Annotated in this window: 52 protein-coding genes, 1 tRNA gene and 1 pseudogene (2 of these 54 cut by a window edge); 39 read left to right on the forward strand and 15 right to left on the reverse strand. The window is 57.0% G+C overall.

All coding sequences use genetic code 11. The features are described from left to right. Both HMPREF3158_RS08640 and HMPREF3158_RS08645 read right to left on the reverse strand, forming a co-directional pair. Positions 1 to 968 carry the 5' portion of a MalY/PatB family protein gene (locus HMPREF3158_RS08640; RefSeq protein ID WP_070498100.1) on the reverse strand. Its footprint begins 148 nt before the window's first position, so the window shows 968 of its 1,116 coding nt (coding positions 1-968); it begins with the start codon at positions 966 to 968; its stop codon lies off the left edge, out of view. A gap of 42 nt (positions 969 to 1,010) precedes the next feature. Beyond that, positions 1,011 to 2,882: an ABC transporter ATP-binding protein gene (locus HMPREF3158_RS08645; RefSeq protein ID WP_070498103.1), complete on the reverse strand. Its 1,872-nt coding sequence runs from the start codon at positions 2,880 to 2,882 to the stop codon at positions 1,011 to 1,013. 148 nt (positions 2,883 to 3,030) lie between these two features. Between HMPREF3158_RS08645 and HMPREF3158_RS08650 the strand changes: the two genes are divergently transcribed. Together HMPREF3158_RS08650 and idi are read left to right on the forward strand one after the other, a co-directional pair. Beyond that, positions 3,031 to 3,573 (forward strand): hypothetical protein, encoded by a 543-nt coding sequence (locus HMPREF3158_RS08650; RefSeq protein WP_070433031.1) that lies wholly within the window; start codon positions 3,031 to 3,033, stop codon positions 3,571 to 3,573. Next, positions 3,570 to 4,112 carry an isopentenyl-diphosphate Delta-isomerase gene (idi, locus tag HMPREF3158_RS08655; protein WP_070498106.1) on the forward strand — a complete coding sequence of 181 codons (543 nt, stop codon included), beginning with the start codon at positions 3,570 to 3,572 and terminating at the stop codon, positions 4,110 to 4,112. The genes HMPREF3158_RS08650 and idi overlap by 4 nt, the downstream gene beginning before the upstream one ends. Here idi and HMPREF3158_RS08660 read toward each other — a convergent pair. After that, the gene (locus tag HMPREF3158_RS08660) at positions 4,107 to 5,396 is read right to left on the reverse strand and encodes a carboxylesterase family protein (RefSeq protein WP_070498107.1); all 1,290 of its coding nucleotides are present in this window, start codon (positions 5,394 to 5,396) and stop codon (positions 4,107 to 4,109) included. The genes idi and HMPREF3158_RS08660 overlap by 6 nt on opposite strands. Before the next feature lie 33 nt (positions 5,397 to 5,429). Between HMPREF3158_RS08660 and HMPREF3158_RS12800 the strand changes: the two genes are divergently transcribed. After that, complete coding sequence (locus HMPREF3158_RS12800; protein WP_070498110.1) at positions 5,430 to 5,627, forward strand: hypothetical protein; 198 nt, start codon at positions 5,430 to 5,432, stop codon at positions 5,625 to 5,627. Positions 5,628 to 5,638: 11 nt separating this feature from the next. Then, positions 5,639 to 5,800: a hypothetical protein gene (locus HMPREF3158_RS12980; RefSeq protein ID WP_168161759.1), complete on the forward strand. Its 162-nt coding sequence runs from the start codon at positions 5,639 to 5,641 to the stop codon at positions 5,798 to 5,800. Here the strand turns inward: HMPREF3158_RS12980 and malQ are convergent. Continuing rightward, positions 5,797 to 7,890, reverse strand: coding sequence for a 4-alpha-glucanotransferase (gene malQ / locus HMPREF3158_RS08670; protein ID WP_061925793.1), 2,094 nt, complete (start codon positions 7,888 to 7,890; stop codon positions 5,797 to 5,799). The genes HMPREF3158_RS12980 and malQ overlap by 4 nt on opposite strands. Before the next feature lie 97 nt (positions 7,891 to 7,987). Here malQ and HMPREF3158_RS08675 point away from each other — a divergent pair, with 97 nt between their 5' ends. Both HMPREF3158_RS08675 and HMPREF3158_RS08680 read left to right on the forward strand, forming a co-directional pair. Continuing rightward, positions 7,988 to 9,823: an AMP-dependent synthetase/ligase gene (locus HMPREF3158_RS08675; RefSeq protein WP_070498114.1), complete on the forward strand. Its 1,836-nt coding sequence runs from the start codon at positions 7,988 to 7,990 to the stop codon at positions 9,821 to 9,823. 163 nt (positions 9,824 to 9,986) lie between these two features. Beyond that, positions 9,987 to 10,673, forward strand: a complete 687-nt coding sequence (locus tag HMPREF3158_RS08680) for a hypothetical protein (RefSeq protein WP_061925799.1) — start codon at positions 9,987 to 9,989, stop codon at positions 10,671 to 10,673. Between the two features lie 85 nt (positions 10,674 to 10,758). Here the strand turns inward: HMPREF3158_RS08680 and HMPREF3158_RS08685 are convergent, their stop codons facing one another. From HMPREF3158_RS08685 to HMPREF3158_RS08695, 3 genes are all read right to left on the reverse strand, one after another. Next, the gene (locus HMPREF3158_RS08685) at positions 10,759 to 11,598 is read right to left on the reverse strand and encodes a PDDEXK family nuclease (protein ID WP_061925802.1); all 840 of its coding nucleotides are present in this window, start codon (positions 11,596 to 11,598) and stop codon (positions 10,759 to 10,761) included. Positions 11,599 to 11,858: 260 nt separating this feature from the next. Further along, complete coding sequence (locus tag HMPREF3158_RS08690; protein ID WP_061925805.1) at positions 11,859 to 12,902, reverse strand: CNNM domain-containing protein; 1,044 nt, start codon at positions 12,900 to 12,902, stop codon at positions 11,859 to 11,861. Then, positions 12,902 to 14,281: a hemolysin family protein gene (locus tag HMPREF3158_RS08695; protein WP_070498117.1), complete on the reverse strand. Its 1,380-nt coding sequence runs from the start codon at positions 14,279 to 14,281 to the stop codon at positions 12,902 to 12,904. Before HMPREF3158_RS08695 ends, HMPREF3158_RS08690 begins: the two co-directional genes overlap by 1 nt. A 152-nt stretch (positions 14,282 to 14,433) precedes the next feature. On the opposite strand from HMPREF3158_RS08695, the gene hemW reads away from it, so the two are divergent. From hemW to HMPREF3158_RS08750, 11 genes are all read left to right on the forward strand, one after another. Next, positions 14,434 to 15,567: a radical SAM family heme chaperone HemW gene (gene hemW, locus HMPREF3158_RS08700; RefSeq protein WP_070498120.1), complete on the forward strand. Its 1,134-nt coding sequence runs from the start codon at positions 14,434 to 14,436 to the stop codon at positions 15,565 to 15,567. A gap of 32 nt (positions 15,568 to 15,599) precedes the next feature. Further along, positions 15,600 to 16,628 carry a heat-inducible transcriptional repressor HrcA gene (hrcA, locus tag HMPREF3158_RS08705; protein WP_070498122.1) on the forward strand — a complete coding sequence of 343 codons (1,029 nt, stop codon included), beginning with the start codon at positions 15,600 to 15,602 and terminating at the stop codon, positions 16,626 to 16,628. Between the two features lie 55 nt (positions 16,629 to 16,683). After that, the gene (dnaJ, locus tag HMPREF3158_RS08710; RefSeq protein ID WP_070498125.1) at positions 16,684 to 17,832 is read left to right on the forward strand and encodes a molecular chaperone DnaJ; all 1,149 of its coding nucleotides are present in this window, start codon (positions 16,684 to 16,686) and stop codon (positions 17,830 to 17,832) included. Further along, positions 17,832 to 18,554 (forward strand): 16S rRNA (uracil(1498)-N(3))-methyltransferase, encoded by a 723-nt coding sequence (locus HMPREF3158_RS08715; protein WP_070498128.1) that lies wholly within the window; start codon positions 17,832 to 17,834, stop codon positions 18,552 to 18,554. Before dnaJ ends, HMPREF3158_RS08715 begins: the two co-directional genes overlap by 1 nt. A 9-nt stretch (positions 18,555 to 18,563) precedes the next feature. After that, positions 18,564 to 19,556, forward strand: a complete 993-nt coding sequence (locus HMPREF3158_RS08720) for a PhoH family protein (protein ID WP_070498131.1) — start codon at positions 18,564 to 18,566, stop codon at positions 19,554 to 19,556. After that, on the forward strand, positions 19,557 to 20,159 hold the full coding sequence (gene ybeY, locus HMPREF3158_RS08725; protein ID WP_062037951.1) for an rRNA maturation RNase YbeY: 603 nt from the start codon (positions 19,557 to 19,559) through the stop codon (positions 20,157 to 20,159). Between the two features lie 50 nt (positions 20,160 to 20,209). Continuing rightward, the gene (gene pdxY / locus HMPREF3158_RS08730; RefSeq protein ID WP_061923993.1) at positions 20,210 to 21,058 is read left to right on the forward strand and encodes a pyridoxal kinase PdxY; all 849 of its coding nucleotides are present in this window, start codon (positions 20,210 to 20,212) and stop codon (positions 21,056 to 21,058) included. 183 nt (positions 21,059 to 21,241) lie between these two features. Continuing rightward, the gene (locus HMPREF3158_RS08735) at positions 21,242 to 22,135 is read left to right on the forward strand and encodes an endonuclease domain-containing protein (protein WP_062037954.1); all 894 of its coding nucleotides are present in this window, start codon (positions 21,242 to 21,244) and stop codon (positions 22,133 to 22,135) included. 188 nt (positions 22,136 to 22,323) lie between these two features. Beyond that, positions 22,324 to 23,313, forward strand: coding sequence for a GTPase Era (era, locus tag HMPREF3158_RS08740; RefSeq protein WP_062037957.1), 990 nt, complete (start codon positions 22,324 to 22,326; stop codon positions 23,311 to 23,313). Positions 23,314 to 23,337: 24 nt separating this feature from the next. Continuing rightward, complete coding sequence (gene recO, locus HMPREF3158_RS08745) at positions 23,338 to 24,057, forward strand: DNA repair protein RecO (RefSeq protein WP_062037960.1); 720 nt, start codon at positions 23,338 to 23,340, stop codon at positions 24,055 to 24,057. 10 nt (positions 24,058 to 24,067) lie between these two features. Further along, a complete protein-coding gene (locus HMPREF3158_RS08750; protein WP_082787686.1) occupies positions 24,068 to 24,820 on the forward strand; it encodes an isoprenyl transferase in 753 nt (250 codons plus the stop codon). Between the two features lie 27 nt (positions 24,821 to 24,847). Here the strand turns inward: HMPREF3158_RS08750 and HMPREF3158_RS08755 are convergent, their stop codons facing one another. Both HMPREF3158_RS08755 and HMPREF3158_RS08760 read right to left on the reverse strand, forming a co-directional pair. Next, positions 24,848 to 25,264 (reverse strand): Fur family transcriptional regulator, encoded by a 417-nt coding sequence (locus HMPREF3158_RS08755; RefSeq protein WP_070498134.1) that lies wholly within the window; start codon positions 25,262 to 25,264, stop codon positions 24,848 to 24,850. A gap of 33 nt (positions 25,265 to 25,297) precedes the next feature. Next, positions 25,298 to 25,600, reverse strand: coding sequence for an ArsR/SmtB family transcription factor (locus HMPREF3158_RS08760; protein ID WP_070455933.1), 303 nt, complete (start codon positions 25,598 to 25,600; stop codon positions 25,298 to 25,300). A gap of 181 nt (positions 25,601 to 25,781) precedes the next feature. Here HMPREF3158_RS08760 and HMPREF3158_RS08765 point away from each other — a divergent pair, with 181 nt between their 5' ends. Genes HMPREF3158_RS08765 through HMPREF3158_RS08775 form a run of 3 tightly spaced genes read left to right on the forward strand, consistent with a single transcriptional unit; the run spans position 25,782 to position 28,192 of the window. Beyond that, a complete protein-coding gene (locus HMPREF3158_RS08765; protein ID WP_070498137.1) occupies positions 25,782 to 27,161 on the forward strand; it encodes a glycine--tRNA ligase in 1,380 nt (459 codons plus the stop codon). A 25-nt stretch (positions 27,162 to 27,186) separates the two neighbouring features. Continuing rightward, positions 27,187 to 27,702 carry a hypothetical protein gene (locus HMPREF3158_RS08770; RefSeq protein ID WP_070498139.1) on the forward strand — a complete coding sequence of 172 codons (516 nt, stop codon included), beginning with the start codon at positions 27,187 to 27,189 and terminating at the stop codon, positions 27,700 to 27,702. A 16-nt stretch (positions 27,703 to 27,718) separates the two neighbouring features. Continuing rightward, positions 27,719 to 28,192 (forward strand): hypothetical protein, encoded by a 474-nt coding sequence (locus tag HMPREF3158_RS08775; protein ID WP_070498142.1) that lies wholly within the window; start codon positions 27,719 to 27,721, stop codon positions 28,190 to 28,192. A 12-nt stretch (positions 28,193 to 28,204) separates the two neighbouring features. On the opposite strand, the gene HMPREF3158_RS08780 is transcribed toward HMPREF3158_RS08775, so the two are convergent. Beyond that, positions 28,205 to 30,241, reverse strand: a complete 2,037-nt coding sequence (locus HMPREF3158_RS08780) for a TPM domain-containing protein (RefSeq protein ID WP_070498145.1) — start codon at positions 30,239 to 30,241, stop codon at positions 28,205 to 28,207. Between the two features lie 99 nt (positions 30,242 to 30,340). On the opposite strand from HMPREF3158_RS08780, the gene HMPREF3158_RS08785 reads away from it, so the two are divergent. Next, entirely contained in the window at positions 30,341 to 30,919 is a 579-nt protein-coding gene (locus HMPREF3158_RS08785) for a YdcF family protein (protein ID WP_070498147.1), read from the forward strand. A 387-nt stretch (positions 30,920 to 31,306) separates the two neighbouring features. Then, complete coding sequence (locus tag HMPREF3158_RS08790; RefSeq protein WP_070498150.1) at positions 31,307 to 32,599, forward strand: deoxyguanosinetriphosphate triphosphohydrolase; 1,293 nt, start codon at positions 31,307 to 31,309, stop codon at positions 32,597 to 32,599. A gap of 8 nt (positions 32,600 to 32,607) precedes the next feature. Here HMPREF3158_RS08790 and HMPREF3158_RS08795 read toward each other — a convergent pair whose 3' ends face one another. Then, complete coding sequence (locus HMPREF3158_RS08795) at positions 32,608 to 32,856, reverse strand: hypothetical protein (protein ID WP_070498153.1); 249 nt, start codon at positions 32,854 to 32,856, stop codon at positions 32,608 to 32,610. Continuing rightward, positions 32,846 to 33,322 carry a guanyl-specific ribonuclease gene (locus tag HMPREF3158_RS08800; RefSeq protein ID WP_061923948.1) on the reverse strand — a complete coding sequence of 159 codons (477 nt, stop codon included), beginning with the start codon at positions 33,320 to 33,322 and terminating at the stop codon, positions 32,846 to 32,848. Before HMPREF3158_RS08800 ends, HMPREF3158_RS08795 begins: the two co-directional genes overlap by 11 nt. Positions 33,323 to 33,547: 225 nt before the next feature. Between HMPREF3158_RS08800 and dnaG the strand changes: the two genes are divergently transcribed. Continuing rightward, a complete protein-coding gene (gene dnaG, locus HMPREF3158_RS08805; protein ID WP_070498155.1) occupies positions 33,548 to 35,488 on the forward strand; it encodes a DNA primase in 1,941 nt (646 codons plus the stop codon). Here dnaG and HMPREF3158_RS08810 read toward each other — a convergent pair. Beyond that, entirely contained in the window at positions 35,485 to 35,754 is a 270-nt protein-coding gene (locus HMPREF3158_RS08810) for a hypothetical protein (protein WP_070433050.1), read from the reverse strand. The two genes, dnaG and HMPREF3158_RS08810, sit on opposite strands and share 4 nt — an antisense overlap. Positions 35,755 to 36,169: 415 nt before the next feature. Here HMPREF3158_RS08810 and HMPREF3158_RS08815 point away from each other — a divergent pair, with 415 nt between their 5' ends. The 3 genes from HMPREF3158_RS08815 (at position 36,170) to HMPREF3158_RS08825 (ending at position 40,142) form a co-directional block, all read left to right on the forward strand. Next, positions 36,170 to 37,471, forward strand: coding sequence for an acid phosphatase (locus tag HMPREF3158_RS08815; RefSeq protein WP_070433051.1), 1,302 nt, complete (start codon positions 36,170 to 36,172; stop codon positions 37,469 to 37,471). A 123-nt stretch (positions 37,472 to 37,594) separates the two neighbouring features. Further along, complete coding sequence (wecB, locus tag HMPREF3158_RS08820; protein WP_070433052.1) at positions 37,595 to 38,806, forward strand: non-hydrolyzing UDP-N-acetylglucosamine 2-epimerase; 1,212 nt, start codon at positions 37,595 to 37,597, stop codon at positions 38,804 to 38,806. 190 nt (positions 38,807 to 38,996) lie between these two features. Beyond that, entirely contained in the window at positions 38,997 to 40,142 is a 1,146-nt protein-coding gene (locus tag HMPREF3158_RS08825; protein WP_168161760.1) for a tyrosine-type recombinase/integrase, read from the forward strand. Between the two features lie 83 nt (positions 40,143 to 40,225). Here HMPREF3158_RS08825 and HMPREF3158_RS08830 read toward each other — a convergent pair. After that, positions 40,226 to 40,298, reverse strand: a tRNA-Asn gene (locus HMPREF3158_RS08830). A gap of 251 nt (positions 40,299 to 40,549) precedes the next feature. Between HMPREF3158_RS08830 and wecC the strand changes: the two genes are divergently transcribed. The 4 genes from wecC to HMPREF3158_RS13405 all read left to right on the forward strand — a co-directional run bounded on the left by wecC (position 40,550) and on the right by HMPREF3158_RS13405 (position 45,370). Continuing rightward, positions 40,550 to 41,815 (forward strand): UDP-N-acetyl-D-mannosamine dehydrogenase, encoded by a 1,266-nt coding sequence (gene wecC / locus HMPREF3158_RS08835; protein WP_070498158.1) that lies wholly within the window; start codon positions 40,550 to 40,552, stop codon positions 41,813 to 41,815. Between the two features lie 138 nt (positions 41,816 to 41,953). After that, positions 41,954 to 43,267: a glycosyltransferase family 4 protein gene (locus tag HMPREF3158_RS08840; protein WP_246816201.1), complete on the forward strand. Its 1,314-nt coding sequence runs from the start codon at positions 41,954 to 41,956 to the stop codon at positions 43,265 to 43,267. A gap of 65 nt (positions 43,268 to 43,332) precedes the next feature. After that, positions 43,333 to 44,856, forward strand: coding sequence for a glycosyltransferase (locus tag HMPREF3158_RS08845; protein ID WP_168161761.1), 1,524 nt, complete (start codon positions 43,333 to 43,335; stop codon positions 44,854 to 44,856). Positions 44,857 to 44,944: 88 nt separating this feature from the next. Then, complete coding sequence (locus HMPREF3158_RS13405) at positions 44,945 to 45,370, forward strand: transposase (protein WP_083291072.1); 426 nt, start codon at positions 44,945 to 44,947, stop codon at positions 45,368 to 45,370. On the opposite strand, the pseudogene HMPREF3158_RS13410 reads toward HMPREF3158_RS13405, so the two are convergent. Then, positions 45,328 to 45,546: pseudogene (locus HMPREF3158_RS13410) on the reverse strand (IS3 family transposase); the annotation flags it as partial. The gene HMPREF3158_RS13405 and the pseudogene HMPREF3158_RS13410 overlap by 43 nt on opposite strands. Positions 45,547 to 45,880: 334 nt before the next feature. Here HMPREF3158_RS13410 and HMPREF3158_RS08855 point away from each other — a divergent pair. The 9 genes from HMPREF3158_RS08855 to HMPREF3158_RS08895 form a co-directional block, all read left to right on the forward strand. Then, positions 45,881 to 47,377: a glycosyltransferase family 4 protein gene (locus HMPREF3158_RS08855; RefSeq protein ID WP_083291068.1), complete on the forward strand. Its 1,497-nt coding sequence runs from the start codon at positions 45,881 to 45,883 to the stop codon at positions 47,375 to 47,377. Between the two features lie 208 nt (positions 47,378 to 47,585). Beyond that, positions 47,586 to 48,239 (forward strand): hypothetical protein, encoded by a 654-nt coding sequence (locus tag HMPREF3158_RS08860; RefSeq protein ID WP_141741029.1) that lies wholly within the window; start codon positions 47,586 to 47,588, stop codon positions 48,237 to 48,239. A gap of 2 nt (positions 48,240 to 48,241) precedes the next feature. Continuing rightward, a complete protein-coding gene (locus HMPREF3158_RS08865; protein WP_070498169.1) occupies positions 48,242 to 49,585 on the forward strand; it encodes a hypothetical protein in 1,344 nt (447 codons plus the stop codon). Beyond that, complete coding sequence (locus HMPREF3158_RS08870) at positions 49,585 to 51,999, forward strand: CgeB family protein (RefSeq protein WP_070498171.1); 2,415 nt, start codon at positions 49,585 to 49,587, stop codon at positions 51,997 to 51,999. Before HMPREF3158_RS08865 ends, HMPREF3158_RS08870 begins: the two co-directional genes overlap by 1 nt. Continuing rightward, positions 52,000 to 53,928: a hypothetical protein gene (locus HMPREF3158_RS08875; protein ID WP_070498174.1), complete on the forward strand. Its 1,929-nt coding sequence runs from the start codon at positions 52,000 to 52,002 to the stop codon at positions 53,926 to 53,928. It begins immediately after the preceding gene. Next, entirely contained in the window at positions 53,915 to 54,781 is an 867-nt protein-coding gene (locus HMPREF3158_RS08880) for a hypothetical protein (RefSeq protein WP_070498176.1), read from the forward strand. Before HMPREF3158_RS08875 ends, HMPREF3158_RS08880 begins: the two co-directional genes overlap by 14 nt. Continuing rightward, positions 54,778 to 55,614, forward strand: coding sequence for an ABC transporter permease (locus HMPREF3158_RS08885; RefSeq protein WP_168161762.1), 837 nt, complete (start codon positions 54,778 to 54,780; stop codon positions 55,612 to 55,614). The genes HMPREF3158_RS08880 and HMPREF3158_RS08885 overlap by 4 nt, the downstream gene beginning before the upstream one ends. Further along, entirely contained in the window at positions 55,607 to 56,404 is a 798-nt protein-coding gene (locus HMPREF3158_RS12585) for an ABC transporter ATP-binding protein (RefSeq protein ID WP_083291070.1), read from the forward strand. Before HMPREF3158_RS08885 ends, HMPREF3158_RS12585 begins: the two co-directional genes overlap by 8 nt. Before the next feature lie 94 nt (positions 56,405 to 56,498). Continuing rightward, positions 56,499 to 57,113: the 5' portion of an APC family permease gene (locus HMPREF3158_RS08895; protein ID WP_371326204.1), read on the forward strand. 342 nt of this gene lie beyond the right edge of the window; 615 of the gene's 957 nt are visible here — the first part of the coding sequence; its start codon is at positions 56,499 to 56,501; its stop codon lies off the right edge, out of view.

Below are 57,113 nucleotides of genomic sequence, written 5' to 3' on the forward strand. Positions count from 1 at the left end.
GGCTGGGGGTTATCACCAATCGCGGTGTCCCGGAAATCGAGCCACAGCAGGTAAGTTGCCTGCGGAACGGTGGTTTTCAGCCCCGGTATGCGCTTTGGCAGCTCCTCGACGAGCCAATCGCGGGTCTGCCGCAGATACTCAATCTCCTGGTCTAGGAACTCATAGTCGCGGTAGGCGGCCTCGGCGGCTAGCACGCCTAAAGTTCCGGTGCCGTCCTTGGCCACGCCGCTCAAGCTATTCCAGGTGGCAACGTCGCCGGCGTTAGAGAAAATGATCTGCGCGCACTTTAGCCCCGCAATATTCCACGCCTTGGACGTAGCGGTCACGGTGATGGTGCGCCTTGCGCCGGCCTCGCCCAAGGAAGCGACCGGAATGTGCTTGCCCTCGTAGACCAGAGGAGCGTGGATCTCGTCAGCGAGGATGCGCGCGTCATATTTCTCCGCCAGCGCCACCAACTTAGTGAGATAGTCTTCCTCAAAGACGGTGCCCAGTGGGTTGAAAGGATTGGCCAGCAAGATGGAGCCAGCACCCTGCTGGAAGGCGCGCTCGATGTCTGCAAGATCGAGGGTGGTCTCAATCTTTTCGCGGCCGGCGGCTTCTGGCAATTCCAAAAGCGGCGGGTAGGAAGGAACCGGAACCACCACTGGGGAATCGGGCCGCGTGAAGTAGTTCAGAGCCAAGAAAAGGCCCCGGACTACATCGCCGATCCAGAAAATCTGCCGCGGGTTGGGGCGCCAGCCGTAGCGCGTCCCATAAAAGTCAGCCACGGCGTCATTAAGCCCGGCCGACTTCGGCGAGGGGGTGTAGCCAAAGGCCTCGGCATCCACGGCGCGCTGGATTGCATCCTTGACCGCAGGAGAAGTTTCAAAATCGGACTCTGCAATCCACAGCGGCAGTACGTCATCGCCGTACACCGTCCACTTCCGGGTGCCGCGGGCTTGTAACTTTTCTAGTGATGGAAACTGCATAAGCCCCACATTAGCGCGGGGCAAAAGCAGGCAACAGGATTATTATTCTTCCGTCTCAGCGGCGGTGTTTTCGACGAATCCGTAGCGCTTCAAACGCTCACGGTCTGCACGCGAGCTGGACTGGGTAAGGCGCAGCAGCTCGGCATAGATGCCGCCGGACTGGGACAACTGCGCCGGCGAACCGATCTCATCAATGCGGCCTTTATCCAGGGTGATGATGGTATCCACGTCGGCGATGGTGGACAGGCGGTGGGCGATGATCAGCGTGGTGCGATTCTTCATCAGCTCATCCAGGCCTGCCTGCACGGCGCGTTCGGCCTTGGTATCCAGCGCGGAGGTGGCCTCGTCCAGGACCAAGATCGGCGCGTCCTTGAGCATCGCACGCGCCACGGCAACGCGCTGTTTCTGTCCGCCCGAAAGCTTTAGGCCGCGCTCGCCAATGATGGTGTCGTAGCCCTGCGGGAAAGCCTCGATGAAGTCGTGGGCATTGGCGCGCTTGGCGACGTCGATTATCTCCTGCTCGCTCGCACCGGGCTTGCCGTAGGCGATGTTTTCGCGGATGGTGCCCGAGAACAGATAGGACTCCTGGAAGACCACGCCGACAGAGGCGCGCAGGCGCGCGGCCTTGAGCTCGTCGACGTCGTGGCCCAGCACGCTAAGGTGGCCCGCGGTGGGGTGGTAGAGGCCGAGCAGCAGATTGACCAGCGTGGACTTGCCGCCGCCAGATTCGCCGACCAAAGCTACCTTGTGGCCTTCCTCGGCAGCAAAGGTGATGTTTTCGACCACGGGCTTGTCTTCTTCATAGGAAAAGGACACATCCTGGAAGGCAAAGACCGGCTTGCCAGGCGTCGGCTCCAAAGGCTGAACCGGATTGAGGTCAAGCACCGGGGCGTCGGAAGCCGTGGTGGCCTCGATGAGGCCCTTGTTCGCCGTCGGCTCGAAGTTTTCCTCCATGACCTTGAAATAGTCCTTGGAACCGGCGATGGCGCGCTGGGCCGCGTCCACAATCCAGCTCATCATGAACACCGGCTGCTTGGCCAGGTTGACCAGCTGCAAGATCATGACCATATCGCCGATGCTGAAATGGCCATGGAGGGTGCGCCAGAACACGATGGCGTAGATGCCCAAGAAGATGAGGGACATGGCCACGCCGCGCAGGGTATCCATGGAGTGCCACCAGCGCGACTGCGGCTTGGTGGTATCGACGATGCGGCGGTAGAGCTTGCCAAAGCTATCTAGCTCGCGCACCTCCGCCACGAAGGACTTGGTCACCTTAACCTGGCCGATGACCTCAGCAAAGCGGCCATTGGCCTGGTCCACATCGGCGTTCTTTTTCCCCTCGTATTTTTGCCAGCGCGTCGAGGTCATGGCGGTAAGCCACATGTACAGGGGAAACAGCAGCGCGAGCAAGATGGCCAGCGGCCAGTAGTAAATGCCCATGATGACCAACACCGCGATGGCCTGAATCAGCATGGTGAAAAAGTTGTTGGAGAAGGACTGCACGAACTGCGTGATATTGGAGATTGAGCGATCCAGCCGGGCGATGATGGTGCCGGTGACCTGATTGTCGTAGTAGGCCTGCGGCACGGAAAGCAGCTTGGCAAAGTAGCGAGTGGACAGGATCTGACGCAGGCGCGCCACCATGACGTCGCCGATATAGCCGCCGACGTTTTTAATCAGGTTGCCCAGGGCGTCGGCAGCAAACAATGCGATGACCAGCCACATGACGGTGCGCAGGGCGCTTTCGGCCGGGGTGTCGCCCTGCAAGGACTCAACGATGGCGTCGGTCGCCTCGCGGACCAAGAAGGGCGAGATGAGCGAGAGCACCGCGGTCACCGTGGCGGTGGCAAGCACTCCCAAATAAAAAGGCCACAGCGCAGAAGCACTGCGAGTAATGCGCAAGATGGAGTTCATAAAGCTAGCTAGCGCCTCTCAATTCTGAGGTAGGGGTGAGAAAGATTCGAGAAGGAACAGTATGCCACCTGTACGGCAATAAACACTGACTAGGTTAAGGTATTAAAGAAAAGTTTTGATCCGTCCCAAAAGCAAAAAGGAATTCGCGGTGAATAGGTCTCTGAAGTTGATTGCTGCTGTGGCAGCAATCGGTACCCTTGCCTCCGGTTGTGCCATCCTGCAGCCAGAGGAAACCGGATTGGGCGAAGACATCGTGGTTTCTAGCTCGGAAGAGCCGCCTTATGAGCCCAAAGATGTAGACAACAAGGAGATCTCCTCCGACTTGGGCGCCAAGGTCAAAGACGATGGTCTGAACGTCGAGTGGGATCTGCAGGGCGTATACAGCGACTCCGTGCAGGGATCCGTGGTGACCGTCCGCGTGCACAACCTGAATGACACCGCATTGCCGCCTGATGCCATCGAAGAGCCCGTCCTAGAGCGCGCTGACGGCAATGGCGGTTGGTCCAAGATTGAGCTTTTGCCTTATGACCCAGAGGCCAACGCCGACGTAGCCGCGCCGGGCCTGGACCTGCCTCTGGGCGCGGGTGCTTCGACGAACCTGCAGTACCGTTTCAACGTCACCCCGGGCAACCTCTGGAATGCCCGCTTTAGCATCGGCAACGTCACCTACGTGGGAGACCTCAACCTATGACAGAACTCGTAGTCCTCGCCGGCCCCGACGGACTACCTGCCGGAACTGCTGATAAAGCGGCCGTTCACACCACGGATACCCCGCTGCACTTCGCGTTTTCCGCGTGGGTTATAGCAGGCAGCAAGGTGCTCGTGACCCGCCGCGCGCTGGCAAAGCAGACCTGGCCTGGCGTATGGACCAATTCTTTTTGTGGCCATCCAGCGCCGGGGGAGGACAACGTCTCGGCGGTGTTGCGACGGGCGCACTTCGAGCTGGGCATCCACGCGGAGGCGGACCAGGTGCGCGAGGTTCTACCGGATTTTTCTTATCGGGCCGTTGATTCCTCCGGCATCGTCGAGCATGAGATCTGCCCGGTCTTCGTCGTGGAGCTCCCGGAGGATGTGCAGCTGCACCCGAATCCTGATGAGGTGGATTCCATCGCGTGGGCAGCACCCGCCGCGCTTATCGATGCCGCGGTTGCCACTCCGTTTGCTTTCAGCCCCTGGATGGTTGAGGAAATTGCAGAGGCCCCGCTGCGCAAGGCCATTTCTGCGCTATAGCAGCCCGCCGGGGCGGGTGTCCTCGCTGAAAGCGGCGGCCACGTAATCGAGGCTGGCGTAAGCAACTCGCTGCTTGCCGCTATCCATCTCGTATTCCCAGATGGCGTGGTCGGGGCGATACTCCGGAAAACCGGTCTCGCCGGTGCAGGTAAATTTTTGCAGCCAGCGGTTGAGCCTTTTCGTGGAGTCGTTGTTGTGCACGCCGAAGAGATAGCGCAGCTCGGCGCAGTGGAGTGCCGGGCCATCGGCGCGGGTGAATTCGATCATCCAGGTAGGGCCAGGGGCGTCGGCGCCTGCTTGTGCCACCCAGCGGCGAATATTGCCATCGCCAATCATGCGGCCCAGCGGGCGGGTTTCGTCCAAATAGTTGGCCACCTGCATCCAGGTATCTACCGAGTTGCGTGGGAAGCCGAACTTGGGCGCGAGATAGCGCGCGATAAGCCTGCGGAACGGGCTGGCGTCGGCCTTCTGTGCGGAGACTACGTCGTAGAACTCATCGCGGGTAGAGCCGAGCACCAGCGGGATGTCGGCGAGCTCGCGGGCGTCGAAAGGCGCGGGGCCCAATGCCATGCCGTACTTGTACTTCTTTGCAAACTTGCGGTAGCCCGCTTCGAGCTTTTCTTGTGGCAGGCTCTCTAGCGAGCCGCGGGTAATCGCGGTGCCCATGGCCTGGCGCAGCGTGGCCTTGCGTTCCTCGAAGGGCTGCAACGGGAAGGCCGGGGAAAGCGCGACAACGCGGCGGAAAGCGCCACGGTAGTGGTCGCGGCGCATCAGCCACAACGCGGTGGTGGCGCCGGCTGATTGGCCGATGAGCGTGACGTTAGTGGGGTCGCCGCCGAAGGACTCGATGTTGCGCTGAATCCATTCGAGCGCCAGCTGGCAATCATCGATGCCGCGGAAGCGGAAGGCCTCGTCGTCGCGGAAGTTCGCAAAGCCTGGCAGCCCCACTCGGTAGCCCACCTGCACCTGCACGATTCCGGCCTGCGCGTTGGCGGTGCCTTCGGCGCGTGGATCCTCGTGGGTGCCATGCTCGTAGCGCCCGCCGTGGATGTAGACCAACACTGGGGCATCCGTGGTCTCGGCAGGCGCGGTGATAGTCAGCGCAACCGCCTCCGGACGCGGAACACGTGCGTCCTGGTTGCGCGGTGTCTGAAGCGGCCGCGCATCGGCGAAGTCGCTGGGGATCTCCGAATAGTCCACGGAGTGGAAGTAATTGACCGTATCAGTGGTGTATCCGGTGATCGTGCCTGCCGGGCAAGTGACGTGAACTGGCGTGTTAGTCATACGGGCTAGAGTACTCGGCTAAAATCCCGCTTTATGGAATGGTGGACAAATTTGACCGGTGCTCTATCGCAGGCGATGGTGCAGGCGCCGGTATGGCTGCAAATGCCGGTGCTCATCGTGGTGGCGGTGCCGCTGCTTGCGCTTGCAGCCTGGGCATTGATGTTCGCCATCGACTTCACGGCCCGCCACCTGAAGGGGCCGAAGAAGACTTCCACTTCCGCCACCCGCTAAGCTTGGAAACCATGTCAACGTCCGAAGATCCGCGCGAAGGCCTCTGGGATCCCGAACGCAATCAAACTCCCGCACCCCGCAAGCGCGCCCTGCCAAAGTCACGCGTCAGCCTGACGCTGTGGACGATGATCGCGCTCGTCGTTGTGGTGGCAATCATCGGCCTGTTTATTTAATCGCCGCGGCGGGCGCTAGCGCGTGCCATTTTCTGGAAGAACTCGTTGCTTTCCAAGTCCTCAATGAGCACGGGCGTGCCCGTTGAATCACACAACGGCACGCACCAGTTGGGGTAGAGATCCTTCGTGGTGCCGGGCTGGTTCTGCGCGCGAACGTCGCCCACCATGTCCACCAGGCTCGTACTTGTTAGCGCCGAAGGCGTGCCGGCGATGTAGCGGTGCAAAGCCAAGACAACCTCTTCCTCTGGCTCGCGCCGCGGCAGCAGCCCGGTGCGCTCCACCTCATTCAGAAGCCGTGCCTGCCACTTGCGGTCATCTGCTACTTCCTCGGCCACGGAGCGGGTGAGCACGCCCAGCCGTGCACGCAGCGCGATATGCTCGCCGCGCAGATAAGCCAGGGTCGGCGGAAGATCATGCGTGCCCACGGAGGCAAGCGCCAAGCGGCGATATGCGTGCTGCGGCAAGGGCGACTCGTTATCCTCGGCGCGCTCGAACCACACGATGGAAGTTCCCAGCACCCCGGTCTCTGCCAGCACATGCTGAATCCACGGCTCGAGAGTGCCCAAGTCCTCGCCCACGAGCACCGCTCCTGCCCGCTGGGCCTCCAGTGCGAGAATGCCGAGCATGGCCTCGTGGTCGTAATAGACATAGGTGCCGTTCTGCGGCGACGTCATGCGCGGAATCCAAAACAGGCGGAACAACCCCAAGATGTGGTCCACCCGCACGCCGCCCGAGTGACGCAGGATGGTCTGCAACATCTCTCGCCACGGCCTATAGCCCGACTCCGCCAGGCGCACCGGGTGCCACGGCGGCTGGGACCAGTCCTGGCCCTGCTGGTTGTAATCATCAGGCGGGGCACCCACGGAACTCTGCGGCGCGAGGTACTCGGCGAGGTTCACCGCGTCCGCGCCACCCGGGTGCACGCCCACGGCTAGGTCGGTGACCAACCCGATGCGCATGCCCGCCTCCTTGGCGCGACGCTGCGCGGCAGCCAACTGCTCGTCGCACAAGAACTGCAGCCAGGCATAAAAACGCGCGAGTTCGCCGGCCTCTTCCTCCACCGCGTGACGCTGGCCCGTGCGCAGCGAAAGCTCTTGCTCGGCACACCAGCGCGCGAAGTCCTGTAGGCCTTTTCCTTCTGCCTGCTGGAATTCCAAGAACTTATTTTGGCGCTCAGCAGAAAATTCCTGGTTATAGAGCTCTCTTAATACCTGGAGCTTGGCTTCGTAGATGCAATCGCGCTCAATTTCAGCGGCACTGCGGTTGCGCTCGCGGAACTCGGCAGCGAGCTCGTGGACGTCGTCAAGCAGCTCCGGGGAAAGCTGCTGCAGCTCCGGAATGGACTCGATGTTGAGGTAGAGCGGATTGATAAAACGCCGCGTGGTGGGAAGATACGGCGAATCCTCTACAGGCGGCACCGGCTCGGCGGCATGCAGGGGATTAATCAGCAGAAAATCGGCGAAAGGCGCCACGGTCTGTGCCAGGCGCCCCAAATCCTGGAAGTCGCCGATGCCCCAGGAATTTTCCGAGCGCACCGAATACAGCTGCGCCATCACGCCTGCGGCAGGGCGCTCTAGGTACGGGTCAGCGGTGTTAAGACGTGCCGGGGTGATGATCAGCGGGCACGAATGCGCGCCTATGCCCGGCGAGGACATTTGGATTTCGTGAAAGCCCAGCGGCAGATCACCCGGAATGTGGAAGGTGGCCTCGCCCCAGTGGGTACCGGCGACGTCGGCAGGCGGGGCGTTGTTTTCGTCCTGATAGACCTGGCGGAGCTGCCCATCTTCGAGCTCTACCTGGATATCCACCGGCTGGCCCGCATGCACGTGCACGAGGAATTGCTTCTCGACGCCCTCTTTGGCCACCACGCACGGCGGCAACGGGCGCGATGCCCGCTCTAAGTAATCCTCGTAGAGCAGGTGCGTCAGGCGCTCCTCGCTCGCGCGGTCTTCCACCGCCACGCCCAATGCGCGCAGGGTATAGGCGATTGTTTCATCCGTTACATAAATGGGGTAGCCGGATTGGGAGGAGTACTTAGCGGCAACGCCATGGCGCTGGGCGAGTTCTTCGAGCAGTTCACGCGTAGTCACATGCCACATTCTGCCACGGCTTTAGGTCACACGTCGGGGTATCGGTTGATAGAGTGGGCTGGAGTTATATAGATGTGCGAAAGGATATCCAGTGACTATGCAAGAAGCGCACACTCCTGCGAAGTTTGAAATCGAAGACGGTGAAACCTGTCTAACCCGCATGATGGCCACGGCGAAGGCGCGCCCACACGGCGTGATGTTTACCCGCCCGGCCAGCTATGAGTGGGTTAACGTCACTGCCAAGCAGTTCGTCGAAGAGGTCTACGCAGTTGCAAAGGGCCTTATCGCCGCTGGCGTGGAGCAGGGCGATCGCGTGGTCTTGCTATCAAACACCCGCTACGAGTGGTCGCTTCTGGATTTCGCAATCTGGGCTGCCGGTGCAGCTTCGGTGCCCATCTACCCATCCTCCTCGCTGTCCCAGGTGCAGTGGATCGTGGAGGACTCCGGCGCGGTGCTGGCAATTACTGAATCGCGCGAGCACTCCGAGCTGGTTGCGCACCTGAAGCTGCAGGAGGATGGCAAGCCGGCGCTGAAGAATTCGCCTTCGCAGCTGCGCCGCATCCTGGAGATCAACTCCTCGGCCATCGATACCTTGATGTTTGAGGGCCGCGAGCTTTCCGACGACGTCGTTGACGCCCGCATCGCTGCCACCAAGACCGATGACCTCGCGTCTTTGGTCTATACCTCCGGTACCACCGGCCGCCCGAAGGGCTGCATCCTGACCCACCGTAACTGGCTGGCGGAGACTTTGGGCCTGCTGACCAATCCGATTGGCGGCATCGCCGTGCCGGGCAACCACGTGTTGACCTTCCTGCCGCTGGCCCATGTGCTGGCGCGTGCAGTATCCCTGGCCGTTGCCATGAGCGGTGCTTCGCAGAATCATTGGTCTGACTTCAGCACCATCACCATCGAGTTCCAGCGATCCCGCCCGAACCTGATTCTGGGCGTGCCGCGCGTATTCGAAAAGGTGCGCAACGGTGCGGCTTCCAAGGCCAAGGAGGGCGGCCCAATTAAGGCGGGTATCTTCCGCGAGGCCGAGAAGGTGGCCATCGAGTATTCCCGCGCGCTGGATACCCCGGAGGGTCCGGATCGTTTTCTGCGTGCAAAGCGCCAGCTCTTTGACCGTTTGGTCTACTCGACCATCCGCAATGCCATGGGCGGCGAGGTGCGCTACTGCATCACCGGTGGCTCCGCGATGAGCCATGACCTTCTGCACTGGTTCCGCGGCATCGGCGTGACCGTCTACGAAGGCTACGGGCTTACCGAGGTTGCGGCAGCTGCAGCCGTGAACTTTGAGGATCTGAAGATCGGCACCGTTGGCCCGCCACTGGAGGGCACCACCATCCGTGTCAACGAAGACGGCGAAATCTTGATCAAGGGCGACATCGTCTTCAAGGGCTACTGGAACAACCCGGAGGCCACCGCGGATGCGCTGGAAGATGGCTGGTACAACACCGGCGACTTGGGCGAAATCATGGATTCCGGCCACGTTGTCATCACCGGCCGCAAGAAGGACCTCATCGTTACCGCAGGCGGCAAGAACGTCTCCCCAGGGCCGATGGAGGACATGCTGCGTGCACACCCGCTTATTTCCCAGGCGATGGTCGTGGGCGACGGCAAGCCATTCATCGGTGTGCTGCTGACCCTGGATGAGGACCAGCTCAAGCGATGGAAGGCTGACCACAATATCCCGGCCAACCGCTCCATGCGCGAGGTGTCTACCGACGCCACGCTGCGTGCGGAAATCCAGGACGCTATCAACCAGGTCAACACCACTGTCTCCCATGCGGAGGCTATTAAGAAGTTCTACATTCTGGAATCTGACCTGACTGAGGAAGACAACGAGCTGACCCCAACGATGAAGGTCAAGCGCTATGTCGTGGCACAGCGCTACGCTAACGCGATTGACCACATCTACTCGAAGAAGCAGTAGGCGTTTAGGGCCGGCGGGTGCTTCGCCGGCTCCCCGCAATTTTCAAGTCTGTGAGTTTGTTCGGAGTGTCGCGCAGATCGTTCACAGGATCTGGAATAAAGTCAGCACTCGTTACAGAGAAGTCTCAACCTCAACTAGAGGTTAGTTTGCGGAAAGGACCGGCATGCACAAAATCGCCGCCGAGCTACGTCACCGCGAGCTGACCCAGGAGATTTACAACATCGGCGACGAAGTTGTCGAGTATATCGAGCACCTCATCGAGGCGATTGAGGATTGGGACGATGAACTCGCACTGGACTGCCTGGCGGAACTCGGCGACATCGTCGAGGATGCCCGCATCGATTCCGGGCGCTGCGTAGGCGAACTGATTGGACTGCGCCACGCGCTGGTCTCAGGGGTGCGCTCGGGCACTATCTCCGCCGCCGCATCTGGCAATAACGATATCGCCGAGCCAGAGCAGCTCACCGCGCGCAGCCTGGATGCTGCTTTTGCGATTGATTCCCCGACTATCGTGGTCTCCGAGCTCGCTGCCACGCTGCGCGGCCGCACTGGGGCGGTGGCGGATTACCTGCGCGAGCTGGTGGATTATGTGCTCGGCCAAACCGACGCCGTGGCCCGCAACTTGGACATGATTTCCCTGCCGCACCTGTACAAGCGTGCCGGTCAATCCGCGCTCATTGCGGTGCAGGCTTGGCGCCATACCGTCGTCGAAGCCCACCCGGCCTACGTGCGCACGATGCGTGGTCACAACCCGCCGCCGTTCTTAGAAGAGCGTGCCCGCGTTAACGCTGTGGTTGCCCGCGTCCGTGCCAAGCGCGAAGCCGCGCGACAGGCCGCGACTACCGCTTAAAAGCCAATAAATAGACTTCCTTGTTGCCAACACACAAGGAGACACCAACACCGCCGATTCCCTCGTTCGGCGGTGTTTGTCTTTTCTAGCTCGCCTTAACCGCGTGCGCCTGCGCCAGCATGTGCAGGGTCCTCCGGCAGGTATCCGGATCTTTGGCTAATTGCTCGGGCGTAAATTGAACTACTCGGTATCCCAAGGAGCGCAGGTATGCCGTGCGGCTCGAGCGCCGAGATAGGACCGCTTGCGGGCCAATCTCGACGATGATGGCCTCTTCGATGAGCAATGCCTCGATGCCAGGGGCCACGCGTTGCCGCGGCTTGGCGTCTAAGCCCAGCTCCACAGCCAGTGCGCGCACGAGTGACTCGAAAGGCGAGCGCGATAGGGAGCTGGCGCAGGCAATTGCCTTGCGGGCTGCTGCGGCATTATGTACGCGCCCTAAGTCATCGACCTCGGCTTGCAGCCGGGCAGGGCTAATACCCATGTTTAACGCCGAGTCTGCGGCGATGAGGCCGTGGCGGAAGCCGTGGTAACGCGCGACGTCGGCAACCGCGCGGGCAATGCTAACCACGCGCGCACCGTCGATGGTTTCTACGTCCCCGACCATGGTCTTGCGGTAGCGGCGTCCCGGCGCATGGCGGTTGTGGCGGGGCAGGCTGCCGCAGGGAAGCGCTAGCTCGACCGGGTCTTCGGGGCAGGGGAGCAGCCAAAGGTCATGCAGGAGTGCGGCGGACTTGCTAATCAGTACCGCGGTATAAGAGCTGCGGGCTATGGCTATGCATTCGAGGCGCTGGCGTTCGACGGCGGATAGCGCTAAGTATTCCTCGCGGTCTACGGCCATGCGCGGTGCTAGCTGTAAAAGTGTGCCGGATTTAAGGTCGTTGGACGTGGCGGGTTTGGCTGGGTGGATGGTCTCAAGAGTGGTCATGGCACTAGTTTCGCCCGCCGCGGGTGTGTAGCTCTAGAGACAATTTTGAAAGCTGTGGATAACTTGTTGGCGGCGTCAACAACTGGGTGTGAAATCTTGTGGCTGAACCCCCAGCCCTAGAAAACCAGCCCTGGAAACCCAGACGCCGTGGTCGCGAAAAAATATTTTTCAACTCTGAAAATCGCGACCACGGCGTCTGGGCTTCCAGGGCTGGGTATTTGCGGGGAAGGGGTAGAGGAAGCGGGAAGGAGGGCTGGGCGCTAGTTGGCCAAGTCCAACTGCTCCGTAATCTGCGGCCACAGCTGGCCCATGATGTCATCCCACGTCAGAATCCACATCGCTTTATCCTTGTCCGCCTTGCCTACGGCCACGAGCTGCTCGTTGCGAGCGCGCATGTGGTCCAAGGTCTTCTGGACAGTCAGCGAGGAGGAAACCGTCAGCGCGGGGCGGGAGAACTCGAGCACTGGCGTGTCCGGTTCGGCGAGGAGCGTATCGCGCACGTGCACGATGCGCGGCACGCGGGAATCCTTCGGGAAGACCAGCACGCGCATGATGGACTTGCGGGTGACCAAGTCATGGAGTTCAGCCACCGTAGCGTCGGGGGACAGCGGGACGACCTGGGAGCCGTGCTCGCGAGCCAGCGCGCCAACGGTAGAGGCCTCCAACTCAATTACGCCGGTGATCTGGTTCGCCGAATCATCGTCCAGAGTGCCCGTCTCGCGGGAATGCTCCACCAAGTGGCGCAGGGTATCTGCGTCGTAGCCGGCGGCACCGGCCCTGTCGACGGGCTCCTCGCCAGTCCAGCGCACCATCGCATTCGCCATGTGGTTAATCCACTTCAGAAGCGGGCGGAAGAGCCAGATGAAGCCGCGGGCAGGAACCGCGATGAGCTGCAGCGCGGTCTCCGGGTGGGTAATCGCCCAAGACTTCGGAGCCATCTCGCCGATGACCAGGTGCAGGAAGGTCACGATGAACAACGCCAAAATAAACGAGACCACGTCGGCCACGCCCAGCGGCAGGCCGAGTGCCTCCAGCGGGGTCATGAGCAGGTGGTGGACCCACGGCTTGGTCACTGCACCCAGCACGAAAGTCGCCGCCGTAATACCCAGCTGCGCGCCGGCGAGCATGATGGTCAGCTCGTTCAAAGAGCGCAAGCCCGAGCGCGAGGTGCGGGAGGTCTCAGCGGTTTCTTCCAAACGGTTGCGGCGCGCGCCCATCATCGAAAACTCGATGATGACGAAGAAGGCCGAGGCGGCGATGATGACAAGCGTGATGAGGAGGTTAAACCACCAAGTATCAGTCATTAGCTCTCCTCCTCCGTTTGATCGGCGTATTCCTCAACGAGCTCCAGTGCCAAGGTCGACGGTACGTGGCGGTCAATCTCCTCGACGCGCATGTGCAGCTTTCGCACTGGGGCGTCGTCGCGCTCTACCCAGTCATCCGGCTCCGCCTCGAGCTCGATCGTGTACTCCTCGCCCTCCTCAGGCAGCGCGCCGGAGTGGGAAATCAGCAGGCCGGCCACGGTCTCGAAGTCGCCTTCTGGCAGATCGTGGCCGATGGCGCGCTCGATTTCGTCAATCGGTGTATCGCCATCGACGAGCCAGTGGGACTCATCCTGCTCGGTGATTTCCTCGGTCTCTTCGATGTCGTGCTCGTCGCTGACATCGCCCAGGATCTCCTCGGCTAGGTCTTCCATGGTCACGATGCCGACGAAGCCGCCGTATTCGTCGATGACGCAGGCCAGCTTGTCGTCGGCGTCGCGCAACTCGGTCACGACGTCGGGAAGCGGCATGAGCTCTGGCACCACAACGGCGGGCTGCATGATCTCGGTGGCCGCGGTGGCGTCGGGAAGCTTCGTTCCCAGCACGTCGAACAAGTGCACCACACCGATGGGATTGTGCTCATCGTCGATGATGGGGTAGCGCGTGTGATCCGTGGACATCATCTCGCGAACCTCGCCGATAGTGGTCTGCGGATCGATGACGTCGACGCGGGAACGCGGAATCATCGCGTGCTCGACGTCGTGTTCCGGGAAGTCCAACAGGCGGTCCAACACGAGGTAGGTTGCCTCGTCGATGTCGCCGGCCTCGTGGGAGGCATCCACGATGGACTCGAGATCATCGGTGGTGGCGGAAGAATCCACGTCTTCTACAGGCTCGATGCCGAAGACCTTCAAGATCGCATTCGAGGCGTACTCAAAGAAGTGAATAAGCCAGCCGAAAATGCGCAGGTACCACATGGTGGAGGTGGACAAGAACAATGCCGTCTTCATCGGGGCTGCGATGGTGTAGTTTTTGGGGAATAGCTCCGCAAAAAGCATCGTGGCGATGGTGGAGATGAAAAGCGCTGCCACCGTGCCAATGGTGATGGAAACGCCGGCGGGAATGCCCACGCCGCCCAGCAGCTCACCCAAGCCGCGGCCCACCAGGGGTTCGGCCACGTAACCGATGAGCAGGCCGGTGATGGTGATGCCCAGCTGGGCACCGGAGAGCATGAAGGAGGTGCGCTGGGTAATTTTCAGGGCACGCTCAGCTGTCTTATTGCCCTCGGAAGCCATGGAGCGCAGTTGTGCGCGGTCCACCGACATGAAAGAAAATTCTTGCGCAACGAAGTACGCGTTCGCGACGATAATCAGGCCAATGACCAGAAATCCCGCCAAAATCATAAGGATTGCTTGCAACATGGCCTACCCCGCCTGCCATTCGGTGAGGCGGGGACATCGACTCGGAGGTTCCACTGAAGCTGCCTTTCTATTTATGGGAAACTGCAGAATAGATTACATCCTTCAACGTACCGGTGGGTATTTAGTTCCCGGCCCAAGCTAGCCTAGAGGGCATGTCTCAAGACTTTGGCCTCTATATCCATGTCCCGTTTTGTTCCTCGAGGTGCGGGTATTGCGATTTCAATACCTATACCCCAGGTGAGCTGGGTGGCGATCTGACCGCCGCATACCTGGACGCCCTCGAGTGCGAGCTGGGCATGGCGGCGCAGCAAGTGGGAAGGCCGGCGCAGACCGTATTCATTGGCGGCGGCACGCCTTCGATGTTGGGTGCCGAGGGCCTTAGCCGCATTCTGGCCCGTGTGAAAGAGACTTTTGGTTTGGCCCCAGGGGCGGAGGTGACCACGGAATCGAATCCGGAGTCGACGGACCCGCGCTATTTCGAGCAGCTGCGCGAGGCGGGGTTTACGCGCATTTCGCTGGGCATGCAGTCGGCGTCGGATAGCGTGCTGCGAGTGCTTGAGCGTGCGCATACCCCGGGCCGGGCTTTCGACGCCGCGCGTGAGGCCCGCGCCGCAGGTTTCGAGCACGTAAACCTGGACATGATCTATGGCACGCCCACGGAGACTGACGACGACGTGCGGCTTACCCTTGACCGCGTCCTCGAAACGGGAGTCGACCACGTCAGCGCGTATTCGCTCATCGTAGAAGACGGCACCCGGATGGCGCGCAAGGTGAAAAAGGGAATCTTGCCTGCACCCGACGAGGACGTGCTGGCAAGGCGCTATGAGGCCGTCTCTGCGACGCTCGAAGCGGAAGGCTTCGAGTGGTACGAGGTCTCCAACTGGGCCAAGCCCGGCGGCGAGTGCGAGCACAACCGCATCTACTGGGTCGACGGCAACTGGTGGGGCGCGGGCCCTGGCGCGCACTCGCATTTGAACGACGAGCGCTTTTATAACGTGAAGCTGCCGCGCCGCTACATCGAAATGCTGGGCCGCGAGGAACTTCCTATCAAGGAACGCGAGGTTTTGACCGAGGCCGAGCGGCACACCGAAAAGATCATGCTCGGTCTGCGCTTGCGCGAGGGCATTCCGGCCAACTGGCTGGCTCCGGGTGCGGAGCCGGTCATCGCGGACTACATCTCCCGTGGGTTGCTGCAGCGCGCCGGCGACCGGCTGTGCTTGACCAAGCCCGGGCGCCTTTTGGCAGACGGCATCATCACTGATCTGTTGGTGGCGGAGGAAGCTTAAAGGCCACGGCGAAGGTAGGTAACATAGGGCGCATGTCCAATTCCACTGATGCTCGCCGCCGCGAGGTTCTGCGCGCCATTGTGGCGGACTATATTGCCTCCCAGGAGCCCGTGGGGTCCAAGACCCTGCTGGAGCGCTATCAGCTGGGCGTTTCCTCCGCCACCATCCGCAACGATATGGCGGTGCTGGAATCGGAGGGCCTGATTGCCCACGAGCACACCAGCTCCGGGCGCGTGCCCACGCAGAAGGGTTACCGCCAGTTCGTCGACTCGCTGCACGACGTAAAGCCCTTGTCTGCGCCGGAGCGCCGCGCCATGCTGACCTTCTTGGAGGGCGGCGTCGACTTGGAGGACGTCCTGCGCCGCAGCGTGCAGCTGCTGGCGCAAGTGACCAAGCAGGCAGCGGTGGTGCAGATGCCCAACCTCAAGGTATCGCGCGTGAAGCACTGCGAGGTCGTGGCGCTTTCGCCAGTGCGCCTGTTGTTGGTGCTTATCACGGATAACGGGCGCGTCGACCAGCGCAACGTCGAGCTCGACAGCGTCATTGACCCACTGCAGACCGCACGCCTACGCGACGTCCTCAACAACGCCCTGGAGGGCAAGACGCTAACCGACGCTTCGGTGGAACTTGCCAGCCTCGTCGAGACCTCCCCGCTGGACATCCGCCCGCATGTGCTCAATGCCGCCACGACTCTCATCGAAACGCTGGTGGAGCGATCCTCCGACCGCCTGATCCTGGCTGGTACCTCGAATCTGACGCGTATCGCGAGAGACTTCCCAGAAGGGTTGCCCTCTCTCATCGAGGCTCTCGAAGAGCAGGTCGTGGTGTTGAAGCTTCTGGCTCGCGTGCCGGACTTGGGCAACGTCTCCGTCGTCATCGGTGAGGAGAATGAAGAGGACAAGCTGCGGCAGGCATCCGTCGTCGCCACTGCGTACGGCGCCGGCAATGAAACGTTGGGCGGCCTGGGCGTTGTAGGCCCGACCTATATGGATTATTCGGGAACAATCTCGAAGGTTGGCGCTGTTGCACGCTATGTAAGCGAAATTCTGGCCGGCGAGTAAACTGGCACGGAAACTTTTCCCAGTGACTCTAATTTTAGATAAGGACTTTCATTAAGTGGCTCGTGACTATTACGGCATCCTTGGTGTAGAAAAATCTGCAACCGACGCTGAAATTAAGAAGGCCTACCGCAAGCTCGCCCGCAAGTATCACCCGGACGTTAACCCGGGCGATGAAGAGGCAGCGGAGAAGTTCCGCGAGGCCTCCCTCGCGCAAGAGGTGCTGCTGGATCCGCAGAAGCGCCAGGTCGTTGACATGGGCGGCGACCCCATGGAAGAGCGCGGCGCTGCCGGCGGCGGCTTCGGCGGTGGTTTCGGAGGCGGCGGCCTAGGCGACATCTTCGCTGAGTTCTTCGGTGGTGGAGCAGGTGGCTCCCGCGGCCCGCGCTCGCGCGTGCAGCCGGGCAATGACGCCCTGCTGCGCACCACCATTAGCCTGGAAGAGGCTTATTCCGGCCTGAAGAAGCAGGTCACCGTCGATACCGCTGTGCTCTGTGACCGCTGCGAGGGCACGGGTTCTGCCTCCAAGGCCAAGCCAGTTACCTGTGATGGTTGTGGCGGCATGGGCGAGGTTCAGGAGATGCAGCGCAGCTTCCTGGGCAACGTTATGACCTCCCGCCCGTGCCCGAAGTGCCAGGGCTTCGGTGAAGTCATTACTGATCCTTGCAACCACTGTGGTGGCGATGGCCGCGTGAAGAAGCGCCGCGATCTCACTGTAAATATCCCGGCCGGTATTGGTGATGGCATGCGCATCCGCATGGCCTCTCAAGGCGAGGTCGGCCACGGCGGCGGCCCGGCGGGCGATCTTTATGTGGAGGTTTCCACCAAGCCGCACGCCGTCTTTGAGCGCAACGCTGACGACCTGCACCTGACCGTGCGCGTACCGATGGTCGATGCCGCACTGGGCACCAACTTCACCATCGATCAGCTAGATGGCGAGGAGCTCAACATCGACATCGAGCCGGGCACCCAGCCGGGCGAGTCCATCAAGGTCGAGGGCAAGGGCATGCCGCGCCTGCGCACCGACGGCTTTGGCAACCTCTTCGCGCACGTCGACGTCGTGGTGCCGAAGGAGCTGGACAAGAAGACCCGCGAGCTGCTCGAGAAGGTCCGCGATTCTCGCGACGAGGGCGCCCGCGTCCGCGAGACCGGTGACGGCCAGGAAGAGTCCTTCTTCTCCCGTATCCGAGATAGGTTCCGCCGTTAATGTCTCTGCCCGTCTTTATCCATCCTGATCTCTCGTTGGCTAACGTTGGCGAGCCGGTGGGGCTCGAAGGTCCCGAGGGCCGCCACGCGGTGACGGTCAAGCGCCTTAGCGTAGGGGAGCGGCTCAAGCTCATCGACGGCACGGGCACCGCCGCCCTGGCCACCATCCAGTCCGTTTCGGGCAAGGATCATTTGGCCGCGCTTGTCGACGCAGTGACTTTTGCGCCCGAGCCCAACCCCCGCGTCGTGGTGGTCCAAGCCATCCCGAAGTCGGAACGCTCGGAGCTCGCGGTGGACCTTGCCACCCAGGCAGGCGCCGATGAGATCATCGCTTGGCAGGCAGATCGCTGCGTGGCCAAGTGGGATGGAAAGAAGGCGCCGAAGGCGCTCGCGAAGTGGGAGGCGGCAGCGACTGCCGCCGCGAAACAGTCCCGCCGCGATCGCATCCCGCAGGTTACTGGCCCCCTGACCACCCCGCAGCTAGCTCAGCTCATTGCCGGGCAGACCGCCTACGTCCTGCACGAGGAAGCCACCGACTCTATTCGGGAGGTTCCGCTGGAGGGCACCATTTATCTCCTCGTCGGCCCCGAAGGAGGCATCGGCGCCGAGGAGCTGGAGCGCCTGCAAGCCCATCCGATTAAGTTAGGCCCGGAGGTCTTACGCACGGCGTCGGCAGCCATGGTGGCCCTTGCCGCAATCGGCGTGCGCACCGCACGCTGGTAGCCTGTTGGGGTGCCTATTATCACCAAGAAGTTTGAGCTTGATTCCGTCTACGTCGCGACCGTGCTCGGCAACGCTGACGATAACCTGCGGGTGCTCAACAACCTACTGGACGCAGACTTCTTCGCGCGCGGAACCACGGTTACGGTAACCGGCCCTGACTATGAGGTGGCCCGCGCCGCGAAGGTGCTCGACGAGCTCGAGGCGATTGCCCGCCGCGGCCATCACGTCAGCACCGATACCGTGAAACACACCGTGGACATGATTGCGGTGGAAGCGCCGCAGTCGGTCTCCGCGGCGATGGCAGCCGATATCGTGCGCCGCCGTGGCAAGTCCGTGCGCCCAAAGACGGTGGGCCAATCCGAGTACGTCCAGGCCATTGATGACAACACCGTGGTCTTCGGCATCGGCCCCGCAGGCTCTGGCAAGACCTACCTGGCGGTGGCCAAAGCCGTGCAGGCCCTGCAGACCAAGCAGGTCTCGCGCATCATCTTGACCCGCCCAGCAGTTGAGGCCGGCGAGAAGCTGGGCTTTCTGCCTGGCACTCTAAATGACAAGATCGACCCGTACCTGCGCCCGCTTTACGACGCCCTGCGCGACATGATGGATCCAGAGATGATCCCGAAGCTCATGGAAGCCGGCATCATCGAGGTCGCCCCGCTGGCATACATGCGTGGCCGCACGCTCAACGACGCCTTCGTCATTCTCGACGAGGCGCAAAACACCACGCCGGCGCAGATGAAGATGTTCCTGACCCGTCTGGGCTTTGGCTCTAAGATCGTGGTTACCGGCGATGTTTCGCAGGTGGACTTGCCGCGCGGCCAGGTCTCGGGCCTGCGCTTGGTGCGCCGCATTTTGGACGGAGTGCAGGATATTCACTTCGCGGACCTGGGCTCGAGCGACGTCGTCAGGCACCAGCTGGTCAGCCGTATCGTGAATGCTTATGATGCTGCTGAAGCCGCAGAAGTCTCAGCAGCCGCAGCGCAAGCGGATAAGGAGAACTAAATGTCCATCGAATTCATCAACGAGTCCGGTTTCGACGGCGTCAACGAGGAGATGCTCATCGACGTCGCCTCTTATGCCTTCGGCGCCATGGACATCAACCCGGATGCCGAGTGCACGATCACCGCAGTGGACTTGGATACCATCGCGGACCTGCACGTGCGTTGGATGGATCTGGAAGGCCCGACCGACGTCATGAGCTTTCCGATGGATGAAATCACTCCGGGCGCACTGGGCGCGCGTCCCGACGCCCCCGAGATGGGCCCGTCCATGCTGGGCGATATCGTGTTGTGCCCGGAGTTCGCGCTGCGCCAGGCCGATGCCGCCGGCCACTCTCTGGGCCACGAGCTTGCGCTGTTGACGGTGCATGGCTGCCTGCACCTTTTGGGCTATGACCACGCCACCCCGGCAGAGGAAAAGGAAATGTTCAGCCTGCAGAACGAGCTGCTGGCGGACTGGTATGACAACCTCGCCGCCCGCGGGGTGAGCTACCAGCCTAAGCCCTCGGGCCCCAAGGCCTTCCCGGATGCCGCCGAGCGCGCCAACCTCGACAAAGAGGTCCCCGGCGGTGGAATCCCGGCGGTGGGCGAGCCACAGGAAAATTAATTTCCCCGTTTCGTTGGTGACGTGTTGCGTCACGTTGCACAATAGACGGCATGAATATTCTGTCGATCCAGTCTCACGTCACCTTCGGCCACGTCGGCAACTCCGCCGCAGTATTCCCGCTCCAGCGCGCGGGCCACGAGGTATGGCCGGTGCACACGGTGAACTTCTCCAACCACACCGGTTACGGCGATTGGGGCGGGCCGATGCTTCCGGCATCGGATGTCACCAGCATTATTGACGGCATCGAGAAGCGCGGCGCCTTTGAGAAGATCGACGCAATCCTCTCTGGCTACCAGGGCGGGCCAGACATCGCCGGCGCAATTATCGACGCTGTCAACCGCATCAAGGCCGTCAACCCCAAGGCTTTGTACGCGTGCGATCCAGTCATGGGCAACGCGAAGTCTGGCTGCTTTGTCTCGGACGAAATCCCGCCGCTGCTGCGCGATAAGGTCGTGCCGGTGGCTGACATCATCACCCCGAACCAGTTTGAGCTGGGCTACCTGACTGGCCACGAGGTTGGCACGCTGGAACAGACCCTCGAGGCAGTGAAGGCTGCGCAGGAGATTGGTCCGAAGACCGTGCTGGTCACCTCGGTAAAGCGCCCGGAGACCCCTGAGGACACCATTGAGATGCTCGCCGTGGACGGCGACCGCGCCTACATCGTTGCCACCCCGCACCTGCCATTCAAGCGCAACGGCTCCGGCGACGTGACTGCCGCGCTGTTTACCGGCCACTACGTCGAAACCCACGATGCGAAGCTCGCGCTCAAGCGCACCGCGTCTTCGGTGTACGACTTGCTGCACAACACTTATGAGGCAGACTCGCAGGAGCTGCAGCTCATTGAGTCCCAGGACGTGTTTGCGAATCCGCAGCTGCAGTTCCAGGTCGAGGAGCTTTAGCGCACCCGCCCCACGCCTTTTGGCAAATACCCAGCCCTGGAAATGCAGCTTTCTGGTGGATTGCGGGGCGTCGGCAAGCGCGGCGAAAAGCGAACAGGAGGTCTGGGTGCCCAGCCCTGGGAATTTGACCATCCTGGCCGCACTTGCCGCGCGCCAGCACCCGCCGCCGGTTAAAAGTAAGGCATGGACAACGCATTACTTTTTGACACAATCGACGCCCACCTTATTGACCTTCGCCAACTATCCAACGTAGACCCGCGCTGGCTGCAACTGCACCACGGCAAAATCGTGCGCGCGGCCTGGTGCTTCGCGCTGCCGAAGCAATTCTGGAACCGGCTCAAACCCTGGGAACGCGACATAGCGCGGGTGTATATCCACGCACGGACCGTGCATAAAGCCGTGCTGATCGGAAAGCCCGCAGCTTTGATACACGGCATTCCCACCATTAGCCGCCCCACCGAATACCCAGCAGTGCTGCCCTCGGGCTCGGTGCCGCAGAAATCCAAGGGGCATTTCTTCGCTTATAAGGCCGCCCGCCTGCACGGGCAAACCACCACGGTCCACGGCATTAAGCTCACCTCGCTGGAGCGTACCGCGATCGACATGGCCCGCCTGCACGGCTTCGAAGAGGGGCTGGTCGCCGCGGATTATGTGCGTGCACAGGTGGGCCGCCGTCGCTTGCAGGATACGTTGGGCGCGCTGGGCCGCGTTAAGGGCGTGGCGACTGCACGCGCCGTGGTGGCCGCGGCCGTGGTTGATTCTGAGTCGCCGTGGGAGTCCTACGCCCGCGCGTTGTTGCTGCGTGCGGGCATACACGTGCGCACGCAGTACATAGTGGGCAAGTACCGCGCTGATTTGGCAATTGACGGCTGGTTGCTCATTGAAATCGACGGCAATGTCAAATACCAAGACAGGCCTGTGGAGGCGATTCGCGCGGAGCACCGCCGCCAGAAGGAGCTGCTCAACATGGGTTATGTGGTCCTGCGCTTTAGTCCGGAGGAGTTGCGCGCCCGGCCGGAGGAGTTTGTCGCGACGGTGCGCCGAATGTTGGCGATGGGTCCGCGGCGCGCGGCATAGATACCCAGCCCTGGAAACCCAGAGGTCCTGTTCGCGTTTCGCCACGCGTGCCGACGCCGCGCAATCCACCAGAAAACTGCATTTCCAGGGCTGGGTATTTGCGAGAGAGAAAGGCCGGTGAAGAGGCCAATGGGCAGCCGCAAACGCGTATGTACTACTGTGACGCGGCTGGGCTATGATAACTAGCAATGAGTACCGATTTTGACGCCGCCTTTGAGAACCTTCCCACCGATGGGGAGGTCCTCGACTACACCGACTACACCGATACCCCGGAAGGGTTCCGCTCGGGGTTCGTGTCCTTTGTCGGCCGCCCAAACACGGGCAAGTCGACTCTCACCAACGCGCTGGTGGGGCAGAAGATCGCCATCACCGCGAACCAGCCCGAGACCACCCGCCACCCCATTCGTGGCTTGGTGCACCGCGATGATGCGCAAGTCATCGTCGTCGACACGCCCGGCCTGCACCGCCCCCGCACCCTACTGGGCGAGCGCCTCAACGAGATGGTCAAGGACACGTACGCGGACGTGGACGTCATCGGCCTGACCATCCCAGCCGATGAAAAGATTGGCCCCGGTGACCGCTGGATTCTGGAAAACGTCCGCAAGGTAGCGCCGAAGACCCCAATCATCGGCATCGTGACCAAGCTGGATAAGGCCAGCAAGGATCAGGTCGGCGCGCAGCTTTTGGCGCTGCATGAGCTGCTTAGCGAGGAGAACCCCGACGCCGTGGTCATCCCGGTTTCGGCCACCCAGCGCGTACAACTGGATGAGCTGACCCAGGTGATCATCGATCACCTGCCAGAAGGCCCGAAGTTCTACCCCGATGATCACATCACCGACGAAGAGCAGGAAAAGCGCATCGCCGAGCTCATCCGCGAGGCCGCACTGTCTGGTTTGAAAGACGAGCTGCCGCACAGCGTGGCCGTCGAGGTTGATGAGATGCTGCCCGATGAAACTCGCCCCGACGTCATGAACGTCCACGCGGTACTTTACCTGGAGCGCCCAGGCCAAAAGCGCATCATCGAGGGCAAGGACGGCCGCCGCTTTACCCGCATCGTGGGCACTGCCCGCAAGGAGATCATCCAGCTGCTGGGCCAGAACGTCTACCTTGACCTGCGCATCAAGGTGCTCAAGAACTGGCAGTCTGACCCGAAGATGCTGGGCCGTCTCGGCTTCTAAAACCCAAGGCTTAAAAACCTAAGTATGCCGAGGGAGAGTTTTCGCGACCGCGCCCTGGTCATCCGCAGCTATGACTTCGGCGAGGCTGACCGCGTCATCGTGCTGCTTACCCGCAGCCATGGCTTGGTGCGCGCGGTGGCCAAGGGCGTACGCAGGGCGAAGTCGCGTTTTGGTTCGCGCCTCCAGCCCTTTGTAAACCTGGATGTGCAGTTGTATCCCGGCCGGAATCTATACACGATTTCGCAGGCCGACACCGTGGACTTTTTTGGCGCCGCCATCATCGGAGATTATGAGCGCTATACCGCCGCCTGCGCCGCACTTGAATCTGCCGAGCGCCTGGCCTTCGCAGATTCTGACCAAGACCCGTTCCTTTATAATGCGCTGGTCGCAACGTTGGAGCGGCTCCAGCACGACGATCCGCTCCTGACGCTGGACCAATTCCTACTTCAGGCAATGGCGCATGCCGGCTGGGCGCCGGGGCTTTTCGATTGCGCGCAGTGCCAGAAGCCCGGACCGCATCATGCTTTCCACCCGGCCGTTGGCGGCGCGACGTGCCACGAGTGCCGCCCGCCAGGCGCCGCCGAGGTGGACCCGGAGACGTTGCATCACATGTGGTTGCTTGCGCATGGACACCCCACGAGCCCTACCTATGAGCAGCGCGGGGAAGCCCACCAACTCATCCGCGCGCATCTGCAGTGGCATTTGGAACGCAAGGTTACCGCGTTGGGGGTCATGGACCAGTAAGATAAGGCGCGTGATTACGCCAGATCCGAACCGAGTTTTAAACCCGCCTGCTATCCCGGAGGAGTTCCTGCCCAAGCACATCGCGCTGGTCATGGACGGAAACGGCCGTTGGGCCGAGGAACGCGGCATGAAGCGCACCGAGGGGCACCGCCGTGGTGAAGCAGTGCTTCTCGACGTCGTCGATGCCTGCCTTTCCATGAACATCCCGTACCTTTCGGCCTACGCCTTCTCCACCGAGAACTGGCGCCGCAGCCCCGAAGAGGTGCGCTTTTTAATGGCGTTTAACCGCGACGTGCTGCGCCGGCAGCGCGAGTGGCTCAACGAGAAGGGCGTGCGTGTGGTTTGGGTGGGCCGCCGCCCACGCCTGTGGCGCTCCGTCATCAAGGAGCTGGAGACTGCGCAGGAGTTGACCAAGGACAACACCCGCATGACGCTGGCGATGTGCGTGAACTACGGTGGGCGCGCCGAGCTTGTCGACGGCGTTCGCAAGCTCGCCGGTCAGGTGGCCAAGGGCGAGTTGAAGCCGAGCTCGATTAACGAGGCGTCGTTAAGCGCGGCGCTCTATGACCCCACCATGCCGGACGTGGATCTATTCCTGCGCCCGTCGGGGGAGAAGCGCACGTCGAACTTCCTGCTGTGGCAGTCGGCGTACGCGGAGATGATCTACCAAGACAAGCTCTTCCCGGATTTCACTCCGGAGGACTTGTACGCCGCGGTAGAAGAATACGCGCGGCGGGATCGTCGTTTCGGCGGTACGAAATAGCTAAAGCTATTTGTTACGTGGTGCTGCCTAGCTTGCGCGGCAATTGGAGCAGATGCCGAAGATTTCGGCATCGTGGCCGGTTAGCTCAAAGTCGTGCTCGGCAGCCACGTTGGATGCCCACTGCTCGATGGGGCCGCCGTCGATTTCCTCGGTGCGGCCGCACTTGGTGCATACCAAGTGATGGTGGTGATTAGCGGATTCGCAGTGGCGGTAGAGCGTTTCGCCCGAAGGCATGTGAAGCGCGTCCACTGCATCAATATCGGAGAGGGATTGCAGGGTGCGGTAGACCGTGGTCAGGCCTACTTTGTGCTCGCGGTCTTGCAACGCCCGGTGAATGTCTTTTGCCGAGGCGAACTTATCTAGTTCACGCAGAACCTCGACGACAGCGGTGCGTTGCTTGGTGTTGCGAGCCCCAAGCTTAGGGATGCTTTCATGGAGAGCCATGACCGCTAGTTTATCAATTAGTTTCCAATAAAGTTAACGGTTAAACAGTGCTGCAGCCTGCTCCAACAAAGGAAGCACCTCGGGAGAGGCCAGCGAGTAGCGCACTTCGCGGCCTGAACGCTTGGAATCGACGATTCCGGCATCTTTTAGTACGCGCAGGTGTTGGCTGATTAGCGGCTGGGATTTGCCGGTGGCGGCCACCAGCTCGTGAACGTAGTGATCGTGGCGGTTAAGGGCTAATACCAGGGTGATGCGCAGGGGTGAATCTAAAGCGCCAATGATGCGGGTAGCGGCGTCGATGTCGAGTGTGTGAAGCGCCGTGGAGGGCTGCGTCATGCAGATCACCTTCAATCCAATTTCTGTTAATCGCTTGAAACAGTACGATACCCCACATCTTGCACAGTGTTGTATAAAATACAAAATTTATTTTCACCCCTCCGCCCACAGGCGGAAGGAGGCAGGATAGACTAGGAACATTGTTCACGGCTGTCCCTTAACAGAGGAGTCTTTTTTAACCATGGCAAGCGTCATCGATACCGTTGTAAGCCTGTGCAAGCGCCGCGGATTGGTCTACCAGGCAGGTGAGATCTACGGCGGTTCGCGCTCTGCGTGGGACTACGGCCCCCTCGGTGTGGAGCTGAAAGAAAACATCAAGCGCCAGTGGTGGCGCCACATGGTGCAGTCCCGCGAGGACGTCGTGGGTGTTGATACCTCCGTCATCCAGCCGCGCCAGGTCTGGGTTTCCTCCGGTCACGTTGAGGTCTTCACCGATCCGCTGGTGGAGTCCCGCCACACGGGCAAGCGTTACCGCGCTGACCACCTGCTGGAGGCATACGAGGAAAAGCACGGCCACGAGCCTGCAAACGGCCTAGCAGACATCAACGATCCTGAAACCGGCCAGCCGGGTGACTGGACCGAGCCGAAGGCATTCTCCGGTCTGCTCAAGACCTACCTGGGACCGGTTGATGATGAGCAGGGTCTGCACTACCTGCGTCCGGAGACCGCACAGGGCATCTTCGTTAACTTCAAGAACGTGATGACTTCCGCTCGTATGAAGCCGCCTTTCGGCATCGCGAACATCGGTAAGTCCTTCCGTAACGAGATCACCCCGGGCAACTTCATCTTCCGTACCCGCGAGTTCGAGCAGATGGAGATGGAGTTCTTCGTCAAGCCGGGCGAGGATGAGCAGTGGCACCAGTACTGGATTGATGATCGCTACAACTGGTACGTGGACCTTGGTATCAAGGAAGAAAACCTGCGCCTGTACGAGCACCCGAAGGAGAAGCTGTCCCACTACTCCAAGCGCACTGTCGACGTCGAGTATGCATTCGGCTTCACCGGCTCCAAGTGGGGCGAGCTCGAGGGCGTGGCTAACCGCACCGACTATGACCTTTCGGTTCACGCGAAGGGCTCCGGCGAGGACCTGTCCTACTACGACCAGACCACCGAGGAGCGCTGGGTGCCATACGTCATCGAGCCGGCAGCCGGCCTAGGCCGTTCCATGATGGCCTTCTTGGTCGATGCATATGACGAGGAAGAGGTGCCAAACGCCAAGGGTGGCACCGATAAGCGTGTGGTCCTGCGTTTGGACCGCCGCCTTTCCCCGGTCAAGGTCGCGGTTCTGCCGTTGTCCAAGAAGGAAGAGCTGTCCACCCCGGCCCGCGAGCTGGCTGCCAAGCTACGCCAGCACTGGAACGTTGACTTTGACCTCTCCGGTGCTATCGGCCGCCGCTACCGTCGCCAGGATGAAATCGGCACGCCTTTCTGCGTGACCTACGATTTCGATTCCCTTGAAGACGGTGCAGTTACCGTCCGCGAGCGCGACACCATGGAGCAAGAGCGCGTCAAGATCGACGAGCTTGAGGCATACCTGGCCGCTCGCCTCATCGGCTGCTAAAGGCCAAGTAAAGAAGAAAGTAGCGATGCAATACACCAGCTGGGACCGCACTGACAGCCAAAAGCCTGTCCTGCTGAAGGAGGATGGGCCCCTGGCCTTCGGCGTCTTTTCTGCAGATCAGGCAGAAATTGACGGCGAGGTTTGGCAGCTTGCAGCGGACCCGCAAGAAGGCGCCACGGCCCGCGTGGATGGCCGCGTCTATACGCTGCAGGGCCCGCTGGGCCGCGCCAAGCGCCTCACGGCGGATGCGGCTGGCCGCGCGTTTTCCTTCATCAATGAAAACGGCGGCGACTGGATCATTGAAGACGCCGCCGGCTACAAGGTAGCGCAGTTTTCGACAAAGAATTCCGGCGTGCGCAAGGCCATCTTGGAGTTCGACGCGGAGCCCGAGGCGGCCGCGCTAAACGACGCCGAGATCATCGCCTTGAGCTGGTTTACCCGTCTCATTCTGGAGGCCAAGACCCGCGGCATGGCAGTGCCCGTCATTGCCACGCTGGGGCTTGCCTCCCTGGTGGCGCTGCTTTCCCTTTTCGTGTTCTAGGCATTTAGCGATATTCGTGAGTACAGAACACCGGCATTGGACGTGGGCCGAAGATTGCCTGCGTGATGAAGAAGGAACCGTATGGGCCACGGTGCGCGCTGACGTGCTGAACGTCAATGAATCCCAGCTGGCTTCGGCGCAGGAGCGCATTTTGCTGGAGCACTCCATCGACAGCGGCAGTCGCCATTTCTGGGTGCGCGGCACGGCCACCACGGGCCAGACTCTGCACGTGGGGCAGCAGGGTGTTTCCATTAGCCACATGCAGGCTAAGTGTATGGGCCGTGAGTACACGCTGGATAGGCCTAATCCTTTCCGCAGGGAACGCCGCATTTATGACGCTTCCGGAAACGAGATTATCCGCACGCGCCCCACTTTCAAGGGCGTGCTGGAGATTACGGATATGCGGCCGCAGCAGGTGCCGGACGTCGACGCCGCGTTTTTAACCTATTGCTGCGCGCTTGTCGACGCCCCGAAGCGCCGGCGGATCTAAGCGCCGGCGGATCTAGAAGGAACCGCCGCGGAAGCCACCGCCCCCGCCGCCGGAGTTTCCGCCGAAACCGCCGCCAAAGCCGCCCCCGAATCCACCGCCGAAGCCACCATGGCTGTTGCCGCCGCCGAGCATCTGGCCGATGACCATGCCGGTGATGATGTCTCCCGCGGTGGAGCCGGCGGACTGAACCTGTTGGCGGCGCTGATAAGAGTTGATGTCCTGCTGCGCGGTGCGCGCCGCATTTTGTGCGGCGTTAGCGGCCTGGCGGGAAGCATCGATGGCGCTGCGCAGATCGGAGTTTTTGAGCTGCATGGCTTGGGCGTGCAGCCGCTTGGCGTCGGCAAGCTGAGTACGCGCGGTGGCACCCACCACGCGGCCACGGGTGGAGATGACGTCCTCAGCGGCCTGGATGGCGGCCTGCGCGGAGTGCATCTGCTGGTTGTACAGGTCGAGCTGGCGGGCACGGGTGGCGGTGGCTTCGCGGACGGAATCGAGGCGCTCGTCGAGCTCGGAGTCGAGGGTAGTCAACGCGGTGTAGTGGCCGAGGGGGTCGCTGGCCTGGCCGGCCTCTGCCTCGGTAACGGCCGCCTCGGCGCGGGTGGCTACGTCTGCAAGTGCCTGCCAGTCGGCCTCGGTGCCAAGCTTCTTGCCTTGATTTTCCAGTCGGCGGGCTTCGTCCGCCTCGCCGCGGACTTCAGCGATGAGCGCGGCAAGATTCTGCTTGGCGGCCGCGAGGTTGGACTCGGCGTGCTCGACGCCGGAAAGGAGGCGGTCTGCCACCTCGATGGCGTGCTCGGCCTCGCGGATGAGGGCCACCAGGCCGCCTTGCTGGCCGGCAGGTGCCGCGGCGAGTTCACGGCCACGGTCGAGTTGCTTTTCCGCCTCGCCCACGGAGATTTCTGCCATGTGCGGGTTATCGGCGATGGAGTCCAGTGCGCCCGGGTGGTCTTCCTGCAGTTGTGCCAGAATCTGCTGGGCCTGCGGGATGCGGGCGCGCACGTCCACGCTGCGGCGCGTGAGCTCGTCTAGTTTGGAATCGGCGTTGATCAGCAGATCGCGCATTGCGGCGAAATCCGCGGCTTGGGCATCCAAGGCATCATCGGCCTGGCCACACGAGGAGACGATCTCGATGAGCATCTGGCGGCGCTCGGCCTCGGATTCTGGCGCGGCGTCGTTAAGCCGGCGCTGCATAGCAAAGGCCTTCTGCAAGGTGGAGGTGGAGTGGTTCATCGCGCGGGTGAAAGGACGCGTGCGCTCGGGGCCGAACTCGGCGGTGGCGATGTCGAGCTCCTCCTTGCCGCGGCGAATGGACTCATCGGTAGAGACCAGCTCCTCGCGCGCTAAGGATTCGAGCGTTGCGGTATCGAGCCTGTTCAGCGAATTCGTATCGTCCGGCTCGATGGCGCGCGCTGACTTGAGCGTCTCCGCGGAATCTTTCTTGGTCTTGCGGCGGCCTGCCAACCATATTCCGCCGCCGGCCAGTGCCAGGGCACCGGCACCGCCGGCTAGCCAGCCGGCACCTGAACCAGAGTCAGCGGAGCTAGAACTAGAAGAACCCTTCTCGCGGCCCGAGGCAGCTGCGACTAACTCCAAAGCAGAACCGCCGAAGTCATCGTCTGCCAGGCGTGCCGAAGCTGCCTCATACATGGCATTCAGCCGGCTCTTTGGCCAGGCCCCACCCGTTTGCACGCCGACCTTGCGGTCTTCGACGGAGACAACATAAATGGCGGAGTTCGGGCCCTTGGAGGCGACGAATTGCTGCGCGAAGTCTTCCGCGGAGCCAGACAGAGTCTTTTCAAAGACCACGTAGAGCACCAGGCCCTCGTTCTTCTGCAGCGTCTTGATTTCATCTTCCAGCTGGTCTTTTTCCTCAGCGGAGAGCGCCCCAGCGTTGTCAGTGACCTTGGAAGTAATGCTTGAGGGGGCAGCCTGCGCTAGCACCGCCGGCGCGTTGCTGTGGGGTGGTGTTGCTGCAAAAGCAGTGGGCTGCGATAGCCCCACGATGAGTGCCGCTAGGGCGGCTGAACCGATACGCGCAGAAGAAGTCATGCCCACCAGAATACCGTTAGGCTAGTGCAAATGAGACGCGTTAGCTGCTGCAGGAAAGCACGGAAATCCCGGGAAAAGATTGCCCAGAAATTTAATCTGGTGGAGCCTGAAGCACAGGCAATCATCGTGCTCGGCGCGGCTCAATACGATGGCAGGCCCTCGCGCATCCTGCAGGCACGCCTCGACGAGGCCCGCCGCATTGCGGTTGCTACACCGGGCGTGCCCATCGTTACCGTCGGTGGCAAGTTGCCCGGGGATCGCTTCACCGAGGCAGAAGTCGGCGCCAAGTACCTTAGAGGCCACGCCACTGTGTTGCCCGTGCCGGAGGGCAACGACACCGTGGAATCCCTGCGCGCCATCCGCCGCAGGCATGGCTTCGAGCGCGTCATCATCGTGACCGACCCGCTACATCGCTTGCGCGCCTGGCTAATCGCCCGCGACGAGGGGTTTGCGGCACGGGTGGTCGGTGCAGCCGGCTATCCCACGCCCACCTTCGCGCCGCCGTGGTGGCGCTATTTGGCCCACGAGTTGGGCGGCCTGGTGGTCTTCGGCGCGCGGAAGGTACTAGGGGAGGAGCTAGCTGAGCATCTGCGCAGCGGTCTACACCGCTTCGAGGGGCTCATCCGCCCGACGCGACGCGCCCGGCACGAAGAAATTCGCAATAAAGCCGGGAGATAAAGCACCTTGTCAGCGGCTATTTTTAAGTGTTTTTCCAGCTATCGCAGGAAATTCTCAGTTGATTTTGGTGGCAAAACCACTTTCTGCTCGCTAGCGTGGTTAGTGAAAGCTCCCCCTATCGAAAGGAAAACTTATGTTTGACATCATCAACAACGTCTTCAACCTCGTAGCAGACACCCTGCAGGCACTGGTTAACCTGCCTTTCTCCTTCGCTGATAAGCTGTCCAGCGCTTTGTCCAGCAAGTAAGCTCGGACATAGTTAGAGCTCCTGTCCAAGGTTTCCCGTAAAAAGGGAGACTGGGGCAGGAGCTTTTGCATTGCAATGGCAGCCAGACACCCCTACCAGAATCAGAAAAGTACAAGCTCGTTGCGCCTACACTGCACTATGTGAGCTATTCCTATACCCCGCACGACGCCGCCCGCCTCTTCGATGAGAGCCCCAAGGGCTCCGTGTTTAATAGCAAGTCTGGCTCGGCCGACGCGGATCGCCGTGGCGCCTTCGCCCGCGACCGCGCCCGCGTCCTGCACTCTGCTGCTTTGCGACGCCTCGCTGACAAGACGCAGGTGGTTGGCCCCCACGACGGCGATACGCCCCGCACGCGTCTCACGCACTCGCTGGAGGTGGGCCAGATTGCCCGCGGTATCGGCTCTGGGCTGGGGCTTGACCCAGACCTGTGCGACATGGCCGGCCTGACCCATGACATCGGGCACCCGCCGTATGGCCACAACGGTGAGAACGCACTCAACGAGGTAGCGGATATCTGCGGCGGCTTCGAAGGTAACGCGCAGACCCTGCGCATCTTGGCTCGTCTGGAGCCGAAGGTGGTCGATGCGGAGGATAATTCTTTTGGGCTGAACCTCACGCGCGCCGCATTGGACGCGGCGTGCAAGTACCCGCGGACCAAGACCAATCCGGATGGCAGCGTGAACCGCAAGTATGGTTGCTACGACGAGGACGCCCACATCTTGGCCTGGCTGCGCGAAGAACACGAAGACTCCCGCCCCTCGATGGAGGCACAGGCGATGGATTGGTCCGATGACATTGCCTACTCGGTCCACGACGTCGAGGATGGCATCGTTTCGGGCCGCGTTTCCCTCGCCGTGCTTTGGGACTTGGTGGAGCTGGCTGCCCTCGCGGAGAAAGGCGCCAAAGCTTTCGGTGGCAGCGCGGATGAGCTTCTCGACGCCGCGGATTCCCTGCGTGCCCTGCCCGTCATCCAGCAAGTCAGCGAGTTTGATTCCTCCCTGCGCGCCTACACCACGCTGAAAAAGATGACTTCGGAGCTAGTGGGCCGCTACGTTGGTGCCACGGTGCAAGCCACCCGTGAGGCCAATGGTCCGGAGCTGGTTTTGGGGCGCCAGCAGGGTAACCTTGCCGTGCCAGCGCGCGCGGAAAATGAGGTCAAGCTTTTGAAGACCATCGCGGTGCTCTACGTGATGGATGAGCCGGTGCACTTGGCGCGCCAGGATCGCCAGCGCGAGCGCATCTACCGCGTTTTTGATTATCTTTCCGCCGGCGCACCGGGCGCCCTCGACCCGATGTTCCGACTGTGGTACGACCGCGCTGAATCGGATGCCGAGCGCCAGCGGGTCATTGTGGATCAGATCGCCTCGATGACCGAGTCCCGTTTGGAGAGGCTAGCGCGCCAGACCGCGGAGTTTTCTGGCTTTATGGGGTAGTTTTCGGCCTAGCGGTGAAGCTTGACGGCGCTGTCTTTAAAAACCTCGAGCACCGCTGCAGTGTCCTCTGCAGGCAGGCGCCAGGAGGAAGCGACGACGGTTTCGACCTTGTGCTTGTGCAGGAAGTCCGCCAAGTCGTCGAGGTTGTGCGGGGCAGTGCAGGTATCGCAGCCACGGATGGTGCCGAGCGCGGAATACAGATCTGCGCGGCTTTCAAGCGGCTGAGTGATTAGAACTTTGGAGAGATTATTCAGCATCGGGGATCTCGCAGAAGGATTCGTAGTGATCGTCGGTGTAGTACCAGACATCGGGGTCGGTTTCGCTGCCGCCGCCGGTGACGATGCGCTTGGCGCCGCGGTGGTTTAGGCCGGGCGAATCCACGGTGTATTCGCGGTAGTAGTTCTTGGACTCTTTGGGCAGTACGCCCTCGTAGTTTCCAAAACGCTTGTTGTCATTATTCGGATGGTCGTAGGGCCCGCCTGCCAAGATATCCTCGGCCGTTTCTTCTGCTTCCTCGGGCAGGGTATCCATCGCGCACGAGGCGTAGTGTCCGGAAAAATTCGCGGCGTTGGATGATGAAGCGGAGCTTGCAGTTGAACTCGTGGACTGCGAGCTACCAGAATCACTGCCAAGGTCGATTCCGAAGTAGCCAGCGGCTGCGACTAAGAGCAAGCTGCCGAGGACGGCTAAGGGCTTTTTCTTGGAGGAGGGGGGATTGGCCATACCCCCATCTTTGCAGGGATTTTCCTGCAATGAAAATCTAGCTAGCACTGGGAAAACACTCGGACCTTCTGCATTTTCCAGGTTTGGCTTTTGCCGCTTTTTGTCTACCCCAAGGGTGGGTAAATTTCTGTTCTTTCCAGCGGCTTTTCCATCTGTAGTTGTTGGGCAACTGCATCTGCACCCCAAGGCAAGCCAGCAACCCACAAGCGGGGTAGTCTTTAGCGCATGGCACAAGGCAGAATTCCGGAGAGCGACATCCAAGCAATCCGTGAACGCGCGCCTTTGGAAGAAATAGTGGGCGAGTATGTACAGCTCAAACCAGCTGGCTATGACTCCTTGAAGGGTCTGTCGCCCTTCAAGGAAGAGAAAACGCCTTCCTTCCACGTGCGCCCGCAACGCGGTTATTATCACTGCTTTTCCACGGGCAAGGGCGGCGATGTTTTTAGCTTCCTGATGGAAATGGAGCAGGTCTCTTTCCCCGAAGCAGTCGAGGCGGTGGCTCAAAAGATTGGCTACCACATCAATTACCAAGGCGGCAGCACCGGCAATCGCAACGAAAAACCTGGCACTCGGCAGCGCCTTATCGCGGCGAACAAGGCAGCCCACCAGTTCTACCGAGAGCAGCTAGAGACCCCGCAAGCAGCCAAGGCGCGCGAGTTCCTACTCGATCGTGGCTTTGGCCGCGAGACCATCTATGACTTCGAGTGCGGTTATGCCCCGGAGGGGTGGGACACTGCCACCAAGCACCTTCTGCGCATGGGCTTTTCTTTTGAGGAGCTAGAGGCTGCTGGCATTTCCAAGATGGGCAAGCGCGGGCCCATCGATCGCTTCCACCGCCGCCTGCTGTGGCCCATCAAGGACCTTTCGGGCAACGTCATTGGCTTTGGTGCCCGCAAGCTTTTTGAGGATGACAACCTGGGCAAGTACATGAACACGCCTGAGACCATGCTCTATCGCAAGTCCAAGGTGCTCTTTGGCTTGGATTTGGCCAAGCGCAACATCGCGGAAGCACACCAAGCGGTGGTGGTGGAGGGCTACACCGACGTCATGGCGATGTATGCCGCAGGCGTGAAGACCGCCGTGGCCAGCTGTGGCACCGCGTTCGGCGGCGATCACCTGCAGGTCCTGCGCAGGTTGATGCTGGATGATTCCTACTTCAATGGCGAGCTCATCTACACCTTCGACGGTGATGAGGCTGGACAGAAAGCCGCGATGCGCGCTTTCCAAGGGGAGCAGTCCTTTACTGGGCAGTCTTTCGTTTCGGTGGCACCAGAGGGCATGGACCCTTGCGATTTGCGCCTGGCCAAGGGCGACGCCGCGGTGCGTGAGCTCATCGCGGACCGCATCCCGATGTTCGAGTTCGTCATCCAGTCGGTGCTTAGCGAATACCGCATCGATACCGCAGAGGGGCGTCTGCAAGCATTGCGTCGTGCGGTGCCCGTGGTGGCGCAGATTCGCGACGCCCCGCTGCAGCGTGAGTACGCCCGCCGCCTAGCCGGCTGGGTGGGTTGGCCCAACCCAGAGGAAGTCCTGCAGCAGGTTCAGCAGGAGGCTCGCCGACCTAAGAAACGGGACAAGAAGGCACGGCTTGCCGACGCCCCGATCAAAGCCGGCACGCCCGCTCCCGCACAACAGAACACTCCGGTCTTCCACGTGCCAAGCCCCCGTGAGACCCACCTGTGGCCGCAGCGGGAGGCCCTAAAGCTGGCCTTGCAGTACCCGGGCCTTGCCGGTTCTTATTTTGACGGGATTACCGCCGATGCGTACTCGAACGAGTCTTACCGCATCATCCGCGAGGCGATCTCTACCGTCGGTGGCGTTGCTGCCGGAGCCAACCTGCCCAGCGTGGAATGGATCGCCGCTGTGGCAGGGGAGATGCTCGATCTCACCGCGCGCAACTTTGTCAGTGAGCTTGCCGTGGAACCCATCAAGGTGGGCGATGAGTCCGATCCCAAAGCTTGGGAGGTCTATGCTGACAGCGTACTTTCCCGCCTCCAGGAAGCCCGCGTGGGCGACCAAGTAGCCCAAATCAAGGCCCAACTAGGCCGCATGCGCCCCTCCGACGACGAGCAAGCCTATAACTCGCTTTTCGCCGATCTCGTCGCCCTTGAGCAAGCCCGCCGCGAGCTTAACGACAGGGCATTCCGTGGGCCGCAGCCTAGCTAGTCTTCGTCAGGCTCGTAGATACGGTCTTGGCCGTCTAGCTGGTTTCCTTTGATGCGGCGGCCGCGGCTTAGATCCTTTACTTCTTTCATGCGGGGTTCTGGATCGAGCTTGTTTGCCACTGCCTTGCGGGTGGCGTTTACTGCGTTCTTGGTGACGGGGGAGTTGATCGCTTTTTCGTATGCGCCCTTGATCTGGTGATAACGCTTGCGGCCGGCCTTGGTACCAAAGACATAACCTGCGGCGGCGCCTACTACGAATTGGATCATGGTTGGAGTATCTCACCCTTCAGGTAGTGATTTAACGCTAATAACCTCACCCAGCCTACCTGTATCGGTGGTGTAGTGGTGGGTATCCTCATTGATGAAATTTATTGTGACCGCTTCCCAACTCGGGTAAAGCACGATAGTTTAAAGACGTGACCGCTCGATCTTGTCTCTCGCAAGCGGCATCAGCCGCAATAGCCATGGCCGCCCTGACCACGGCCGCCATCGGTGTTGTTCCTGTCAGCTCGGATTCGAACGAAGATGAAGTAAGCAACGTTCGAAGCTAAACCCATCTCAGCTAAATCCATCGCGCCACCAGAAAAGATCATCTTTTAGCCGGAAAAATTTAACCTTCTCGCCACCTTATGCAGCTAGCGTTCTGTGCGTTCTTGTCGCTAATTCAATGGAGAAAGTAAATATGGTTCGTCATCGTTATTCGATAGTTGCTGCTTCCCGCCGTTCTGTAGCGGCCGCAATTCTGGCAGTGGGTGTAGCGGGTGCAGGCGCACATGTGAATCCTGCGCCAGCTAGTGCACAGCTATCGTCTTCGATGCCAGCGCTTACGGGGGCTGTTACCGGCTCGAGCAGTGGTGCCCCAGCAGTCCAGCATGACGGCGCACCAACCCCAACTCCATTCACCACCGACTACTTGGTTGGCTTTCCTTCCGATGTCTCTTCCTACCAATACGGTGTCTACTGGGAAGTAGTCCGCATGTTTGACCATGTGAAGACCCAGCAGCCAATCATGGATGAGAACCTCGAAAAGGCCATCGCCATCAACAACGCTGCTGCCGATGATCCAGCGCTGATTAAGCGCGCTCAGCAAGATGCGGCTGCTGACACTGACGGCGTGATGCTTGCGGTTTCTGACGCACTGGGTGAGGAGTTTGGCGCCGCTTTCCGCGATGCTCTTGCCGAGCACCGCCTGCCAAAGACGGAGTACCTGTTGGGAAATGGCTACCTAGCTCGTGCCGGTGGACTAGCTAGCTCTACCTTCGCGGAAAAGTACCACTTCAACGTGCGACGTCCTTTCCAGGTAGCACCCGATGCTATTCACAAGTACAACGACGGTAAGAAGGACTATTACGGCACCACGCCAGCCTTTCCGTCTGGCCATACAAACCAGGCAACTTGGATCACCACGTTGATGGCCCACATGCTCCCGGAGGTTGCACCGCAGCTCGTGCTGCGCGGCGCGGAAGCCGGCAACCACCGCGTGGTCATGGGCGTGCATTATCCGCTCGACGTTATCGGCGGCCGTATGACGGGACAGGCCGCAGCAGCCGACCGTCTCAACGATCCACGTATGCACGATGCGCTTGACCAAGCAGCGGCCGAAATCCGTGCAGAGATGAAGTGGCGCACTGGCAAGGACATCTCCGAGCTCGTAGCCCAGCAGGCTGATGCGGGTAAGAATTACGCTACCGACGAGCAGGCGGTTGAGCGTTATGCTCCGATGCTGGACTACGACTTTAAGCCAGCTTATGCCACCGATGCTCCAATGATTGTCCCGAAGGCCGCGCCGGTCCTGCTCGAATCAACCCATCCCGAGCTCACTTGGGAGCAGCGCGCCGAGGTGCTTCGCCAAACCGCAAACCCAGCCGGCCACCCCCTCGACTGGCAGGGCGAGGCAGGCTCCTGGCAGCGCCTAAATCTGGCAAAGGCCATGGCTGCGACGGTAACTGTCAATGCGGATGGATCGGTGCAAGTCACCGAGTAACCCGATTTCATTGGGAACCCACCCCAGTATTGGTCATACCCGCGCGCGAAGAGACAGAAACGTGCAATCATTGGCGAGACAGCAAATGTTGGTATGACACCTAAAACGCTTCCAAGGAGCACAATGGCTAAGCCGAAAATTATGACTGTGTACGGTACTCGACCTGAAGCAATCAAGGTCGCACCGGTCATCAAAGCTCTAGAGGCTGATGATCGCTTCGAGTCCGTTGCAGTCTCTACTGGCCAGCACAAGGAAATGCTGGAGCAGGTAAACACCATGTTTGGAATTACCCCCAAGCATGATCTGGGATTGATGAAGCCGGGACAGACCCTCAATGAGATTGTTTCCCGTGCAATTGCCGGCCTCGATGAGATCATCGTTGCTGAGGAGCCGGACGTCATCATTTCCCAGGGTGATACATCAACGGCCATGGCAGCGGCTCTTGCGGGCTTCCACCGCGGTGTGCAGATCGTTCACCTGGAGGCAGGACTGCGTACCGGCAACATCTTGTCCCCGTTCCCGGAGGAAGCAAACCGTAAGATCATCGGTCAGGTTGCAGCCCTGCACCTTGCGCCGACTGAAGGTGCAATGGAGAACCTGCGCCGCGAGGACGTTCGTTCTAAGGACATCGTTGTAACCGGTAATACGGTTATTGATGCTCTCCTTGAAGCAGCAACTTGGGACATCGAATTCTCGGATCCAACTCTTGCTGAGGCCGCTAACTCGGACAAGCGTTTCGTTGTTGTCACCACACACCGCCGCGAGAACCTTGACGCGATGAAGGAGATCGGTGGTGCTGTACAGGATCTAGCAAAGACATATCCGGATACTATTTTTGCGCTGCCGCTGCACCTGAACCCTAAGGTCCGCGAAGCAGTTCTTCCGGAGGTTGAGGCGCTGGAGAACGTCATCATCACGGATCCTCTTCCGTATGATCAGTTCACCAAGCTCCAGAACCGTGCGGCCATTATCCTGACCGACTCTGGCGGAGTCCAGGAGGAAGCACCTTCCTTGGGCAAGCCGGTTTTGGTCATGCGCCAAAACACCGAGCGCCCTGAGGCCGTCGTCGCCGGCACCGTGAAGCTGGTGGGAACCAACCGTGAGCTTATCGTGGCAGAGGCAAAGCTTCTGCTTGATGACAATGCCGCTTATTCTGCAATGGCTAATGCCGTTAACCCATATGGCGATGGCAAGGGCGCTCAGCGCTCGGTTGCAGCAATTGCGGAGCTTCTAGAAGTAGGAAAGCGTTTGCCAGACTTTAGCACTGAGTTGGTGCCGGATGAGGTACCGCGTTTTGAAGAGGTCGTAGCTCCGGAGGAAGAGCTGGAAAAGTAAACAGCCTGCAGTTCACTCTGACATAAACTAACCGCCGCATTGGAACACCCATTGTGTTCCAATGCGGCGGTTTTGTATTTCTCAGTGGGTAGGCCAAATTTAAGTCTTCATTTGGGATTGGAACTAATCGCACTTTTGATCAGTCCAATAGAGCATGGAGGAAAATAGTGAGCCCAAGGTAGGCGGCGTTGTGATTGACAACGTAGTACGCACTGATACGGGGTGGAAGGCCATAGGGCGGACGAAGGACTTCAGCGGTGCCATCGTTGAACTTAGTGAGGTTGGCGCCAGCAGGGAAGAAGTGCAACGTCTGTTGGAAGAGCGTGGTTGGGCATTGGTGTTCAACGAGCAGCGCTTTGCCGTCACTGCGCGGATGACGGTGTTGGAGCTGGTTGACATTGCTCTGCAAGCATTGCGCACTGGGGAAATCGGGCAAGGAAATCGAATTCAAACCGTGAACATGTATCAGCGTGCACGGCGGTTTCTCGTAGGCGAGCGTGGCATTCCAGCGCTGGGGAATCTCCGCCTGGAAGATTGTGAGGCGCGCGTAGTCCATTCTTGGCTGTCACGAGTGGCGGACAGCTCGCTTGCTTCAGCGCGGCATCTGCGAATTCTGCTCTTACATGCCTTCTCGATAGCTGAGCGGCAAGGGCTTGAGCTATGGACACAGAACCCCGCGCGGACTGCTCAGCTGCCGCAATTGCCGCGCGCTGAACCGGTTGAGGTTACACCGGAGGAGTTTAATGAGCTCCTTGCGCAGATCCTTGCTTGGGAAAGTCAAGGAAAGCGTACCGACCTTTCAGGGATGGTGTGCTGCTACATGGCAACCGGAATTCGTCCGGGAGAACTTCCCGCGCTGCTGTGGGAAGAAGTGGACTTGGATAGCAAGCCGGCGACGATGATTGTCAGTGGCTGTGCCGTATACCAAGACGGAAAGTTAGTTCGGCAGCCGGAGCCGAAGACCGCGGCCGGCTTTCGCGAAATTGTCATCCCTGAATGGTTTGCGGAGATGTTGCGTGAGCGATTTGCCCGCCGCGATCCGAATGTGCCTTATGTTTTTCCCAGTAGGGCCGGAACGATGCACAGCATGCACAACCTCGGCAATAGGTTCCGGCAGGCGCGTGGCGCGCGCTTTAAGCACATCAAGCTGAAGTCTTTCCGCTCCACTGTCGCAACCGTAATCGCCCGCGAAAAGGGGGCTGAGGAAGCAGCCAGACATCTAGGGCATACAAGCCCTGCGATCACCGGTCGGCACTACATAAAGCGCGCAAACAAGACCGGCGACCACAACGATATCCTCGAGGCACTAAAGCCCACTGTGTTCGACGAGCAGTAGGGAAGTCCAAGCCCAAAGCTTTATGAACCAACGCGATACAAAACGAGAAAAAGAACCGCCTGAAATCAGGCGGTTCCTGTCTGCTCCTCCAACTGGGCTCGAACCAGTGACCCTTCGATTAACAGTCGAATGCTCTGCCAACTGAGCTATGGAGGAATATGTGTATGCTGCTGAGCAAATCGCTTCGCTCTGTGCAACGAGAAGTAACTATATAGTGCTTGTGAGTATGGAGGCAAATCGCCTGGTTAGAGGTGTTCTTTTTGCTTATTCTTCATGGGCTTGGGTGGCCAGGTGTGGGACATGTGGTGGAGCTCTTCGTGATTGGGTGAAAAGGGCCTAATGTCGGCATGGAAGCAGTTGAATGCCTAATATAGGGAAGACAAGTAATTAACCCAGAAAGGTTCTAAATGGCAACCGAAGAAAAGTCGGCCACCAAATTTAACTCGGTATGTGTTGTTGGTCTGGGGTATATCGGGCTTCCTACCGCCGCTTTCATCGCGTCAAAGGGTGTCAGTGTAACCGGTGTTGATGTCAATCCGGATTTCGTAGATTCGATTAATAGGGGAGAAGTTCCCTTCTTTGAGCCTGGTTTTGAAGCTTTGCTAAAGCGTGTCGTAGGTGAGGGGTTCTTGAAAGCACAGGCAGAGCAAATCGAGGCTGACGCGTACATTGTTTGTGTGCCGACGCCATTTCGTGAGAACTATAAGGTTGATACCAAATACATCAACGCAGCTGCAGAAGCTATGGCACCCCACCTACGGCCAGGCGCGCTCGTGGTCCTTGAGTCGACCTCCCCTCCTGGCACCACTGAGGCAATGGCGAAGCATATTATCGAGCTTAGGCCTGACCTTTCTTTGGATGAAGATTCCGAGAATGCCATCTTTGTTGCACACTGTCCCGAGCGAGTTTTGCCTGGACAAATTATGGAGGAGATGGAAAACAACGATCGAGTTATTGGTGGTTTAACTCCTAAAGGCACTCAGATGGCCTGTGACCTTTATGGGACGTTCTGTACTGCCGAGCTGCTGCAGACCAATGCAACTACTGCAGAAATGGCAAAGTTGACGGAGAATTCTTTCCGCGATGTCAACATTGCTTTTGCAAACGAGCTCTCCCTGATTAGTGATCGTCTTGGTATCGACGTCTGGGAGCTAATTGATCTTGCCAACCACCACCCGCGTGTCAACATCCTTCAGCCTGGCCCAGGAGTCGGCGGACACTGTATTGCAGTGGATCCTTGGTTTATTGTTTCTTCGGTACCTGAAGAAGCACGGATCATCAAAATGGCGCGTGAAGTTAATGACGGAAAGCCTCAATGGGTAATTAAGAAGGTCAAGCAAGCCCTTGCCGATAAGCAAGATGCTGTCGTTGCTGCGTTAGGCATCGCCTTCAAGAACGATATCGATGATTTGCGCGAATCACCGTCCTTGAATATCGTCAAGCAACTTGGGCAGGAAAACCCCGAGTTGGATATTCGTGTGGTCGAACCAAATGTCCCAGAACTCCCTGAGCCGCTTTCGGCGATTTCCAATCTCAAGAAGCAAGATCTTGAAGGAGCTGTTGCAGACGCCGACATTGTTTTGCTTCTTGTTAATCACAAGGAATTTATCGAGATGGATCCGGCCATTATCGAAGGAAAGACTGTGATCGATACCAAGGGAATCTGGAAATAGGCGCGCACACCCGCTTCTGGCGGCATCTTTCAGTTAATTGGGATTGGGTTGGCTAGACGTAAGACGTATTATTGTCATTCTAGAGTCTTGACCAATTCGCTGTTCGATGAATGCCCAGCTGACTCGTGTAGAAGATGGATGAAAAGCTTGCAAATCCTCGTTATTTCCCAATACTGGTACCCAGAAAATGGTGTTCCTCAACGTCGATGGGCATGGCTGGCAGAAATCCTGAAAGAGCAAGGGCATTCGGTGACTGTTGTCGCACCGCCTGCGCACTATGACCGAAGGATGTCGTTCCCCCGATGGGTAAAAGCTCGTGGGTTTCTTCGTCGAAAGGAATCTGAGACCGGCCCATCGGGTGAGCGTATCGTGCGCAGTGGTTTCTTTCCTGGGGGTACATCACTAACGGTACGTGCATTTAATCAAGCTGCCGTGGCTTTGGGATCATTACAGGTTCTCCTTGCCGCTGGAGGCTCCATAAAAGGCTACAGGCCGGATTTAATCTTCGGGACTGTTCCTGCTTTGCCGACGTCGGCAGTAACTTGGTTAGCTAGCAAGAGATTTCAGGCTCCCTACGTTATCGATCTTCGTGATGCTTGGCCTGATTTGCTAAAAGAGTCTGATAGCTGGAACGAAGGAACAGGGAAAAAGTCGTTCAGGCAGAGAGTGCTTTCCGTTGGGCTTTTTCAAATCGTTTCGTGGTTAACGCAGCGAGTTCTATACCGGAGTATGCGAGAAGCAGACGCCATCATTTCGACGTCAAGCGAGCTTGCTGAGGATCTAAGACAGCGAGCTTTGCTTATGCGTAACGGGAGCACACCTCCTGTTTTCACGATTCGAAATGTTTTTCCTGTAGCTACAAAGTTCAAAACCAACAGCAATGTGGATACTTCCAGGACATTGAGAGTGTTGTACGCTGGGACAATAGGTCGAGCGCAGGATCTTCAGAATGCAGTTGATGCCCTTAGGCTTTGTATCCAGCAAGGCGTGGATGTGCGGTTGAGATTTGTTGGAAGTGGAGCGGCAAAGCTCGAACTGCAACGGATCTCCAAAGACTTGGGAAGTGCAGTGAGCTTTGAACCTAGGCACCCTGCCGACAGTCTTGAAGAGTATTATCAGTGGGCTGATACCGCGCTTGTCCACCTCGCGGATTGGGAACCCCTTAAACGGACGGTCCCATCCAAGGTATACGAATTGATGGAAACAGGTATTCATATCTCAGCTGTGGTTCAAGGAGAAGCAGCCTCCATCATTACGGGCTTGAATGCTGGTACGGTGGTGAGGCCGAATGATCCAAAGGCATTGGCAGAGCTTTGGACACAGCTAGTGAGGAACCCTAAGGGTTTGGAAGTTTCTGATAGCGGAGCAAATTGGGTAAAACGGCAACGTAGTCACGAAACCCCTTGCACGCTCAGTCAGATTATTTCTACTGTGGCAAAGCGAAATGAATGAATATGCGTAGACAGTTAATACACTATGTTCGCACTTCGCGGCTTTTGTGTTCGGCAATGTTTAAGATGGCCTCAGACGACCCAGCACTTTTTCTTGAAAAGGTGTTTCAACGCATTAAGCAATCGCCTTTCCGTGCAGGCCTCAAGTATTTTCCGTCGATCCCACATCGGAAGACAGCAGTCCAGAGAATGTACGATGAAGGCGAGTTGCGTGCGCTTCAGGAGATCCTCGCATCAGGAACGGAATCTACAAGCTATGAAGAGCTAAGCAGTGCGGACAAACATAGAGTAGCCAGAGCAAGCGAACGCCTACAACTGCTAGAGAAGGAGGTTACTGGAGTCCGCGCCCCTTCAGATATTCGAACTCTGCAGAAAAGCGGTGCACCCTGCGTACTGTTCTATCTAACGAATAGTTTGCCGCACACCATGTCTGGATACACTTACAGATCTCACAACACCCTGCTTGCGTTGAAACAATCAGGAATTCGTGTTGCAGCTATGACACGTTTGGGCTATCCGCTGGTCGTCGGCAAATGGCCCAGAAAAGATTGCGAAATTGTGGAAGGAATTCCGTATTTCCGAAGCCTTCCTCGTAGCTACCCAGGTTCATTAATTGAACGACTTGAAATTGAAGTTGAGTTATTGGTTAAGCAGGCAAGAGATTTTGGCGCGGACATTCTTCATACTACGACTGATTACAACAATGCATTAGTAGTGGCGGAAGCTGCTAGACAGCTAGGCATACCGTGGGTATACGAAGTTCGCGGAGAACTCGAGAGCACCTGGCTGTCGAAGCACCCAGCTGAGCGACAAGAAACTTTGGTAAAGTCTGATTTTTATCAGCTTGCGCGTAGCCAAGAAACGGCATGCATGAAGGCCGCCAACGCGGTAGTAGCATTGAGCGAAGTTTCCAAAGCTGAGCTCCTTGACCGAGGCGTTTCACGAGAAAAGATCACCGTGGTAGCTAATGCTGTGCATGATGACTCAGTGAATAGAGAGTTTGATCAGTCGTTGTTGCGGAAAGAACTAGGGCTGGAGGACACGACTACGGTAGGTACAGTTACTTCGGTAGTTGGATACGAGGGGATTGACGTTCTCCTGAGAGCAGTAGTTTTCACCCCAAAAATCAGAGTGCTTATTGTTGGTGATGGTAGCTCCCGGGTCGAGCTCGAGAAGTTGGCGAAAGCACTGGGATTGTCTGGCCGAGTCTCGTTCGTAGGTCAACAGCCTAGCGAATCAATCTGGAAATGGTATGCCGTTCTTGATGCTTTTGTCGTACCGCGTCGAGATACGCCGGTATGCCGAAAAGTAACTCCAATTAAAGCATTACAAGCACAGGCCCTGGGGGTTCCGGTAATTGCTAGTGATTTGCCAGCGTTGAGGGAAATAACTGGACAATATGCCCACTACTTCCAGCCTGAGGATCCGGAAGAGTTAGCAAATTACTTAAGGGACATTGGTAAACACGATCCGGAAAAACTTGAGGGAGGAAAGGAATGGGCAAAAAAACATACATGGAAACACAACGCGCGTAGATACCAAAAAATATACCGCGACTTGATGTGGCCATTTAGCACGTGTACTTCTTAACTCAGTGCTCGAGGCGTCCTGAGGTTACCCTCGTTTAGTGGACACCCTATTTGTACGGCTCTTGTGTCCGTGGGAGAGGACGTTCATTGTGAGTCAACAGCGCAAGAAGTACACGCCGGAGTACCGGCGTGAAGCCGCGAACCTGGTAATCGAATCGGAGCGGCCGATCGCTCATGTGGCTAAGGAGATTGGTGTTTCCGCCGGGCTTTTAGGCCGGTGGGTCAAACTCGAGCGGGAACGCCGTGGAGCCTCGGATGGGATGAGTGAGGCTGATCTGCGTGCTGAGAATGCTCGCCTGCGCCGTGAGTTGGCTGAAGCCAAGATGGATAACGAGTTTTTGTCAAAAGCGACAGCCTTCTTCGCCGCGAAGCAACGTCCCTTCGGCTTGCGGGTAGTAATAGGAGACTTACCTTTGCCTCTGACGCCAGCAAGACGCATCAGGCGAGCGGGCTGCTCACGGCCAATGTCGATTCCTTCACGGCGCAGAGTATGCCACATCTTACGGATGCCGTAGACGCCAAAATTTTCTTCATGGACCTCGGCGATGTGCGCGACTAGAGCAGCGTCACGCCCGCAGGATAAAACTGGAACCCGTGCAGTTACTTTGTCAACTTGATCATGACCAAGGAAGCTTACTTCGTATGCGATAGTTGGCTGTTTGGCCGTGAAGATTCTAAAGCTCCGTACCAAGAGTATAGAATTGAGGACTTGTCTACTTGAATCAAATTGGTGGAACTATAGTTTAAATGAACTTACCCGAGCTGAGCCACATGATACAGAACAGTTCTTGAATGAACTTGACGAAATGTGAAGCGAGCGATCTCGTCGAAGCAAAAACAGGAAACTTGGAGTCACTGTAGAAAACCGTATCTTTGTTCCTGAGGGAGAGATCTAGTTGGGTTAGTTTTGATGATTTCACAGGTGCTGGGTGGTGCTTCAGCCTTTTCGGGACAAAACATCACCAGACCTGTAGTGTCAAAAATGAAATTCGAGAAATTCGAAAGGCAACGTTGAGGCACAGTCAATGACGCAAATACTGTATGAAGAAGTGCGCAATGCATGGGAACTTGGGAAATTTGAAGATGTGGTAAGGCTAGTTCCTAGCCGAACCGAACATGCAGACCTATCTCGGTTACGAGCCGAGGCAGAGGCTGCATTAGCCCTAGAAAAGGCAGCTGCGGAAACGAAGCTTCCGTCTGTGCCAACCGTGTCTTCAGGACCGAAGTCCACTCTGAGGGTTTTGACGGTACTCCACACGAGCCTTCCATACCTGCCGGGAGGGTATTCATCTAGAGCCCATGGTTTGTTGAAAGCGATGCAAAAAGCGGGTCTAGAAGTCATTCCAGTAACCCGCCCTGGGTTCTATACGGATGTGGTGGATAAAACTATTTCTGCTGGCACTGAAATTCGGGATCGTTTCGATGGCCTAGACTATTGTCATTTGTTCGCGAAGCTTCCTCGTTCCGCCGGAGAATACCAGTATATGCTTTCTTGTATTGAGGTTTATGAGGAGACATTCGCCCGGAAAAAACCTGATGTCATTCATGTGAGGTCAACATATTTGATCGCATTACCTGCCATCATTGCAGCGCATAAGTGTGGAATTCGGGTGATATATGAAGTCTCCGGCCTATGGGAGCTGGTCTATGAAGGACGCGGGCAAATGGGTTTAGCAAAACGCACCGCAAGAATGGAAGACCTCTCGGTTCTAAGTGCTGATCGCGTAGTAACTATGAACGCTTCGATGGCAAAATTGCTCTCGGATCGAGCTTCACAAGGAAACCTCAAAATTGGATATGTACCGAACGCAGTAGACCCAACAAGGTTTGAAGGTGTCCCAGGTCTTGAATCCACGATTGCCTCGGCTGGTTACGATATTGGATATTTCGGTTCCCTATTAGACTATGAAGGCTTGGACCTACTTATCCGGGCGTTGGCAAAATTACAGCGCCAAGGTTCGAGGTATACCGCCAAGATAGTGGGTGGTGGACCGGAGCTAAACAAGCTGAAAGCATTGGCAGAATCCGTAGGGTTAAAAAACTCGATACTGTTTACTGGCAGTCTCGAACCTGACTCAGTGCCGCGCGAGTTTTCGGATGTTCGTGTGGTTGTCCTTCCACGGGTTTCTACGCCTGCTACAGAATGCGTCACGCCGCTAAAACCGTTCGAAGCCATGGCGGCGCGTCGTCCTATGGTGGTCTCCAACGTAAATGCACTATTTGAGGTTGCGCAGGGAGGGGGAAAATCGGAGATCGCGAAGACTTTCAAGCAAGGAGATGTTGATTCGCTCGCTGATGCTCTTGAAGAGCTTTGTAGCAATCCAGAGTTGCAGGTCGCATTGGCCAACAAGGCTTTTGCCTTTATGGAAAAATGCCATACTTGGGATTTAGTTGGCGAGATGATGGCTAATGAATGTCGAAATGTAGGAGTTGCGTTTCGCCCGTTGCCCCAAGCTCTAGGTTGGAGCGACGGGCGAGTGCACAGCCGGACTGTGGTCAATTGGAGTAGAGAAAATGAGTAAAGTTTCCCAAAGGTTCAAGCGAGTTAGTAAGCGTGTTCGCCTATTGATTTATTTGGGCGGTTTTGCAATATTTTTACTTTTTCTATGTCAGCTTTTTATCCCGTTTTTGTCGGCCCCACTGTTAGCTGGGGTGTTCATTGCGGGGACTACACTGGTTCTTGAAAAGCTAGATTCTTTAACTAGATACATATGTCGCACAAACCAGCGAATGGCTACTCAGATTGAAGAACGGCAGATGCAACTCGCGGCTTCGCAAGATCGTCGACTCAAAGAAGCGGTCGACAAATTAGCATCGATGAGGGATCTTGCTCCAATAGCTCCCAGCCAAGACCGTGAAGATGAAGAGCAACTGACCTCTAATGAAGTTCAACCGAGCGATTCAAGAGTATTGCCGCATGAATCGAGCACTTCTATTGAATCTGAATTGATTGAAGCCCTATCGTTCATTTTGGACACAACCTGTAACATTCGAGACACTGCACAGTCGTCGATGACCGCAGCTCAATTGACGTCGCTGTCACGGTTTGTAGATTTCTTACAGCCAGGAATGGTGTTTTCCTGTGGATTTGCTGAACAGTTTTCAACTTACACCGACATTAACAAGGCTGCTTCGATCGCTGAAGTGTTACAGAAGATTTCTGCGAGCCAAAAGTCCGGCCCGTACATCCTTGTCATTGCAAATAGTTTCGCGAAGTCGAATGAAAACGACTTTGCAAGACTTGCAGAGTTGGAAAACGCCGCCTTGGCAATTCCGAATTTGACTGATTCAGCCTTGGATATCCCCGGCTATGAACTCATTACGATTCCTGGGGTTAGCTTTGGCTTGGACTATTATTATCCGACTACAGTGGTCAAGGATTAATCATGCAGATTCGAGAGAAGGATTTCCGACACCGTAATCAGTATTTAATGCCGATTAATGTCGCATATATTGGGGACAATATTGGGGCTCATCTGTGGTCCAATTTCTGCCGCGTAATTCGGCCTGACTTGACAGAAATTGAATATTTCTTTGAACAGGTCGATTGCAAGCTTCTTGTGATCGATACAAATGCGGGTGCGCCAATTGGTAGTAGATGGGCTAGTCTGTCTGGAGATGCTGTAGCCTGGAGCAAATCTAATTATTTCGAGGTAATCCGAGCAGCCCAAAGTCGTGGAATTCCCGTCATGGGATGGATTGTCAATGATTTCCCCATAAACTGGGGAATTGAAAAGCTTGCCGAAGTCGTCGACCACTGTCTGGTTTCGGAGAAAGAGGGCCTAGAGGTATTATTTAATCGCGGAATCTCTGCTGCGTATCTGCCTCTTTGTCCAAGCCTTCGACATGGAGTTCTATCGCGTCGAGTAACCCAACGGGGCGTTGAAACAGCAGTCTCTTATCAAGGATACAAAAAGCTCCCTGGGAGACTATCTCTAGGAAAAGACCGCTCTTCCTATTTCCGTTCCATCGGTTGGGACTACCGTTTGGCCTCAGATAACCCGAATGCTGCACTGAACACGACCCCATTGGACTTCATGTTTGAAGACAATTATGGATACGTTGGATTCGTAGTGGGTACTGGTAAGCCGCCTGTATTTGAACTTGTCGATGCAATTTTTCGGGGTGCTTTGCCAGTAGCTCTTCCCGGAAAAGGTATCGATAGAAACGCAGTCAATCCCCTCCCGGAGATTTTTCCAAACTGTAGTTTTCAGGTTATTGAACCCGAGACGCCGCCTTCCAGAGCACTCGAACTAAAGAGTCCTTTTTTTCTTAGTGCGATCGCGAACTTTTGTTTCGAGGCTTTTCTGATTGACGCTTTGCGTTCGTTCGAGTTAAAGGATTTCGTTCCCACATCGATCGCTTGGATATTTCCTGCAGACAGTCAGTTAGAGCCAAGCAGTATAGTTAAAAGGTTTTTTGAGTGTAGTACCCCCTCCGGAGTAGCGTTTTTAGAGACTGAGGAAGGGTGGCTCTATTGTTCTAGGGAGCCAGAACCGAAGGCTATTGTAGTCGATGCTGCGGCAGTTTCTGTGTTAAGCAGAAAGGCTAAGATTTGTCTCTGTGACTCCAAAGAGTTCGGAGATGCGAATTTCAAAGCATTGGAGACCATAGCTATGTGCTTTGATGCAGATGAGCTGAGCAAATTTCGGAATGCTTTTCTTGATGGTGCGATTCCGAATTTTCTGCCTGACGTTTCTAAGACAATGCTACGAGAGGTTCTGAAATAATGCGGGTTGCTATTTTTGACGGGATTCAGGAAGAACATTTGGCCTCGAGCCTCGAGCGTTCGTTTCGGAAGCGAGGCCATCAAGTCCTTAATACCGGTAGGTTTGGAAGCGGATTCAAATTCCCGACAGCTCCTAGCGCATTGGCCCTGTTGGAACGTAATGCTCAGCAAGTTGTGGATTTCCAGCCAGATCTTATTCTGGTTTTTCGGCCGGCCTCAGCACCAGAGAGCGTTCTCCGAAAGCTGAAAGCTACTGGCGCCAACGTTTTTGCTTGGCTCTGTGACGATCCTGTCCTTTGGGAGCTTTCTTATCGCACAAATTCACATATGTATGATGCTTTGTTGCATTGTGGTGATGTCGACGTCATTGAGCTTTATGACAAACATCTAGGTCACCCTGGAGGAATCAATTTTCCATTTTGGACAGATAACACTGCATTTCCCTATGTATATGGGAATGCAGGGTTTGATAGCGATCTTGTCTTTCTTGGCAACGCTCAGGGACAGCTCAGACGCAAGCGTTATCACGATTTAGCAGGTCTTTCTCTGAACGTAAAAATGCATGGTCTGACAGGATTGGACTATGCCAATCTGAATCATGGATACCTTGATTCTGATCGAGAAGTAATCGAGTCATGTGGACGAGCCAAAATGGCAGTGAGCTTTCCGCAGTATTTTAGAGATCATAAAGGGCTGGACACTTGGTTTGAAGGGTTAGCGGATTTTGAGTTCTTTCCGTTCCCGTCTCGCGTAATTCAATATGCTGCAATGGGCCTGCCAACCATATGTGTTGTTCCGTCGGTGGAAAAGATTCGGCACTTTCCTGAGCTAATTCCCGTTCCTTCAATTGACGCAGTCGACAAGGTATTTTCCGAGTTTTCGGAGTCGGACTTAATTGACCTATCATTGGCAACTGCCGAACGGTTTGCTGAAAATTTCTCGGCAGATAGTCGGGTGTTGTGCTTGGAAGCCATGATGGAGTCTGATGAATGGCGGGACTTAAGTTCCGTTGAACGCTCACAATGGTTCACGAAATTTGATGGTCGAGAGTTAAAGGTGAAAGGGTATTCTTCGGATCCTGGGATTAACACATCGACGTTTGACTTTTCTAAAGCGCTGGAATGGTACAGCGGAGAATCTCCTTCGTTGAAACGGTCGGTAGTACTGCATTCCTTCGTGAAAGAGGACGATCTGTCATTAGGAAACATTTTGTCTCGTGGCCTTAAAGAGCTCGGCATTACAGTAGATAAGCCTGGGACAAAGCCGCAGAGTAAGTCGACCCACTTTTGGATACTGAATGGTCGAGCTGAGATTACAAAGCTCGACTCACCTTTGACTTCCAACAGTGTAGTTTTTTTCCTAGACGGAAATTTGGATTGCACTGATGCGGAGTTTTCGACTATTGCCGGCGCTCATAAGTTTGTAGTCCGAACAGCTCACGCCAAGCAGGCACTTACGTTAGCCGGAGCTGATGATGCCGACGTGCTAATTTACCCGTGGTTATATGAATTTTACGGAATTCGGAAATTCTTACGTGTTGGTGGTGCAAAAAGAGCAGATCGAAAGCTTTTGGTGGTGGAATCAGCTGGAACCGCAACTGTGCCTCGCTCGCTCTCATCAGATCTGAAGTACTATGACGGCGACGTTCGATGGATAACGGTCGGCTCCGGCGTAGGCCTCGATGAACTAGCGGCAGAGCTTTCTGGATGCACGGATGTGTTGGTCGGGCCGACAAAAATTGGGCGGACGAATTTTATTCCGGATTGGTTTGGCTACCTGATACTGACAGACTGCGAAGTATACTACGCGAGGACTCTTCCGAAATTCTCCCCAATTGGTCTCGGTGAGCGTTACTTTTCTGTGGGGGAGCCTGGCGAATTAATCCGAAAAGCTGAGCGTTTGCGATTGAAAGTCCATACTGTGCCCTTTGGTCGAGAAGTCCGGAAGGACGTAGCGAGTATCGACCAGTATTCGGTGAAGAAGCTACTGCTGGATCTAGGCCTGCTTGACAGTTCTGAGTTCTCTCCGGGCACTACGGCGTACTCTCTGAACGTTTGGCCGGGTGAATGCCTTTCTCTCGCCAACACATTCAGTCTCGATGAACTTTGTCAGCTGCAGGACAGGTATGGTTTAACGGCTAACGCCCATTTAACCGTAACAAGTACCTCCGAAGCTATGGAAACTATTCGAAATCAGCTTAGGGTAACTCTTGGAAGCTATCCTTTTGACTGGGCCCATTCGATAGTGTTTAGAAAGGAAGCAAAGATTTCGATTCCTTTGGACGAATTGCGGCATACTTTCGTTACGTGCAATAGCCCGGCAACGATCAAACTTGCTGTATCAGCACGAAAGAATGACAGGTCGTCAAGAAAAGATCGACTTCCAACTCCGCGAGCCGTTATTAGGAGAGACTAAATGTCTATTCGTGAATTCCCCTTTGGGTTTTATTTTGGCAAGTCTCAAAAAACGCCAACGATTCCAAACTTCGAGCAGCGTTCGATAAATGCCGAGTTTGAACTAGGAGTGCGAAATGAAACCCAAGTTCAAATCTCGAACCGGGATACGGTGACTATAGTCGTAATCGGTATTGCATACGACGTGGGCAGAACAGAGGATTGGCATAGCTCTATCGCAGATAGCCTGATAGTCTCTTGGGAGACAGGTGAAGCTGCATTTCATTCACGATTGGACACGTTGGCCGGGCGTTATACAATCTTCGTTGTCTCTGACTCTTCGTTCCGTGTATATCATGACGCTTTAGGTATGAGTTCTACTTATATTAATGCGTCCCATAGTCTAGTTTGCTCGCATATTGATCTTGGTCGTCGTGTTTGCGAAAATAGAATTAAAGAATTGCCGCCGCTAGAGCCTTCTGGCCAGCATTATCGAGGGACCGAAACCCCGGATCCTAACTATAAGGCACTCTTGCCCAATTTCTATTTTGATTCTGCCTCGAGCGCGTTCAATCGATTTTACCCTCGCGGTGAAATGAAGTATTCCAATAAAACCCTAGAGTTCCGGATGAGCCGGGGTGAGGAACTTGTTCGACGTTCCGTTGTAAATTTGGAGAAGCAAGGGTTGAAATTGTACGCTGCGTTGACTGCGGGGTCAGATTCTCGATTGGTGACCGCAGCTTTCCGTGCAGAAGACATTCCTGTTTCGTTCGTGACCTATGGGCAAGAAAGGGTTTCTGAAAAAGAAACGCCAACGGAACTGTCATACCAGCAAGACATTTTGTGTGCATCTCGAATCGCGAAAGACCTTGGGCTAACTCACATCAAGGTTCTCGTAGATAGCTTGGGAGACTTTAGGGCTCTAACTCAAGAAGAGTCCAGTATTCTCAACCGAAATTCAACTAAGCGTCACGCAAGAAATTTTCAAATTGTGTACGAGGAAATGATCGGGAATCGTAGCGCCGTTATGGCGGTTGCGCCGGGGCTAGAATCCTGGATTGACTATTTTTCTAGTTCACAACCCGGAATTACGCCCAAGCAGGATTGGGAGGCGTGCTACTTAGCAGTTGCAGGACTCGTAAACGAGGCACCTGAAATTAAGCGGCAGGCGCTGGAGAAAGCGTGGAACGATGGCGCATTGGATCTAGTTAAGGACTACGAAATATCTCTTTCGAATCTTGTTTTTTGGGAGATTCGTTGTGGACGGTTTCAATCTGAAGCTATCAATAGCCAATCGACTGCATTCCTTCCCATCAATCCTCTTGGTATTCGAGAATTGATTGAAATCGCAAACACACTTCCATTTACGCAACGAAAATCTCGGAGATTCCACAGGGAACTAATTCAGCGTCTCTTTGCGCCACTCGATGCCTATCCTTACAACGGAGTCCGCTCCATTCCGGATACAAGTGAAATTCAGACTTCGGAGGAATCGTACGTTGATTCATCTGAAAAGGGTCACTCATGTATTCGTTTTACGGTTGAGGATTCCGTATCCCTCACCTCAGATACGTTATGCAAGGGTGACCGGGTGTATAAGCAATATGTTTTTCCATTGGCTCAAGGAGCTGCTGAGATTGTCATCGAAAATGGATACGCGCTCTCCAAAGCGACAAAGGCAGTCGCTATTTTTGTAGAAGTTGACGATGGGCAGACAATTCGGTTGGATATTGGATGGTCCTCGGAGCCTCGGTCGATTACAGTATCGGGCTTGCAGCGCGGGCAACTCATTAAAATTGGGGTTGAAGCGTTGACTAATTTGGGACGTTCTTGGATTGCGCCTTCAAGGAGTGTAGTCAAGAGTCTGCGCGTCTATGGAGAGCCTTATTTTGAGGAGCCAAAAATTCTAACCAACGATCGTCTCGGGGAGATTTCTAATGCAAGCGAGTAATTTTTCCTTAACTGGATGCGACGGAGTCAAGATATCTCTTGATCTCGAGCGATTGAGACAGAGATTTGAAAGTGGCGAGGCTTTTAGCTTTTTCGCGTACGTTGAGGGCACTAAGATTCCGGTGTTTTTGAAGAAATCCGACCGGTACCACGAGGTTCTTTTTGTGGCTTACAATGGTGCAGTAGATCGAAACCGTTCGCAGGATGGCGTTGTCTTCCAACGTTCAACTTGGGCCGATGAAATCAATGCTAGCTTCATTGGAATTGCGGATCCGACTCTACTAATTCACCAACGACTATCCCTAGGATGGGGGCAGGTGGACGGAAAGAAATTCGCGCCGATTCTTTATCTGAAGTTAATAGAATTTTTGCGAGAGGTTCTGGGCTTACCTGCCGCGGACCGAACCCTACATTTTGGAAGTTCAGCGGGTGGCTATCAAGCTTTTTGTACTAGCGTCCTCGACAAAAGGTCTCGCAATTTGACGAATAATCCTCAGTTTGACTGGTTCGCTTACGATTTAAAATCGCGGGTGCAAGCTGTTCAAACAACGGTATTGAAAGATTCGAATGGGACGCGAACACTATTGAATGAACCGTGGCGCGTTAGGGCTTGGGAATTGGTTGTTTCCAATCGCTACTTTCCGCGGAGTGAAACTTATGTGAATGTTGCGTCATATAATGATTTTGAGATTCAATATATGGGAATGATTCGTTCTTTGCGTGCGATCGATTTCGTGGACACTACTTGGCGTAATGAATTTATCTTTTATCGTGATCCTGTTGCGAAGCATTCCCCACTCGCAAAAGTTCCAGCGTTGGCTTCAATCAACCGATCGCTGGGGTTCCTGAGGTGACGAAGCATGATGCTACGGAATTGATCGAAATTGGCGCTAGTCCGAATTGGCGTGATTACTTTCAGGAAATATGGCACTATCGTCATTTCATTTGGGTGAATGGCAAGACTCGGGCCCGCTTAAGGAATTCTGGTTTTGTCCTCGGAAGCTTTTGGACAGTGGCTCGACCAATTCTTGACATTGCAATCTACGGATTGATCTTTGGTGTATTACTCCACACTTCAAGGGGCGTTGAGAATTTCTTGCCATTTTTGATCGTGGGCGTTGGTTGGTTTGGCCCGCTTACTAATAGCTTGAGTGATGCAGCAGGACTCATGCGGACGTATAGAAATCTTTTGAGATCCTTCAATTTCCCAAGGGCAATTATCCCCCTTTCTGGCTGGGTGACTGCGATTCTCAACGCATTGCCGACTCTTGTAATTGCGTCAGCTGTTGGATTTATCTTAGGAGGGAACTTTGAGGCTCCGTATCGCTTGCTTTTGTTGATTCCACTATTTTTTCTAATGGCTGCGTTTACGCTCGGCATATTTTTTGGCGTGTCTTCGGCAACCTATTTTTTCCCAGACCTTAAGGTTTTTATCTCGACTATTTCTCGAATTTGGTTTTATGTAAGCGGTGTATTTTTTAGCATCGATAGTTTATTTGATATCGATTATGTGAGGTTTGTAAGCAACGCAAATCCAGCTTTTTATCTTTTGCAGTTGGCTCGCGAAATAGTTGTTTATGGTGGGATTGGCGGAGCATGGAACTGGGCAGCACTCACCAGTTTGAGCGTATCTTGTTTCCTTATCGGATTACTGATTTTTAAGCTTGGGGAATCAAGATATGTGTGACAAACCATTGACTCTTGACATTCAAAATGTGTCAAAAAGATACAGACTAAAAAGGCCCTCTTTTTTCGATCGGTTCAAATCTCAAGCCCTTGACACTAGTAATGAGTATTCTTGGGCTCTTGGGAAAATCAACCTACGACTGGTTGAGGGGGATTCGGTTGGTCTCTTGGGCAGAAACGGATCGGGAAAGTCCACCCTGATGCGTATTCTTGCTGGGGTCGAGCGACCAACGACTGGAAGAGTCTTTGCTAGGTCCCGCCCGGCGCTTCTCGGAGTAAATGCGGCACTAATCCCATCTCTTTCCGGGAGGAAGAACGTTGAGCTTGGTTGCTTGGCTGCGGGAATGCATTTGGATGAGATTGAGAAACAGATGCCCAAGATTATTGAGTTTTGTGATCTTGGGCAGTATTTTGACCAGCCGATGGAATCCTATTCGTCTGGAATGTCAGCTCGGCTGCGGTTTGCCATTGCTAGCGCATCAAGTCCCGATATCTTGTTGGTGGATGAAGCTCTTGCCGTAGGAGATGCCACGTTTAAGGATAAGTCTAGAGATTTGGTTAACGGAATTCTCGAGTCTGCTGGCACCTTGTTGTTGGTTTCGCATTCTCCCGCGGACATTACGAAGTTTTGTCAAAAAGCTGTTTGGCTCGAACAGGGGTATTTGATTTGCGTAGGTAACGCAGAAGAAGTATCTCTCAAATACCGAGAATGGACTTGGCATTTAGCACTTGGAAAGCTTGATAAAGCAGATGAGCTTTTGATCGACGCTATTGATGAAGAGTTGCTGTAGCCGGTTTGCGCTGACACTAGGGTACTCGTGCGTCGTCGCGTTGAATGCGTCGGCAGTCACGCTCGTCTTCCGTGTCACGTTCCCTGAATTGGTCATGAGGGGCGCGCTTTCTGGCCAGTTTCAGTTCTTTGCTGTTGTGATCATGATTGTGGCGGTGGTGGTCATAGTGGCGTCGATGGTGATTTATTACGTCGCCAAGCGCCCGGCGCTTGCACCCGCTTTCCCAGTGGACGTCCCGCCGGCGGCGGTTGCGACCTTCATCGCTTTTGCCTCGTGGGCCTACGTGGGCTTTGATTCCATTCCGCAGTCGGCGGGCGAGTTCAATTTCTCGCCGAAGAAAGCGCTAGGCCTTCTGATGTGGGGAATCATTGCGGCGACCTTGATCTACTTGGCGATGATGCTCGCAACCTCAATCGCTGTGGGAACCCGTCACGATGCTTATGAAGGGGAGGCATGGCCGCCGGCGGCAGCCATCAGCGAGGTGATGGGGCCTGCCGGTTTGGTGCTCATGGTTGTAGCCGTCAGCGCCGGAGTTCTTACTGGGTTGAACGGATTCTTCACTGCGGCAAGCCGAGTCTTGTTTACTCTTGGCCGCGCCAACCTAGTCTCGAGTCGGCTGGGTGAGCTAAATGGTAAGCAGCGCACCCCGCGCAATGCGATTCTCTTGGTGTGCGCGGTGTGCCTGGTTACCCCGTGGTTTGGGCGCGCG

Source organism: Corynebacterium sp. HMSC06G04 (assembly GCF_001807365.1).
GTDB classification, from domain to species: Bacteria; Actinomycetota; Actinomycetes; order Mycobacteriales; family Mycobacteriaceae; genus Corynebacterium; species Corynebacterium simulans.

Bases quoted from the DNA above. Each gene is read 5' to 3' on its own strand.
- wecC (WP_070498158.1), top strand. From the start codon at position 40,550: ATGGCAACCGAAGAAAAGTCGGCCACCAAATTTAACTCGGTATGTGTT.
- HMPREF3158_RS08755 (WP_070498134.1), bottom strand. From the start codon at position 25,264: ATGGCTCTCCATGAAAGCATCCCTAAGCTTGGGGCTCGCAACACCAAG.
- hrcA (WP_070498122.1), top strand. From the start codon at position 15,600: ATGTCCAATTCCACTGATGCTCGCCGCCGCGAGGTTCTGCGCGCCATT.
- HMPREF3158_RS08680 (WP_061925799.1), top strand. From the start codon at position 9,987: ATGCACAAAATCGCCGCCGAGCTACGTCACCGCGAGCTGACCCAGGAG.
- HMPREF3158_RS08675 (WP_070498114.1), top strand. From the start codon at position 7,988: ATGCAAGAAGCGCACACTCCTGCGAAGTTTGAAATCGAAGACGGTGAA.
- hemW (WP_070498120.1), top strand. From the start codon at position 14,434: ATGTCTCAAGACTTTGGCCTCTATATCCATGTCCCGTTTTGTTCCTCG.
- era (WP_062037957.1), top strand. From the start codon at position 22,324: ATGAGTACCGATTTTGACGCCGCCTTTGAGAACCTTCCCACCGATGGG.
- HMPREF3158_RS08880 (WP_070498176.1), top strand. From the start codon at position 53,915: ATGCAAGCGAGTAATTTTTCCTTAACTGGATGCGACGGAGTCAAGATA.
- HMPREF3158_RS08800 (WP_061923948.1), bottom strand. From the start codon at position 33,322: ATGGCCAATCCCCCCTCCTCCAAGAAAAAGCCCTTAGCCGTCCTCGGC.
- recO (WP_062037960.1), top strand. From the start codon at position 23,338: ATGCCGAGGGAGAGTTTTCGCGACCGCGCCCTGGTCATCCGCAGCTAT.
- HMPREF3158_RS08660 (WP_070498107.1), bottom strand. From the start codon at position 5,396: ATGACTAACACGCCAGTTCACGTCACTTGCCCGGCAGGCACGATCACC.
- dnaG (WP_070498155.1), top strand. From the start codon at position 33,548: ATGGCACAAGGCAGAATTCCGGAGAGCGACATCCAAGCAATCCGTGAA.
- HMPREF3158_RS08770 (WP_070498139.1), top strand. From the start codon at position 27,187: ATGCAATACACCAGCTGGGACCGCACTGACAGCCAAAAGCCTGTCCTG.
- wecB (WP_070433052.1), top strand. From the start codon at position 37,595: ATGGCTAAGCCGAAAATTATGACTGTGTACGGTACTCGACCTGAAGCA.
- HMPREF3158_RS08875 (WP_070498174.1), top strand. From the start codon at position 52,000: ATGTCTATTCGTGAATTCCCCTTTGGGTTTTATTTTGGCAAGTCTCAA.
- HMPREF3158_RS08690 (WP_061925805.1), bottom strand. From the start codon at position 12,902: ATGACTGATACTTGGTGGTTTAACCTCCTCATCACGCTTGTCATCATC.
- HMPREF3158_RS12980 (WP_168161759.1), top strand. From the start codon at position 5,639: ATGTCAACGTCCGAAGATCCGCGCGAAGGCCTCTGGGATCCCGAACGC.
- HMPREF3158_RS08695 (WP_070498117.1), bottom strand. From the start codon at position 14,281: ATGTTGCAAGCAATCCTTATGATTTTGGCGGGATTTCTGGTCATTGGC.
- HMPREF3158_RS08865 (WP_070498169.1), top strand. From the start codon at position 48,242: ATGCAGATTCGAGAGAAGGATTTCCGACACCGTAATCAGTATTTAATG.
- HMPREF3158_RS12585 (WP_083291070.1), top strand. From the start codon at position 55,607: ATGTGTGACAAACCATTGACTCTTGACATTCAAAATGTGTCAAAAAGA.
- HMPREF3158_RS08760 (WP_070455933.1), bottom strand. From the start codon at position 25,600: ATGACGCAGCCCTCCACGGCGCTTCACACACTCGACATCGACGCCGCT.
- idi (WP_070498106.1), top strand. From the start codon at position 3,570: ATGACAGAACTCGTAGTCCTCGCCGGCCCCGACGGACTACCTGCCGGA.
- HMPREF3158_RS08735 (WP_062037954.1), top strand. From the start codon at position 21,242: ATGGACAACGCATTACTTTTTGACACAATCGACGCCCACCTTATTGAC.
- HMPREF3158_RS08795 (WP_070498153.1), bottom strand. From the start codon at position 32,856: ATGCTGAATAATCTCTCCAAAGTTCTAATCACTCAGCCGCTTGAAAGC.
- HMPREF3158_RS08765 (WP_070498137.1), top strand. From the start codon at position 25,782: ATGGCAAGCGTCATCGATACCGTTGTAAGCCTGTGCAAGCGCCGCGGA.
- HMPREF3158_RS08870 (WP_070498171.1), top strand. From the start codon at position 49,585: ATGCGGGTTGCTATTTTTGACGGGATTCAGGAAGAACATTTGGCCTCG.
- HMPREF3158_RS08855 (WP_083291068.1), top strand. From the start codon at position 45,881: ATGACGCAAATACTGTATGAAGAAGTGCGCAATGCATGGGAACTTGGG.
- HMPREF3158_RS08810 (WP_070433050.1), bottom strand. From the start codon at position 35,754: ATGATCCAATTCGTAGTAGGCGCCGCCGCAGGTTATGTCTTTGGTACC.
- HMPREF3158_RS08840 (WP_246816201.1), top strand. From the start codon at position 41,954: ATGAAAAGCTTGCAAATCCTCGTTATTTCCCAATACTGGTACCCAGAA.
- HMPREF3158_RS08845 (WP_168161761.1), top strand. From the start codon at position 43,333: ATGGCCTCAGACGACCCAGCACTTTTTCTTGAAAAGGTGTTTCAACGC.
- HMPREF3158_RS08860 (WP_141741029.1), top strand. From the start codon at position 47,586: ATGGCTACTCAGATTGAAGAACGGCAGATGCAACTCGCGGCTTCGCAA.
- HMPREF3158_RS08780 (WP_070498145.1), bottom strand. From the start codon at position 30,241: ATGACTTCTTCTGCGCGTATCGGTTCAGCCGCCCTAGCGGCACTCATC.
- HMPREF3158_RS12800 (WP_070498110.1), top strand. From the start codon at position 5,430: ATGGAATGGTGGACAAATTTGACCGGTGCTCTATCGCAGGCGATGGTG.
- HMPREF3158_RS08815 (WP_070433051.1), top strand. From the start codon at position 36,170: ATGGTTCGTCATCGTTATTCGATAGTTGCTGCTTCCCGCCGTTCTGTA.
- HMPREF3158_RS08715 (WP_070498128.1), top strand. From the start codon at position 17,832: ATGTCTCTGCCCGTCTTTATCCATCCTGATCTCTCGTTGGCTAACGTT.
- HMPREF3158_RS08685 (WP_061925802.1), bottom strand. From the start codon at position 11,598: ATGACCACTCTTGAGACCATCCACCCAGCCAAACCCGCCACGTCCAAC.
- ybeY (WP_062037951.1), top strand. From the start codon at position 19,557: ATGTCCATCGAATTCATCAACGAGTCCGGTTTCGACGGCGTCAACGAG.
- pdxY (WP_061923993.1), top strand. From the start codon at position 20,210: ATGAATATTCTGTCGATCCAGTCTCACGTCACCTTCGGCCACGTCGGC.
- HMPREF3158_RS08645 (WP_070498103.1), bottom strand. From the start codon at position 2,882: ATGAACTCCATCTTGCGCATTACTCGCAGTGCTTCTGCGCTGTGGCCT.